Annotated in this window: 57 protein-coding genes and 1 pseudogene (2 of these 58 only partly in view); 21 read left to right on the top strand and 37 right to left on the bottom strand. The window is 66.1% G+C overall.

What is annotated here, in order from left to right:
* Positions 1-268 carry the 5' portion of a PAS domain-containing sensor histidine kinase gene (locus ACSC1S_RS05505; protein WP_435363479.1) on the bottom strand. Its footprint begins 791 nt before the window's first position, so the window shows 268 of its 1,059 coding nt (coding positions 1-268); its start codon is at positions 266-268; its stop codon lies off the left edge, out of view.
* A 128-nt stretch (positions 269-396) separates the two neighbouring features.
* Here ACSC1S_RS05505 and tuf point away from each other — a divergent pair, with 128 nt between their 5' ends.
* Positions 397-1,692 carry a translation elongation factor EF-1 subunit alpha gene (tuf, locus tag ACSC1S_RS05500; RefSeq protein ID WP_435317895.1) on the top strand — a complete coding sequence of 432 codons (1,296 nt, stop codon included), beginning with the start codon at positions 397-399 and terminating at the stop codon, positions 1,690-1,692.
* 131 nt (positions 1,693-1,823) lie between these two features.
* Here the strand turns inward: tuf and ACSC1S_RS05495 are convergent, their stop codons facing one another.
* From ACSC1S_RS05495 to ACSC1S_RS05410, 18 genes and pseudogenes are all read right to left on the bottom strand, one after another.
* Entirely contained in the window at positions 1,824-2,624 is an 801-nt protein-coding gene (locus ACSC1S_RS05495; RefSeq protein ID WP_435363478.1) for a CBS pair associated ParBc domain-containing protein, read from the bottom strand.
* A gap of 40 nt (positions 2,625-2,664) precedes the next feature.
* Complete coding sequence (locus tag ACSC1S_RS05490) at positions 2,665-4,236, bottom strand: DHH family phosphoesterase (RefSeq protein WP_435363477.1); 1,572 nt, start codon at positions 4,234-4,236, stop codon at positions 2,665-2,667.
* 58 nt (positions 4,237-4,294) lie between these two features.
* On the bottom strand, positions 4,295-5,827 hold the full coding sequence (locus ACSC1S_RS05485; protein WP_435363476.1) for an NADH-quinone oxidoreductase subunit N: 1,533 nt from the start codon (positions 5,825-5,827) through the stop codon (positions 4,295-4,297).
* Positions 5,827-7,386: a complex I subunit 4 family protein gene (locus ACSC1S_RS05480; protein ID WP_435363475.1), complete on the bottom strand. Its 1,560-nt coding sequence runs from the start codon at positions 7,384-7,386 to the stop codon at positions 5,827-5,829. The genes ACSC1S_RS05485 and ACSC1S_RS05480 overlap by 1 nt, the downstream gene beginning before the upstream one ends.
* A complete protein-coding gene (gene nuoL, locus ACSC1S_RS05475) occupies positions 7,383-9,446 on the bottom strand; it encodes an NADH-quinone oxidoreductase subunit L (protein WP_435363474.1) in 2,064 nt (687 codons plus the stop codon). The genes ACSC1S_RS05480 and nuoL overlap by 4 nt, the downstream gene beginning before the upstream one ends.
* A gap of 2 nt (positions 9,447-9,448) precedes the next feature.
* On the bottom strand, positions 9,449-9,754 hold the full coding sequence (gene nuoK / locus ACSC1S_RS05470) for an NADH-quinone oxidoreductase subunit NuoK (RefSeq protein WP_435363473.1): 306 nt from the start codon (positions 9,752-9,754) through the stop codon (positions 9,449-9,451).
* Positions 9,754-10,116: a hypothetical protein gene (locus ACSC1S_RS05465; protein WP_435364589.1), complete on the bottom strand. Its 363-nt coding sequence runs from the start codon at positions 10,114-10,116 to the stop codon at positions 9,754-9,756. Before ACSC1S_RS05465 ends, nuoK begins: the two co-directional genes overlap by 1 nt.
* A gap of 138 nt (positions 10,117-10,254) precedes the next feature.
* Positions 10,255-10,386: pseudogene (locus ACSC1S_RS05460) on the bottom strand (proton-conducting membrane transporter); the annotation flags it as partial.
* On the bottom strand, positions 10,383-10,652 hold the full coding sequence (locus tag ACSC1S_RS05455; protein ID WP_261650828.1) for an NADH-quinone oxidoreductase subunit J: 270 nt from the start codon (positions 10,650-10,652) through the stop codon (positions 10,383-10,385). The pseudogene ACSC1S_RS05460 and the gene ACSC1S_RS05455, both read right to left, overlap by 4 nt.
* 54 nt (positions 10,653-10,706) lie before the next feature.
* Complete coding sequence (locus ACSC1S_RS05450; protein WP_435317888.1) at positions 10,707-11,168, bottom strand: NuoI/complex I 23 kDa subunit family protein; 462 nt, start codon at positions 11,166-11,168, stop codon at positions 10,707-10,709.
* Positions 11,165-12,232: a complex I subunit 1/NuoH family protein gene (locus ACSC1S_RS05445; RefSeq protein WP_435363472.1), complete on the bottom strand. Its 1,068-nt coding sequence runs from the start codon at positions 12,230-12,232 to the stop codon at positions 11,165-11,167. Before ACSC1S_RS05445 ends, ACSC1S_RS05450 begins: the two co-directional genes overlap by 4 nt.
* Positions 12,232-13,902, bottom strand: a complete 1,671-nt coding sequence (locus ACSC1S_RS05440) for an NADH-quinone oxidoreductase subunit D (RefSeq protein WP_435317886.1) — start codon at positions 13,900-13,902, stop codon at positions 12,232-12,234. The genes ACSC1S_RS05445 and ACSC1S_RS05440 overlap by 1 nt, the downstream gene beginning before the upstream one ends.
* A 79-nt stretch (positions 13,903-13,981) precedes the next feature.
* The gene (locus ACSC1S_RS05435) at positions 13,982-14,683 is read right to left on the bottom strand and encodes an NADH-quinone oxidoreductase subunit B (protein WP_435363471.1); all 702 of its coding nucleotides are present in this window, start codon (positions 14,681-14,683) and stop codon (positions 13,982-13,984) included.
* Positions 14,680-15,096, bottom strand: a complete 417-nt coding sequence (locus ACSC1S_RS05430) for an NADH-quinone oxidoreductase subunit A (RefSeq protein WP_435317884.1) — start codon at positions 15,094-15,096, stop codon at positions 14,680-14,682. The genes ACSC1S_RS05435 and ACSC1S_RS05430 overlap by 4 nt, the downstream gene beginning before the upstream one ends.
* 158 nt (positions 15,097-15,254) lie before the next feature.
* Positions 15,255-15,896 carry an AIR carboxylase family protein gene (locus ACSC1S_RS05425; RefSeq protein ID WP_435317883.1) on the bottom strand — a complete coding sequence of 214 codons (642 nt, stop codon included), beginning with the start codon at positions 15,894-15,896 and terminating at the stop codon, positions 15,255-15,257.
* Complete coding sequence (locus ACSC1S_RS05420) at positions 15,893-17,050, bottom strand: 5-(carboxyamino)imidazole ribonucleotide synthase (RefSeq protein ID WP_435364588.1); 1,158 nt, start codon at positions 17,048-17,050, stop codon at positions 15,893-15,895. The genes ACSC1S_RS05425 and ACSC1S_RS05420 overlap by 4 nt, the downstream gene beginning before the upstream one ends.
* Positions 17,051-17,114: 64 nt before the next feature.
* The gene (locus ACSC1S_RS05415; protein WP_435363470.1) at positions 17,115-19,196 is read right to left on the bottom strand and encodes a flippase activity-associated protein Agl23; all 2,082 of its coding nucleotides are present in this window, start codon (positions 19,194-19,196) and stop codon (positions 17,115-17,117) included.
* A 102-nt stretch (positions 19,197-19,298) separates the two neighbouring features.
* Positions 19,299-19,487 (bottom strand): DUF7550 family protein, encoded by a 189-nt coding sequence (locus ACSC1S_RS05410; protein WP_435363469.1) that lies wholly within the window; start codon positions 19,485-19,487, stop codon positions 19,299-19,301.
* 93 nt (positions 19,488-19,580) lie between these two features.
* Between ACSC1S_RS05410 and hisF the strand changes: the two genes are divergently transcribed.
* Positions 19,581-20,396 carry an imidazole glycerol phosphate synthase subunit HisF gene (gene hisF, locus ACSC1S_RS05405; RefSeq protein WP_435363468.1) on the top strand — a complete coding sequence of 272 codons (816 nt, stop codon included), beginning with the start codon at positions 19,581-19,583 and terminating at the stop codon, positions 20,394-20,396.
* Positions 20,397-20,506: 110 nt separating this feature from the next.
* On the top strand, positions 20,507-21,292 hold the full coding sequence (locus tag ACSC1S_RS05400) for a spore germination YkwD domain-containing protein (RefSeq protein WP_435363467.1): 786 nt from the start codon (positions 20,507-20,509) through the stop codon (positions 21,290-21,292).
* 52 nt (positions 21,293-21,344) lie between these two features.
* Here ACSC1S_RS05400 and ACSC1S_RS05395 read toward each other — a convergent pair whose 3' ends face one another.
* The 3 genes from ACSC1S_RS05395 to ACSC1S_RS05385 form a co-directional block, all read right to left on the bottom strand.
* Positions 21,345-21,629, bottom strand: a complete 285-nt coding sequence (locus tag ACSC1S_RS05395) for a DNA-directed RNA polymerase subunit L (protein ID WP_261650817.1) — start codon at positions 21,627-21,629, stop codon at positions 21,345-21,347.
* Positions 21,630-22,111: 482 nt separating this feature from the next.
* A complete protein-coding gene (gene dph2, locus ACSC1S_RS05390; protein WP_435363466.1) occupies positions 22,112-23,149 on the bottom strand; it encodes a diphthamide biosynthesis enzyme Dph2 in 1,038 nt (345 codons plus the stop codon).
* Between the two features lie 133 nt (positions 23,150-23,282).
* Entirely contained in the window at positions 23,283-23,789 is a 507-nt protein-coding gene (locus ACSC1S_RS05385; RefSeq protein WP_435363465.1) for a hypothetical protein, read from the bottom strand.
* Positions 23,790-24,004: 215 nt separating this feature from the next.
* Here ACSC1S_RS05385 and ACSC1S_RS05380 point away from each other — a divergent pair, with 215 nt between their 5' ends.
* The 4 genes from ACSC1S_RS05380 to ACSC1S_RS05365 all read left to right on the top strand — a co-directional run bounded on the left by ACSC1S_RS05380 (position 24,005) and on the right by ACSC1S_RS05365 (position 26,710).
* Positions 24,005-24,724, top strand: coding sequence for a helix-turn-helix domain-containing protein (locus ACSC1S_RS05380; protein ID WP_435363464.1), 720 nt, complete (start codon positions 24,005-24,007; stop codon positions 24,722-24,724).
* 76 nt (positions 24,725-24,800) lie between these two features.
* Positions 24,801-25,199: a YlbF/YmcA family competence regulator gene (locus ACSC1S_RS05375; RefSeq protein WP_435363463.1), complete on the top strand. Its 399-nt coding sequence runs from the start codon at positions 24,801-24,803 to the stop codon at positions 25,197-25,199.
* A 104-nt stretch (positions 25,200-25,303) separates the two neighbouring features.
* Complete coding sequence (gene tpiA / locus ACSC1S_RS05370; RefSeq protein ID WP_435363462.1) at positions 25,304-25,948, top strand: triose-phosphate isomerase; 645 nt, start codon at positions 25,304-25,306, stop codon at positions 25,946-25,948.
* A gap of 135 nt (positions 25,949-26,083) precedes the next feature.
* Positions 26,084-26,710, top strand: coding sequence for a toll/interleukin-1 receptor domain-containing protein (locus tag ACSC1S_RS05365; RefSeq protein ID WP_435363461.1), 627 nt, complete (start codon positions 26,084-26,086; stop codon positions 26,708-26,710).
* Here the strand turns inward: ACSC1S_RS05365 and ACSC1S_RS05360 are convergent.
* Positions 26,707-27,696, bottom strand: a complete 990-nt coding sequence (locus ACSC1S_RS05360; RefSeq protein WP_435363460.1) for a J domain-containing protein — start codon at positions 27,694-27,696, stop codon at positions 26,707-26,709. The genes ACSC1S_RS05365 and ACSC1S_RS05360 overlap by 4 nt on opposite strands.
* A gap of 220 nt (positions 27,697-27,916) precedes the next feature.
* Between ACSC1S_RS05360 and ACSC1S_RS05355 the strand changes: the two genes are divergently transcribed.
* The 3 genes from ACSC1S_RS05355 (at position 27,917) to ACSC1S_RS05345 (ending at position 31,488) form a co-directional block, all read left to right on the top strand.
* Positions 27,917-30,241 (top strand): heavy metal translocating P-type ATPase, encoded by a 2,325-nt coding sequence (locus tag ACSC1S_RS05355; protein ID WP_435363459.1) that lies wholly within the window; start codon positions 27,917-27,919, stop codon positions 30,239-30,241.
* A 78-nt stretch (positions 30,242-30,319) separates the two neighbouring features.
* A complete protein-coding gene (locus ACSC1S_RS05350) occupies positions 30,320-30,910 on the top strand; it encodes a PH domain-containing protein (protein WP_435363458.1) in 591 nt (196 codons plus the stop codon).
* Positions 30,907-31,488, top strand: a complete 582-nt coding sequence (locus tag ACSC1S_RS05345) for a PH domain-containing protein (RefSeq protein ID WP_435363457.1) — start codon at positions 30,907-30,909, stop codon at positions 31,486-31,488. The genes ACSC1S_RS05350 and ACSC1S_RS05345 overlap by 4 nt, the downstream gene beginning before the upstream one ends.
* A gap of 496 nt (positions 31,489-31,984) precedes the next feature.
* Here ACSC1S_RS05345 and ACSC1S_RS05340 read toward each other — a convergent pair whose 3' ends face one another.
* On the bottom strand, positions 31,985-33,727 hold the full coding sequence (locus ACSC1S_RS05340) for an acyl-CoA carboxylase subunit beta (RefSeq protein ID WP_435317869.1): 1,743 nt from the start codon (positions 33,725-33,727) through the stop codon (positions 31,985-31,987).
* 383 nt (positions 33,728-34,110) lie between these two features.
* Between ACSC1S_RS05340 and ACSC1S_RS05335 the strand changes: the two genes are divergently transcribed.
* A complete protein-coding gene (locus ACSC1S_RS05335) occupies positions 34,111-34,500 on the top strand; it encodes a hypothetical protein (protein WP_435363456.1) in 390 nt (129 codons plus the stop codon).
* A 30-nt stretch (positions 34,501-34,530) separates the two neighbouring features.
* On the opposite strand, the gene ACSC1S_RS05330 is transcribed toward ACSC1S_RS05335, so the two are convergent.
* From ACSC1S_RS05330 to ACSC1S_RS05315, 4 genes are all read right to left on the bottom strand, one after another.
* Positions 34,531-35,388, bottom strand: a complete 858-nt coding sequence (locus tag ACSC1S_RS05330; protein ID WP_435364587.1) for a class 1 fructose-bisphosphatase — start codon at positions 35,386-35,388, stop codon at positions 34,531-34,533.
* Positions 35,388-36,173 carry a class I fructose-bisphosphate aldolase gene (locus tag ACSC1S_RS05325; protein WP_261650801.1) on the bottom strand — a complete coding sequence of 262 codons (786 nt, stop codon included), beginning with the start codon at positions 36,171-36,173 and terminating at the stop codon, positions 35,388-35,390. Before ACSC1S_RS05325 ends, ACSC1S_RS05330 begins: the two co-directional genes overlap by 1 nt.
* 265 nt (positions 36,174-36,438) lie before the next feature.
* Positions 36,439-37,002, bottom strand: coding sequence for a DUF7409 domain-containing protein (locus ACSC1S_RS05320; RefSeq protein WP_435363455.1), 564 nt, complete (start codon positions 37,000-37,002; stop codon positions 36,439-36,441).
* A gap of 63 nt (positions 37,003-37,065) precedes the next feature.
* The gene (locus tag ACSC1S_RS05315) at positions 37,066-38,925 is read right to left on the bottom strand and encodes a cation:proton antiporter domain-containing protein (protein WP_435363454.1); all 1,860 of its coding nucleotides are present in this window, start codon (positions 38,923-38,925) and stop codon (positions 37,066-37,068) included.
* 81 nt (positions 38,926-39,006) lie between these two features.
* Between ACSC1S_RS05315 and ACSC1S_RS05310 the strand changes: the two genes are divergently transcribed.
* Positions 39,007-39,870 carry a 3-hydroxyacyl-CoA dehydrogenase family protein gene (locus ACSC1S_RS05310; RefSeq protein ID WP_435363453.1) on the top strand — a complete coding sequence of 288 codons (864 nt, stop codon included), beginning with the start codon at positions 39,007-39,009 and terminating at the stop codon, positions 39,868-39,870.
* 69 nt (positions 39,871-39,939) lie between these two features.
* Positions 39,940-40,125, top strand: coding sequence for a hypothetical protein (locus tag ACSC1S_RS05305; protein ID WP_435363452.1), 186 nt, complete (start codon positions 39,940-39,942; stop codon positions 40,123-40,125).
* Between the two features lie 145 nt (positions 40,126-40,270).
* Here the strand turns inward: ACSC1S_RS05305 and ACSC1S_RS05300 are convergent, their stop codons facing one another.
* Positions 40,271-41,332: a phytoene/squalene synthase family protein gene (locus ACSC1S_RS05300; RefSeq protein WP_435363451.1), complete on the bottom strand. Its 1,062-nt coding sequence runs from the start codon at positions 41,330-41,332 to the stop codon at positions 40,271-40,273.
* Between the two features lie 229 nt (positions 41,333-41,561).
* Here ACSC1S_RS05300 and ACSC1S_RS05295 point away from each other — a divergent pair, with 229 nt between their 5' ends.
* Positions 41,562-42,704: an acyl-CoA dehydrogenase gene (locus ACSC1S_RS05295; RefSeq protein WP_435363450.1), complete on the top strand. Its 1,143-nt coding sequence runs from the start codon at positions 41,562-41,564 to the stop codon at positions 42,702-42,704.
* A gap of 4 nt (positions 42,705-42,708) precedes the next feature.
* Positions 42,709-42,888, top strand: a complete 180-nt coding sequence (locus tag ACSC1S_RS05290; protein ID WP_435363449.1) for a hypothetical protein — start codon at positions 42,709-42,711, stop codon at positions 42,886-42,888.
* Between the two features lie 12 nt (positions 42,889-42,900).
* Here ACSC1S_RS05290 and ACSC1S_RS05285 read toward each other — a convergent pair whose 3' ends face one another.
* Positions 42,901-43,761: a DUF5694 domain-containing protein gene (locus ACSC1S_RS05285; RefSeq protein WP_435363448.1), complete on the bottom strand. Its 861-nt coding sequence runs from the start codon at positions 43,759-43,761 to the stop codon at positions 42,901-42,903.
* A gap of 144 nt (positions 43,762-43,905) precedes the next feature.
* Positions 43,906-44,202, bottom strand: coding sequence for a PadR family transcriptional regulator (locus ACSC1S_RS05280; RefSeq protein WP_435363447.1), 297 nt, complete (start codon positions 44,200-44,202; stop codon positions 43,906-43,908).
* Positions 44,203-44,317: 115 nt separating this feature from the next.
* On the opposite strand from ACSC1S_RS05280, the gene ACSC1S_RS05275 reads away from it, so the two are divergent.
* On the top strand, positions 44,318-44,593 hold the full coding sequence (locus ACSC1S_RS05275) for a DUF7111 family protein (RefSeq protein ID WP_261650792.1): 276 nt from the start codon (positions 44,318-44,320) through the stop codon (positions 44,591-44,593).
* Between the two features lie 114 nt (positions 44,594-44,707).
* Here the strand turns inward: ACSC1S_RS05275 and ACSC1S_RS05270 are convergent, their stop codons facing one another.
* From ACSC1S_RS05270 to coxB, 4 genes are all read right to left on the bottom strand, one after another.
* Positions 44,708-44,989, bottom strand: a complete 282-nt coding sequence (locus ACSC1S_RS05270; protein WP_435363446.1) for a DUF7410 domain-containing protein — start codon at positions 44,987-44,989, stop codon at positions 44,708-44,710.
* On the bottom strand, positions 44,986-46,374 hold the full coding sequence (locus ACSC1S_RS05265) for a hypothetical protein (protein WP_435363445.1): 1,389 nt from the start codon (positions 46,372-46,374) through the stop codon (positions 44,986-44,988). The genes ACSC1S_RS05270 and ACSC1S_RS05265 overlap by 4 nt, the downstream gene beginning before the upstream one ends.
* A 25-nt stretch (positions 46,375-46,399) precedes the next feature.
* Entirely contained in the window at positions 46,400-47,248 is an 849-nt protein-coding gene (locus ACSC1S_RS05260; protein WP_435317855.1) for a cytochrome c oxidase subunit 3, read from the bottom strand.
* Positions 47,249-47,390: 142 nt separating this feature from the next.
* Positions 47,391-48,179 (bottom strand): cytochrome c oxidase subunit II, encoded by a 789-nt coding sequence (gene coxB, locus ACSC1S_RS05255; RefSeq protein WP_435363444.1) that lies wholly within the window; start codon positions 48,177-48,179, stop codon positions 47,391-47,393.
* A gap of 111 nt (positions 48,180-48,290) precedes the next feature.
* Here coxB and cyoE point away from each other — a divergent pair, with 111 nt between their 5' ends.
* Positions 48,291-49,724: a heme o synthase gene (gene cyoE, locus ACSC1S_RS05250; RefSeq protein WP_435363443.1), complete on the top strand. Its 1,434-nt coding sequence runs from the start codon at positions 48,291-48,293 to the stop codon at positions 49,722-49,724.
* Positions 49,724-50,410, top strand: a complete 687-nt coding sequence (locus ACSC1S_RS05245) for a DUF7546 family protein (protein WP_435317852.1) — start codon at positions 49,724-49,726, stop codon at positions 50,408-50,410. The genes cyoE and ACSC1S_RS05245 overlap by 1 nt, the downstream gene beginning before the upstream one ends.
* 27 nt (positions 50,411-50,437) lie before the next feature.
* On the opposite strand, the gene mvaD is transcribed toward ACSC1S_RS05245, so the two are convergent.
* The gene (mvaD, locus tag ACSC1S_RS05240) at positions 50,438-51,445 is read right to left on the bottom strand and encodes a phosphomevalonate decarboxylase MvaD (protein ID WP_435317851.1); all 1,008 of its coding nucleotides are present in this window, start codon (positions 51,443-51,445) and stop codon (positions 50,438-50,440) included.
* 404 nt (positions 51,446-51,849) lie between these two features.
* Between mvaD and nth the strand changes: the two genes are divergently transcribed.
* Together nth and ACSC1S_RS05230 are read left to right on the top strand one after the other, a co-directional pair.
* The gene (nth, locus tag ACSC1S_RS05235) at positions 51,850-52,536 is read left to right on the top strand and encodes an endonuclease III (RefSeq protein WP_435363442.1); all 687 of its coding nucleotides are present in this window, start codon (positions 51,850-51,852) and stop codon (positions 52,534-52,536) included.
* 112 nt (positions 52,537-52,648) lie between these two features.
* Positions 52,649-52,945, top strand: coding sequence for a hypothetical protein (locus ACSC1S_RS05230; RefSeq protein ID WP_435363441.1), 297 nt, complete (start codon positions 52,649-52,651; stop codon positions 52,943-52,945).
* Positions 52,946-52,948: 3 nt separating this feature from the next.
* On the opposite strand, the gene ACSC1S_RS05225 is transcribed toward ACSC1S_RS05230, so the two are convergent.
* Positions 52,949-53,443, bottom strand: a complete 495-nt coding sequence (locus ACSC1S_RS05225; protein ID WP_435363440.1) for a DUF7321 family protein — start codon at positions 53,441-53,443, stop codon at positions 52,949-52,951.
* Positions 53,444-53,541: 98 nt separating this feature from the next.
* Here ACSC1S_RS05225 and ACSC1S_RS05220 point away from each other — a divergent pair, with 98 nt between their 5' ends.
* A protein-coding gene (locus ACSC1S_RS05220) for a DUF7319 domain-containing protein (RefSeq protein ID WP_435363439.1) crosses the window boundary here: on the top strand, positions 53,542-54,203 show its 5' portion. 181 nt of this gene lie beyond the right edge of the window; the window shows 662 of its 843 coding nt (coding positions 1-662); it begins with the start codon at positions 53,542-53,544; its stop codon lies beyond the right edge, outside the window.

The following is a 54,203-nucleotide window of genomic DNA, read 5'->3' as shown; positions in this document are numbered from 1 at the left end:
CGAACTCCAGCCGCTCCGTCTTCGAGGACCCGGCTTCGACCCGGTCGTACGCGGCCGTCATCGGCTCGGCGTCGCCAGGCCGGACGTACGTCCTGACCAGGTCGTCGAAGGTCCAGCCCAGCAACTCTGTGCGACCCAGTCCGCTCACCTCTCCGACCCGTGCGTTCGCGTCGACGAGCACCCGGTCCTCGTCGAACACGTAGATGGCGTCCTCGAGAGAGTCGTGGAAGCCGGAGAGGAGCCGTCCGTCGTCGTGTCTCTCACCCATGGTCCATCTCTACAGACGGAGCCCTAAGGCCTTCTGCCCATGACCCACACCGCGAAAGGCAGATTATCCTCACGAACGAATATTATAGAAGGTGCGTTACCCGAGCGGTAGCGAACCGGTGAGACTTCATGGCAGAAAAACTCCACCAGAACCTGGCCATCATCGGACACGTCGACCACGGCAAGAGCACGCTCGTCGGTCGGCTCCTGTTCGAGACAGGCAACGTCCCCGAACACATCATCGAGCAGTACCGCGAAGAGGCCGAATCCCGGGGCAAGGGCGGCTGGGAGTTCGCGTACGTGATGGACAACCTCGCGGAAGAACGCGACCGCGGGCTGACCATCGACATCGCCCACAAGCGCTTCGACACGGACAAGTACTTCTTCACCATCGTCGACACGCCCGGTCACCGCGACTTCGTGAAGAACATGATCACGGGCGCGTCCCAGGCGGACAACGCCGTCCTGGTCGTCGCGGCCGACGACGGCGTGGCCCCTCAGACCCGCGAGCACGTGTTCCTCGCGCGCACGCTCGGCATCGGCGAGCTCATCATCGGCATCAACAAGATGGACATGGTCGACTACGACGAGGCGCGCTACACCGAGGTCAAAGACGACGTGATGAAGCTCCTCAAGCAGGTGAACTTCCGCTCGGACGACGCGACGTTCATCCCCATCTCGGCGTTCGAGGGCGACAACGTCGCCGAACACTCCGAGCACACCCCGTGGTACTCCGGCCCGACCCTCCTCGAGGCCATCGACGACCTGCCAGAGCCCGAGATGCCGACCGAGGCCCCGCTCCGGCTCCCCATCCAGGACGTCTACACCATCTCCGGCATCGGGACCGTTCCCGTCGGTCGCATCGAGACCGGCACCCTCGAACCCGGGATGTCCGTCACGTTCATGCCCTCAGGGTCGACCGGTGAGGTGACCTCCATCGAGATGCACCACGAGGAGGTGTCGAAGGCGGTCCCCGGTGACAACGTCGGGTTCAACGTCCGCGGTGTCGGGAAGGACGACATCAAGCGCGGTGACGTCTGCGGTCCCGCCGACGACCCGCCGACCGTCGCCGAAACCTTCCAGGCACAGGTCATCGTCATGCAACACCCCTCGGTCATCACGGCCGGGTACACGCCGGTCCTGCACGCTCACACCGCACAGGTCGCGTGCACCTTCGAATCCATCGACAAGAAGATAGACGCCAAGACGGGCGAGGTCGTCGAGGAGAACCCCGACTACATCGAAGCCGGTGACGCCGCCATCGTCACCCTGCGCCCACAGAAACCGCTGGTCATCGAGAGTGCGGCCGAACTCCCCGAGATCGGGAGCTTCGCGTTACGTGACTCCGGGCAAACCATCGCCGCCGGGAAGGTCCTCGAGGTGACGCCGAAGGTCAGCGCCAAGGACAAGAAGAAAGCCGCGTGAGCCGGCCCCTGTCCGAGATTTTTTATCCGGGGCCGCGGCCAGAGCGCGCATGCCCTGACCGCCCGCCACGAGTCGTCCCGCGGTTGCGTAGTGCAGCGACTCGTTCCCGGCCGTGTACTACCTGCTCGCCCCTACTGCAGTCGTTTCGTCGTCTCTACGAGCGGATGCCGTGCGTAATCGACCACGTTCACGTCCTTGAGCGAGCGCAGTCCCTCGCGCTCGGCCGTCTTCGCCATCCCCAGCTCGATGGGCTCCTCGATGACGATGACGTAGGCGTCCATCTCCTCGATGCCGATGCGGTCAGCCGCCATGACCCGGTGGTGGCCGTCCGCCAGCAACAGCGTCCCGCCGTTGTCGATGACGACCAGCGGCTCGGCCAGCCCGCGCTCTAGCTCGTAGCGCCGGCCCTCCAGCTCGTCGGCGTACACCTTCTTCTGGGTCGGGATGAGGTCGCGCAGCGCCACCTCGCGACGCTCCTGTGCGAGCTTGATGCCGTGGATGCTCTCCAGGGTCCGCCGGAGCTTCCCGACCTTCTCCGGGGTCGCGCGTTCGATCTGGCTGCGGATGACGTCCGCGTTCGAGATGATGCCGACCAGGTTCCCCGCATCGTCGACGACCGGGAGCTTCTGGATACCCGAGCGCAGGATGACCCGCGCCGCATCGGTCACCTTCATGTCCGGGTGGGCCACGATGAGGTCCGTCGTCATCACCTTGAAGATTGGCTCGTCGTCCGCCGACAGCAACAGGTCTCGCGCGCTCACGAACCCCTCGACACGGCGTCGGTCGCACACCGGGAAGCCGCTGTGTTCTTCGCTCTCTGCGATGCGCGTTGCGACCTCGCGCACCGTCGCGTCAGGCGAGACGGTCACCACGTCCTGTGTCATGTACTCCTTCACTCGTGGCTTCCCGTGGTCGCTCGACTCGTCGTCCATGTACCACAGAACTGGCGCGGGCGGGAAAAGCCCTTCTGCGTCACTCGTCGGCAACGGTGAGGCCGTCGTCCAGTGTCGGGTCCTCGTCACTGTCCGACCCGCTCGAGGGGAGCAACAACGGGAGTTCACTGCCCCCGTCGAACGTGAACTCCAGCTCCCCGCTCCGGTCGGGGTCGTCGTCGTAGCGCGTTCGGCGAACCGAGGCCGGCAGTTGCTCGGTCGCCTCGAAGAACCGTTCTTCGATGACCTCCTGTATCGCCTCGTCGCGCTCCTCGTCGCTTTCGAACTCCCCGAACGCGTCCGTGATGGGTATCTGTGCGCCCGCCATGTCGGCGTGCCCGCCGGCACTGCCGATCTGGTCGAACGCCGAGCGGAGCGTCTCCCCGAGGTCGATGTCGGTGCCCTGTGCCCGCGCGGAGATGTAAACCATCCCCTCCATGAACCCGTAGACGAGCGTCGTGGTGATGCCGTCCATCGTCAGGAGCTTGTCCGCCGCCTGCGGGAGCGCGTCGCGGTCGTTGATCCGCCCTGCACCGGTTACGAGGACCGAGCCGCGGACCTGCCGGTTCTCGATGGCGCGCGCCATCGTGTCGAGCGTATCCCCGCTGATGCTCGGTGCCTCGATTCGCTCTAACACCACGTCGTCGACGTGCGGGAGGAGCGTCGCCGCCGCCTCGAAGTCGAGCGTCGATACCTCCCGGGAGAACTCCTGGGTGTCTATCTGGATGCCGTACAGCAGTGCCGTCGCGACCGTCGAGTCGAGTGACACCCCGAACCGATGGAAGTGGTCGGTGAGCAACGTACTCGTCGAGCCCACGTCGTACCGGAGGTCCTGGTACGTCCCCTGTATCGGACCGCGGGGCGGGTGATGGTCGACGACGATGTCGACGTGAAGCTCCTCGGGCAACTGGTCGTTCACTCCCGGCCGGGAGTGGTCGACCAGGGCGAAGCCCCCGAACTCGCCGAGTTCGTCGTCTCGCTCGAGGTTCCGCAGGTCGAGGTCCAGCAGGTTCACCATCGCCCGGTTCTGCTGGTGGGATATCTCACCGAAGTAACAGGCTTCCGCCGGTGTGCCGACCGCTTTCGCGAGCCGTGTCAGGGCGACCGCACTCGCGATGGCGTCCGGGTCCGGGTTGTCGTGCATCACGACCGCGAGCGTCCCGTCGATATCTTCGAGGACGCGCCGAAGTTCGAGTGAATCCTCGGCGCGCTCCCCGGCGACCCGGTCGACCACGACGGCCGCGAACGCCGTCTCCGGGTCGATGAGTCGGTCCGCTATCGCCGCCAGGTCGGCGTCCTCCGCAGGTGTCGCGCCGACACCAGCGTAGGCGACGAGCAACGCGTCGGTGAATCGTGTTCTGGCGGCACGGGCGATAGCCCGGTTCTGTGCTGGCTCGTCGCTGGCGACCACGACGACGTCGACATCGCCCAGATCGACCAGTACGTCCGGGTCGGTCGGGTCCGCGTTGAGCGCGTCGACGCCCTCTTCGCGGAGCGCCTCGACGCGGCTCTGTCGTTCACAGACCACACGCTGGATGCCGTACCAGTCCGACAGCTTCTCGGCGAGGCGCTGCCCGACCGCACCACACCCCAACACGACCCGGGAGACCATATCCGGCGTTGCCACTCCGAACGGTAAAACCTACCGACCAGAAAGGGAGAATCGGCGTCTACAGCAGCGCGCCAGCGGCGTCGACGGCCACGTCAGAGAGCGGGCCGAAGAAGCCGTACATCACGACCGTGATGACGGCCGCGAACATGACGGCGGTGTAGATGCCGACCGGGCGGCTGCCGATGCTGAGCGGCTTCTTGCTCTCCGGACGGTCGTCGATCCACAGCGCCTTGACGACCCTGCTGTAGTAGAACAGGGAGAGGGCGCTGTTGACCGCACCGAACGCGGCGAGCCACCAGAACCCGCTGTCGACTGCCGCACCGAACAGCAGGTACTTGCTGAGGAAGCCACCGAACGGCGGCAGGCCGGCGAGCGAGAACATGAACACCGTCATCGCGACGGAGGCCAGCGGGGCCTTCCGACCGAGTCCGGTGTAGTCCTCGAACGTCCGACCGACGCCCCAGTACTCGGCGAGCGCGATGAACAGGAACGCGCCCGTGTTCATGAACCCGTAGACGAACAGGTGCATCATGCTGCCGGCGAGGACGAACTGCCCGGCCTCGATCTTGGCAGCGACGCTCGGGCCACCACCGGTCAGCGCGGCGAGTCCGATGAGGACGTAGCCGGCGTGTCCGACGGAGGAGTACGCGAGCATGCGCTTGACGTTCGTCTGGGTCGCAGCGGCGAAGTTACCGAGCGTCATCGTGACGACGGCGAGGATCTGGAAGACGAGCACCCAGTCCGCGCCGAGGACGATGAACTGCCCGGCGGACTCCGAGACCGTCAGGAACGCCTCCGTGAAGACACGGAAGGCGATGACGAAGCCGGCCGCCTTCGAGGCGGACGACAGGAAGCCGCTGATGGGAGCGGGTGCGCCCTCGTATGCCTCCGGTGCCCAGAAGTGGAACGGGACGGAGGCGGTCTTGAAGGCGATACCGCCGATGACCATCACGACACCCATGCCGAGCAGACCCGAGGAGTCGCCACCGATGGCTGCCTGCACGTCCGAGAGGAGCAGGGAGCCGGTGGAGGCGTACACCAGGCTGATACCGTACGCGAAGACGGCACTCGACAGTGCGCCGATGAGGAAGTACTTCAGACCCGCCTCGACGCTGCCCTTGTTCTTCTTGAGGAACGCGACGAGCGCGTACGAGGGCAGCGAGGCGAGTTCGAGGCTGACGAACACGGTCGCCAGCGAGTTCGCCGACGCCATGAGCGTCATCCCGGTTGCAGCCAGCAGGACGAGCGCGTAGTACTCGGCCTGGTAGCTGTGGTCCTCGATGTAGTTGTAGCTCGCGAGGCTCACCATGGCGGTGACGCTCGCGACGATGATGGCGAACAGCAGCGCCATCTGGTCGACGACCAGTGCCTCGCCGAGCGGCATCACGGGTGCCGCCGAGAGGTCACCGTAGGTGCCGAGCAGCGCGACCGCGGTGACGAGTGCGGTCAGCGACCCGGCGGTCGAGATGCCGGCGAGCAGGCCGCGGTTCTGTGTTCGCGGGTCGATACTGTCGACGACGAGCAGCAGCAGCGACGTCAGCCCGAGCACGAGCGCCGGGGCGAGCCACTGCAGATCCATATGTCCTGCCATCAGACACCACCTCCACTGACGAGGTCGGCGACCGGGCCAGTCGCGTCCTTGATCATCTCGAAGAAGATGTCAGGGGCGACGCCCAGCGCGATGATCATGATGAGCAGTGCGGCCAGCGGTGCGATGTCGTGCAGCGGTGCCGGGCTGACCTCGTAGTCGGTCTCGAGGCGGAACTCCCCGAACAGCGTGCGCTGCATCGCGAAGAGCAGGTAGCCAGCGACGATGACGATACCGAACATCGCCAGGCCGGTGAACACCTGCGCGCTCACGAGGCCCGAGCCCCAGGTCGCCTGGAACGAGCCCAGGAAGACGTAGAACTCGGCGGCGAAGCCGGACATGAGCGGGAGGCCCATGTAGCCGAACGCACCGGCGATGAGGATGCCGACCGTGTACGGCATCTTGTCGGCCATGCCGGACATGTCGGTCACCATGCGCGTGTGCGTGGTGTTGTAGATAACACCGACGGCCATGAACATCAGGCCCGAGATGAGGCCGTGCGAGATCATCTGGAAGGTCGCGCCACCGACGCCGTACAGCGTGTAGGCGACGAGACCCAGGATGACGTAGCCCATCGAGGACACGGACGAGTAGGCGACGATGCGCTTGAGGTCGCTCTGTGCGAGCGCGAGCATCGCGCCGTAGATGATGGAGACGACCGCGAACGCCGCGATGATGGGCGCGTTGACGGTCGCGACCTCCGGCATCATCGTGAAGTTGAACCGAAGCAGGGCGTACGTCCCCATCTTCAGCAGGACACCTGCCAGGAGCACCGACACCGGGGTCGGTGCCTCGACGTGGGCGTCCGGTAGCCAGGTGTGCACCGGAACGACCGGGACCTTGACTGCGAAGCCGGCGAACATCGCGAAGAACGCGGCGACCTTGAGGGTCTCCACGCTCACGCCGAAGAACGTCTCGGCGGCGGGGTTCGCGTTCAGGCTCGCCTCTGTGACGGCGGGCAGGCCGAACGAGTCGACGCCCAGGCCGAACACGAGCGCGGCGAAGCCGATGAACATCACCAGCGAGGCGACGTTCGTGTAGACGAACATCTTGATGGCCGCGTACTTGCGGCGCGGGCCACCCCAGATACCGATGAGGAAGTACATCGGGACGAGGACGGCCTCCCAGAAGACGAACCAGACGAAGAAGTCGAGCGCCGTGAAGACGCCGAGCAGCCCCGCCTCGAGGAACAGCACCAGTCCGAAGAACTGGGACTGCCGTTCGTCGATGGGTGTCCACGCGCTCACGAGTGCGAGCGTCGTGAGCACGGTGGTGAGGACGATCAGCGGGAGGCTGATACCGTCGACACCGACGAACCACTGGATGTCCGGGAGCGGTCCCAGCGAGAGCCAGGTCTCCTGGCTCTGGAACGCCAGCACACCGTCGTCCAGCAGCGCGTTCTTCTCTCCGTCGAAGTTGGCCCACATGTACAGGCTGCCACCGACCGGCAGCAGACTCCAGGCCGTCGCCAGCTTGGCCGCGTAGCGGTCAGAGCTGGCCATGACGACGAACGATCCGACCAACGTAATCGCGATCAGCGCTTCTATCGTGCCGTTTATCATGCGAACCACCCCCCTGTGATACCGACGATGACGAGCAGGATGACCAGCCCCAGCGAGAGCAGGGCAGCGTAGTTGGTCACCACACCCGTCTGGATCTTCTTCATGCGCGACCCGCCGGTGAGGCTCACACTGGAGACGCCGTTGACGACGCCGTCGATGACGCCCTGGTCGAAGGTGTCAGCCGCTTTCGACAGGGGCAGGGTCACGTTCTCGGCCAGGAAGACCTGGTACTCGTCCTGGTAGTAGTTGTTGTACCAGAGGGTCTTGATGGGGCCGAGCTTGGCCGTGTGTTCGGTCGGGCTGGCACCCCGGTAGAGGGCGACGGCCGCACCGACACCGACCAGCGCGACGGCCAGCGAGATGCCGGCCGCGACGGTCGCCGAGAACGGTGCGTGGCCGTGTCCGAAGTGCGCACCGAAGTCGGCGTACAGCAGTCCTTCTTCACCGGTGTAGTGGTGGGCGGTGAGCGCGTGGAACGGCTCGGCCGCCTTCTCACCGGCGTCGAGGTAGTGGTGGAGTTCCTCGATGCCCAGCGGGACCGCGTTGACGAACCCAGCGACGGTCGCGAGGATACCGAGGACGACGAGCGGGACCTTCACGTTCCAGCGGACGCCGTGGGGGTCGCGGGCCGTGTCGGACCGGGGTTCACCGTGGAAGGTCAGGAAGACCATCCGGAAGGTGTAGAACCCGGTGAACAGCACCGCGAGCATACCCATGCCGTACGCCGCGAGCATGAGGGTGCCCTGGATTCCGGCCGTGTTGGTGGCGTGTTCGAGGGTGATGAACAGCGCCTCGTCCTTCGACCAGAAGCCGGCGAACGGGAAGATACCAGCGAGCGCCAGCGACCCGGCGAGGAACGTCGCGTAGGTCACGGGCATCTTGTCCTTCAGTCCACCCATGTCCCACATGTTCTCGTTGTGGTGCATCGCGATGATGACCGACCCTGCACCGAGGAACAGCAGCGCCTTGAAGAAGGCGTGGGTCATGAGGTGGAAGGTCGCTGCGACGTAGCCACCGCCACCCAGTGCGAGCATCATGTACCCGTACTGCGAGATGGTGGAGTACGCGAGGACCTGCTTGATCTCCTTCTTGACGACGCCCATCGTGGCGGCAAAGAGCGCGGTGAACCCACCGGTGAGCGCGACGATCGCGAGCACCGTCGGGAGCAGCGCGTAGAAGCCGTACATCCGGGCGACGAGGTACACACCCGCGGCGACCATCGTCGCGGCGTGGATGAGTGCGGAGACGGGCGTCGGACCCTCCATTGCGTCCGGCAGCCACGTGTGCAGCGGGAACTGCGCGGACTTACCGATGACGCCACCGAGGACGAGCAGACCGAGGACGGGGAACCACGCTTCCGGGCCCATCCCGAGGAACGTGGTCACTTCGGCCGAGCCACCCTGGAGGGCGGCCGCGGCGAGTTCCGGGAACGACTCCTGGGACTCCGTGCTGACGAACAGGCCGGTCCCGAACGTCGCGATGATGCCGACCACGCCGATGAGGAAGAAGTAGTCACCGAAGCGGGTGACGAGGAACGCCTTCTTCGCGGCCGACGGCGGGCCGTCCTGGCGGAACCAGAAGCCGATGAGCAGGTACGAACACAGGCCGACCAGCTCGAAGAACATGAACGCCATGAGGATGTTGTCCGCCATGACGAACGCGAGCATCGAGAAGGTGAACAGCCCGAGTTCGCTGTAGTAGCGTGGGAGGCCCGTCTCGCCCTCGTCGTTCATGTAGCCGAGGCTGAACATGTGGACGAGGAACGCGATGAGCGAGACGATGACGAGCATCATCGCCGACAGCGGGTCGATGAGCACGCCGAAGTGGAGGTTGATCGCCTCCGTGGGGCCCCACGTGAGGAGCTCGGTGTGGTACGCCGTGCCGCCGTTGACGGTTATCAGCAGCCACAGCGAGAGCACGAGCGAACCGCCGGTGGCCGCCAGGCCACCGATGGCTCCTTTCTTCGGCATGTACTTCCCGAGCGCGAGTGCGACCAGGAACGACGCGAACGGTAGCGCCGCGATCGCGGGCGCGAGGTCGAATGCGAGTTCTCCTGCCATCGTTACCACCTCATCGTCGTGGCGTCGGCCACGTCTATGTCTTCGAAGTTACGATACAGTACGAGGATGATGCCGATACCGATGGCGACCTCCGCCGCGGCCAGCGCCATCCCGAAGAGGGCGAACGTCTGGCCGGTGAGGTTGCCCCAGTACTGGCTGAAGGCGACGAGGTTGAGGTTCGCCGCGTTCAGCATCAGTTCGACCGACATCAGGAACATCAGCGCGTTCCGACGGGTGAGGATGCCGAAGAGGCCAGTACAGAAGATGGCCGCCGACAGGACGAGATAGTACTCGACCGGAATCGCCATCAGTTCTCACCTCCGTCGTCGGTCAGCTCGGTGCCGCCGTCTGCGGCGACGCCAGCAGCGGAGCTGTTGCCGACCGAGTCCTCGTCACCGAGACCCAGGCCGAGCGCCGAGACGATCTCGCCGCCGACCTCACGGCGGGCGAGCATCACGGCACCGACGAGGGCTGCGACGAGCACCAGGTCGATGATCTCGAAGGCGACGAGGAACGACTCCCCGGGCACCGTCGGCTCGGCAGTGCTGCCGAGGCCGAACAGGTGATAGCCGAGGTCGTCCGTGATGCCCTCGCCGACGTCGCTGGTCGCGGCGTAGACGTTCCCGTCACGCGTGAACAGCGACGCCGAGGCGTTCGTCGTATCCGACAGCGTGACGTTCTTCGTCTCGCTGTCACCGTCGACGACGACCGCGTAGGTCGAGCCGCCGGTCTCCTTGATCTGTGCGTACGCGCCACTGTCCGTCTGCTGTGTGGCGATATCGTCGGCCGGGCCGAGCGCCACCGTCGCTTCGTTGAAGCCCTGTTCTTCGCCGGTGATGGGCGCGTTGATGAACACGGCCACCATCACGACGAACAGCGCGACCGCCACCAGTCCGGGAACCAGATGGCTGCCCAGTTTCAGTTTCGGTCGTGTTGTCATGTCTCTACCACCTCCGTCTCGCCTTCGGTTCGCACGAGCATCACGGCGAACGTGATGAGGATGAGGACCCCGCCCACGTAGACGAGTATCTGCATCGCAGCGACGAATTCTGCACCCTCCATCACGTAGAAGACCGCGACGCTGAGCAGGGAGACGCCCAGGAGGAGTGCGGAGTGCCACACGTCCTCGACGAGGACGACGCCCATGCTACTTGCCACCGTGACGATGGCGAAGAGCGCGAAGGCGACGAGTTCTGCGGTTACCATTGTTGTGAGTTCTCCATTCGGTGTCTGTTGAACATTTCGAGACGTTCGTCTCGATTACTGGTAATCGACCTCGCCATCACCCTCGCCGATCCACGCGCCACGGTCTGGCTCACGGGATTCGAGGGGGTCGATGTCCTTGTACCACGGGACCGCGCGGAGCTGGTCCTTGTTGTACACCAGGTCGTCTTTCGTGTCGCCGGTGAACTCGAAGTTCTGCGTGAGCAGAATCGCGTCGACCGGACACACCTCCTCGCACAGCCGGCAGTAGATGCACTGCCCGATGTGGAGGTTGTACTGTTCACCTTGGCGCTGTGCGTCCGTCACGATGTGAATCGTGTCGTTCGGACACACGTTCTCGCACTGGCGACACCAGATGCACCGCTCCTGGCTGAACTTGTGGACACCACGGAACCGCGGAGAGACCTCTGGTGCGGTGTCCGGGTACTCGACCGTGAAGGTCTCGTTGTCCAGTGCGTGTTTCATCGTCGTCGCCATCGATTTGAGCAGTCCGATCATACAATCACCCCGACGAGCAGCGCCGTCAGCAGCAGGTTCGCGAACGAAAGGACGAGCATGCCCTTCCAGCCGATCTCGATCATCTGGTCGATACGCACACGCGGGATCGCGGAGCGGAACCACTGCGTGAGCAGGAACACGCCCCAGATCTTGATGGTGAACCAGACGAAGCCCGGCAGAATCGGTCCGGCCGGGCCGCCGAGGAACAGCGTCGCGGCAATTGCGCCACCGAGGAAGATGTGCAGGAACTCGCCCAGGTACATGAGGACGAAGTAGACCGAGGAGTACTCGGTCTGGTACCCTGCGACGATCTCGGTCGGTGCCTCGGGGATGTCGAACGGGTTACGCCCGACCTCCGCGAGGTTCGCGGCCATGAACAGCACGAACGCGAACGGGTTCACGAACGCGAACCACGACGGGATGTCGATGCCCGCGATGCTGATGAGCGTCGCCTGCTGTGCCTCGACGATGCCGCCCATCCGCAGGGTCTGTGCGAAGAGCACGACCGACGCCGCGGTGATGACGAGCGGAATCTCGTAGGCGATGTTCTGCGCGATGGCGCGCAGGCCACCGAGCAGGGAGTACTTGTTCGAGGAGGCGTAGCCACCCATCGCGATGCCGAGCGTCGCGATAGACGCGACGGCGAACACGTAGGCGAGACCGGAATCGGGGTCCGCGAGCTGGAGATTGATGCCGAAGATGGAGCCCATCGGGATGACCGCGAACCCGAGCATGGCCGACCCGGCCATGATGATGGGTGCGAGGTCGTACGCGGGCCGGTCCGCGTTCTCTGGGATGATGAGTTCCTTCGCCAGCAGACGAACCGCGTCGGCCACGATGATGAGCAGGCCGAACGGCCCGACGCGGTTCACCGCGATGCGGTCCGTGAACGCGGCGGTGATCTTCCGCTTCGCCCACGGCCCGGCGACGCCGGTGTAGGCGAGCATCACGTTGCCGACGATGAACGCCGCGATGAACGATGCGATGAGGTCGCCGAGCACGCCGTAGGGGGCGAGCCCCAGGGCGTTCTCGACGGTCTCCGGGAACAAGACCGCATCTGCCATCAGCGGTCCACCTCCCCGAGAACGATGTCGAGGCTACCGAGCGACGCGACGAGGTCCGGGATGTACTCGCCCTGGGTCATCTCGGGCAGCGTCTGCAGGTTCGAGAAGCACGGGCTCCGGATCTTGAAGCGAGCCGGCTTGTCCGTGCCGTCTGCGCGGATGTAGATGCCGAGTTCACCCTTCGCGCCCTCGACGGCGCGGTAGGTCTCGGTGTCGTCGTCCGGCTTGAGGGTGCGCGGGACGTTGGACTGGATGGTCCGGTCGTCCTCGGGCCACTCCTCGAGCAGGTCGACACACTGTTCGATGATCTTCGCGGACTCCTCGACCTCGCGCATGCGAACGAGGACGCGTGCGTAGTTGTCGCAGCCGTCCTCGGTGACGACGTCCCAGTCGAGCTCGTCGTAGTAGCCGTAGGGGTCGTCACGACGGAGGTCGTAGTCGATGCCCGACCCGCGGGCGACCGGGCCCGTCGCACCGTAGGACTTGGCCGTCTCGGGGTCGAGGTAGCCGGTGTCGACACACCGGAGCTGGAAGATCTCGTTCGACGTAATCATGTCGTGGTACTCCTCCAGCTTGCCCGGGAGCTCCTCGAGGAAGTCCCGGGTCTTCTCGAAGAACTCCTCGCGCGGTTCCGGGAGGTCCCACGCGACACCGCCCAGGCGGAAGTAGTTGAACATCATCCGCTGGCCGGTGAGGTCTTCGAGGATGTTCTGGACGACCTCGCGGTCGCGGAACGCGTACTGGAAGATGGCGGTGAAGTCGCCGTAGACGTCCAGCGCGAACGTCCCGAGCGCGAGCATGTGCGCCGCGATGCGGCACAGCTCGGCGGACATCGTCCGGATGACCTGTGCGTACTCCGGCACCTCGATGTCTGCGAGGTCCTCGGCGGCCCGTGCATAGGCCCACTCGTTGAGGATGCCGGCGGAGACGTAGTCCCACCGGTCCGGGTACGGCATGATCTGGTGACGGTACGTCCCCTGCTGGCACATCTGCTCCTCACAGCGGTGGAGGTAGCCGATGTCCGGCTCCACGTCGGCGACCTGCTCGCCGTCGAGGACGGTCTTCACGTGGAGGACGCCGTGGGTCGCCGGATGGTGCGGACCGATGTTGAGGAACATCGTGTCCGACTCCTCGTGCATGTGGTCCTCCTGCAGCGGGTTGTCCCACTGGCCCAGTGTGACGATCTGGGGCCGGTCCTGGTCGTAGTCCATCCCGAGCGGGTGACCCTGCCACGTCTGGGGCAGGAGGATGCGACGCAGGTCCGGGTGGTTCTCGTAGTCGATGCCGACGAGGTCGTACGCCTCGCGCTCGTGCCAGTCGGCGGTGCGGTAGGCCGCGTTGCCGGACTGGCTGACGGGGTTGTCCTTCGAGGCGGGGACGACGACGCTGACCTCCTGGGTCGGGTCGTCGTACTTCTTCAGGTGGTAGATGGACTCGTAGCGGTCCTCGTACTCCTGGGCCGTCACGCAGGAACAGTGGTCGAAGCCGGCCTCGTCACGCAGGGCGAGGAGCGTCTCCTCGACCTCGTCCGGGCGGACGACGACCGACTGGTCGGCGTTCAGGTGCTCCTCGGTGTCGAGGACCTTGTCGCCGAGCAGGTCGAGGATGGCGTCGCCGTCGACGTCGCCCTCGGCGGTGACCATCCGTTCGCTTGGCTTCTCCAGACTCATGCGAGACACCTCCGGTGTCGAGCATGAGGTGATGAGTCGCAGCCCGCGCAGCAACGCGAGCAGGAACGTCTCAGCGAACTCATGGCGAATCAGCCCAGTTGTAGCGCATGGCGAGCGTCTCTTCGTCGATCTGCTCTGCGAGCTTGTCGACGACCTCGTCTTGCGGCATGTCGCCGAACTGTTCGAGTTCGTACGGCTTCACCGTCACCGGCGCGGACTCGCCGTTCGCGATGCGTTCCTGGAGCTTCGCGACGCCGTAGATGAGCGCCTCGGGGCGCGGCGGGCAACCCGGGACGTGGATGTCGACCGGGATGACCTCTTCTGCGCCCTTGATGACGTTGTAGCCCTCCTGGAACGGGCCGCCAGAGATGGTACACGAGCCCATCCCGACGACGAACTTGGGCTCGGGCATCTGGTCGTACACCCGCTTCATCCGGGGGGCGAACTTCGAGACGATGGTCCCGGGAACGATGATGACGTCCGCCTGCCGCGGGGACGCCCGGGGCACACCTGCACCGAAGCGGTCGAGGTCGTGCTTGATGGCGTAGGTGTGGATCATCTCGATACTGCAGCATGCGATACCGAACTGCAGCATGAACATCGAAGAGCCACGGACCCAGTTCATGAACTTGTCGAACTTCGTGAGGATGAACGGCGTGGAGCCGAACGCCTCGCGGAGTCGCGAGTTGAACCGGTCGTCGAGGCCTTCACCCATCCGGGCTTCGCGCGTCTTGGTCAGCGCGTCTGTACTCGTGCGGTCTGTGGGGTTGTCGCTACTCATCGTTCTGCCTGTGCTCCCTTTCTTTGTTCGGCGCGCGGGCTACGCGCCCACTTGACTGCGCCGTTGCGCCAGGCCCATGCGAGGCCGACGACGAGGACGCCGATGAACACGAGCATCGGAATCAGTACCGTCGCAAGCCCGACGCCGCCTTCGAGAGCAGAGCGGTAGATAACCGTCCACGGGAAGATGAGGACGGTCTCGATGTCGAAGACGACGAACAGGAGCGCGACCATGTAGTACTGGATGTTGAACCGCATGCGCGTCCCGCCGGTCGGAACCTCACCACTTTCGTAGGTGGCGCGTTTACTGTCTTCTGGGACTGTGGGTCTGAGGAGTGCTGAAACCGACATCATACCGAGCGGAATCAGCAGCCCGACCAGAGCCAGCGCCCCGATGGCTATCCATGGATTCATGCCGTTTACTCCGTAACATCCGGGGCTTTGAAGCGCACCCATATAAGGGTTGATTCTTGCGATTTTCGGGTTTTCTACGGTGTAGAACCCTTAGAAAAACGGAGTACCGAACTGGCAGGATATTCTAGATTTTCTGCCCCCTTAGCGCGGGACCGGAGTCACTCGCGGCGTTCTTTGAACCCGGGCGTCCCGAGCTCGTGGAGATCGCGGGACGTCCGTGCCACGTCGCCCTTGAGTCCCTCGTGATAGGCGACGAGGCGCTCACGCAGTTCGTCGTGCTCGCGAGAGAGAATCATCGCGGCCGAGAGCGCGGCGTTGAACGACTTGCCGGCATCGACGGCCGTCAGCGGCGCGCCCTGTGGCATCCCGATGACGGAGTCGACGGACTTCTCCTGGACGGGGACGCCGATGACGGGGAGTGGGTACGCGATGGACGCGGTCATGTTCGGGAGGTCGGCGGACTTGCCGCCCGCGCCGGCGATGATGACGTCGAGACCGCGGGCTTCGGCGGTCTCGGCGTAGGCGTACATCAGCTCGGGGGTGCGGTGGGCGGAGGTGACGTACGTCTCGAACGTGAATCGCTCTTCGGGCGGGTCGTCGTAGTCCGTGACCTCGGCGAAGCCGAGTTCGTCGACGAGAGCGTCGTACGCTCCGCCGCGGCCCGTCTCCGAGCCCATCATCACGTCGAGGTCCGAGTCCGAGCCCATGACGATGCCGATGTCGGGGGTGTCCTCGGCCGGTCGGTCGCGCTGTGCTTCGGCGTGCAGGTCGTCGATGAGGGAGTCTACGTCGTCGGTCATCTGAACGAGAGGTCGTCGACGAGCATGCGGGTGCCCGTCAGGAGTTCGTCGGTCGATTCGCCGTCGGTCGCAACGCTCGTGACGTGGCCCATCTTCCGGAGCGGGCGCACGTCGCGCTTGCCGTACCAGTGCAGCGACGCCCCGGGGGCGTCGAGGACCGAATCGACGCCGGAAAGTTCGGCCTCGCGGGACTCCTCGCCGGTCCCGAGGATGTTCTTCGAGACCGTGTTCGCGCGCAGGTTGGTCGCGCCGAGGGGCCAGCCGAGCACCGCGCGGGTGTGCTGTTCGAACTGGGACGTGACCGCCCCCTCGATGGTCCAGTGCCCGGAGTTGTGCGGACGGGGCGCGATCTCGTTCACGAGAATCTCGCCGTCGCGGGTCTCGAACAGCTCGATACCGTAGACGCCACGGCCCTCCATCAGCTCGAGCACGTCGCGAGCCACGGCCTCGGCCTCTTCGAGCACGGCCTCGTCAGAGCCGGCGGGGACGACCGTCTCGCGCAGGATCTCCGCCTCGTGGATGTTCTCCCCGACGGGGAACGTCGCCACTTCGCCGTCGCCCTTGACGGCGATGACGGACACCTCGCGCTCGTAGTCCACGAACGCTTCGAGCATGGCGGGCCCGGCGACGGCCTCGATGGCGTCCTCGGCCTCGTCGCGGTGCTCGACCGGGACGTTCCCGCGGCCGTCGTAGCCGCCGGTGCGGGCCTTGAGCATCGCCGGCGCACCGAGTTCGTCGATGGCGTCGCGAAGCTCGTCGGCGGTCTCGACCGCCCGGAACTCGGGAACTGGAATCCCGGCGTCGGCGAGCGCCTGCTTCTGGTGGAGCTTGTCGTGGATGAGTTCGAGCGTCGCCGGCTTCGGATGGCACGGGACGCCCGTCTCGGCGCTGACCTCGTTCAGCGCGTCCTGGTCGGCGAGTTCGATCTCGAACGTGAGGTAGTCGACGCGTTCGGCCAGGTCACGGATGGCCGACTGGTCGTCGAAGTCGGCGACGAGCTGGTCGCGGGCGACCGGCGCGGCCGGGCAGTCCGGCGTGGGGTCAAGGACCACCACGTCGACGCCCAGGGGCGCGGCAGCTTCGGCCAGCATCCGCCCCAGCTGGCCGCCGCCGACGACGCCGAGTGTCGGCCCTGGTAGGGTCGCGGGCATTATGGTCGGCGGTTCCACAGCCCGATGCTTAACGCTTGCTCTATGCATCGACGTGCACTGTCTGCCCCTACGACTGGACGGAGTTGTTCACGAACACGACGGTCTCCGTCCCGGTCGCGGTCAGGTTCACCGCGTGGCGCTGGTAGCCCTCACCGAGCAGTTCGCCGACGTGGTTGGCGTGCGTCGCCCGGGTGACCACGACCGGTGGCTGGCTCGCGAGGTGCACCTGGAGTGCCGAGATGGTGCGTGCACTGGCCGTCTCCGCGTCTGCCTGGGCCACGTACCACGCCAATGGGAGCCGGTGGTACCAGTTCTCGTTGTCGGCGTACACCGTCCAGGTACCGTTACGCCAGCCCTCTCCGTCGGTGACCGGCAACCGGTCCGCGGCGCTCTCGTTGTCCATGGCGAAGAACGCGCCGTAGTACACCACGTCGGGCCCGTCGGTGTTCTGGCTCGCTGCGGTCTCGATGGCCGCCGCGACCGGCCCGAGGTCGGTCCCCGGCTGCCCGGCCTGCACGAGTGGGTTCCCCTCGCCAGCGGGGCTGGCGTACACGGTCGATATCGCCGTCGCACCGGTGAGTCCGGTCGCGAACAGGAGGACGGCGACGGCGAGGCTCGCAGAGACCGTCCGGCGGTCCCCGACTGCAGCCCAGCCCCAGCGCCCGACCAGCCCGAGTCCGACCGCCGCCGGGATGGCCAGCGGGACGACCATGTGGACGAGCGCCCACTGGCCCTGCACCGCGACCAGTACCGGGTACGCCAGGACGCTCGCGAAGCCCCAGTAGCTCGCGAACGCGACGAGGTCGCGCTGTTCACCCGCGCCGTATCTGTCGGCGAGGAACCCCACGACCGCGAACAGGACGAGGACGAACGCGCCGCCCCGCAGGGCGGTCGCGAAGAAGGCGAACGAGTCGAGGAAGCTCAAGGTCTGGACGTTCCCGAAGTAGAGGGCCGTCATGTCGTCCCAGCTCTCGAACAGGGCAGCCTCGACGACGCCGGGCAGGAGCACCGGGTTCGTCAGGGCGGCCCCCAGGCCCGCGTCCCCGCGGGGCGCGTAGAACCCGATCGTCGCGACCACGACTATCGTCCCCGCGAGGAGCAGCGGTGCACGCCACAGGGTGAGCGTCTGGCCGGCCGAGGAGCCACGGAGGACCTCACCGAGGACGAAGCTCCCGAACACGGCCCAGGTCACTGCGTAGACCAGTGCGGCCGAACCGATACCCGTCAGCAACCAGACCACCGCCACCGCACCGGTGAGTGTGGAGAGCCGATGCCAGTCACCGCCCTCGGGGAGCACCCAGCGAGTTGCCCGGAGCGCGACGAGCACTGACACGATGGTCACGAACCGCGACTCCACGAAGGCCGTGACCACGACCGGGTTCAGGAGTGCAACCAGCACGACCGCCCCGTCGATGCGGCCGAGCAGCCACTCGGGGACGAGTTCGATGCCATCGTCGACCGGGTCGTAGTCGAGCGGGCGAACGAGAGCCCGGTGGTCCAGGACGAGTGCGCCGGCCCCGACCCACATCGCGACGTAGAGCAGCGCGTTCTCCTTCGCCGCGACCGCGAGCGCTCCCGTCAGGGCCGTGGCGTAGAGGTACCACGGGGAGCGTGTGTCGGCGAGTCGCACGAGGAAGCCCAGCGTGACCAGGGCAAGGGCGGCGACGAGCAGATTGCTCCGGGCGAACCGGGAGTAGTACAGCAACACGGGATTCACCGCGAGGAAGCCCGCAAGCGCGAGTACCTCGACGTCGCGGAGGCGCTCCCGGAACAGCCACGCCGCGAGTGGCAGGAGGCCGCCGACCACGGCGACCGTGAGGCGGCCTATCGCGTCCGAGGGTCCGAAGACCGAGAATAATAGTTCGTTCGCGTGCGCGAGAAGCGGCCCGTGCATCACCGGGCGATACGTCCAGACACCCGTCTCGACGGCAGTCAACACCGCATACCCGAGTCGGGCCTCGCTCCAGTGCGCCGAGCGCTCGCCGAGCCAGAGGACCCTGGCGACCAGTGCGAGCACCGTCATGCCAAGCACGCCAGCGAGCACTCGCCGGTCCGTGGGTCTCGCCTGCTCGGGCACCTCGACCAGTGCCGGCCCCGACTCGGCTCCCACCTCCGGCTGGTCGTCGGCCCGGACCGAATCCGCATCCATTGGCCACCGAAGCGTCTCCCGAGGTTGAAATCTTTTGGGTTCACCGGAGACGGCGGTCGCTCGGCGGAAACGATGGAGCTGCTGAGAACGGGAGAGACGGCTTCAGACCAGCAGGAGCGGGACGGCCAGCGTGAGGAGGATGCCGACGAGCATCGTGACGAAGCCGATACCGGCCGCGCTCGCTCCGAACTCTTGCATCGGAGAGGTCACGCGCCCGTCCTCGTCGCCGTGGTCGTGGTGGTCGTCGTGGTCGTGGTCCGCGTGTTCGACGTCCTCGGTCTCGTCGCTCATACTCGCGAGTAGCGACAGTGGCTACCTGAAAGTATCGAAACTGACCACGGTCGAAACGGTCAAACACCACACGCCCGAACCACCACGTAGTAGATGCCCCTCACGAAGCGTATCATCCCCTGTATCGACGTGGACCTGGACGAGGACGGCAACGCCGCCGTATACACCGGTGTGAACTTCGAGGACCTGAAGTACACCGGCGACCCGGTCGAGATGGCTCGCCGGTACAACGAATCCGGTGCCGACGAGTTCGTCTTCCTCGACATCACGGCCTCGGCGGAGGGTCGCGAGACGATGCTCGACACGGTCAGTGCGGTCGCCGACGAGGTGTTCATCCCGCTCACCGTCGGGGGTGGCATCCGAACCAAGGAGGACATCAAGGAGACGCTCCGGGCCGGTGCGGACAAGGTCTCCATCAACTCTGGGGCACTGAAGAACCCGGACCTCATCAACGAGGGCGCTCGCGCCTTCGGGAACCAGTGCATCGTCATCTCGGTCGACTCCCGCCGTCGCTTCGACGAGCAGGGCGAGTACTACGCCGAGGTCGACGGCGAGTCCTGCTGGTTCGAGTGTACGGTCAAGGGCGGTCGCGAAGGGACCGGTCGCGACGTGGTCGAGTGGGCGCAAACGGCCGAACAACGCGGTGCCGGCGAGCTGTTCGTGAACTCCATCGACACCGACGGAACCAAAGACGGCTACGACATCCCGGTCACGAAGGCGGTGTGTGACGCGGTCGATACGCCCGTCATCGCCTCCTCCGGCTGTGGTGGCCCCGAGCACGCCCGCGAAGTGTTCGAGGACGCCGGTGCGGACGCCGCCCTCGCCGCCTCTATCTTCCACTTCGACGAGTACTCCATCCGCGAGGTCAAGGAGTACCTCGACGAGCACGGCGTGCCGGTCCGGCTCTGAGCAGGCGACGGTAGCCACGCCGAATCAGCAACCCTGGGCGCGTTCTCTCCCGTTTTCCATCCTGCCGAGCGGCAGGTATTTCCACGTGACACCGTACTGTAGGCTAGAGAATGGGCTGGGAGTGTGACAACTGCGGGTCGGTATCGACGACGCCACCCTGCGACGAGTGCGGCCACGAACACGGCGAGTACACCGGATTCGTCTGGGTCTGCACCGAGTGCGGCAAGCAGTCGACCCGGAACAACCCGCCGTGTGTCCGGTGTGGCAACATGGGCCTGGAGAAGCGGAAACCCGACTACCAGGACGTGGAGACCGAGGCCGCCGGCGTCGGCTGGCTGACCGTCGCGAAACCGTTCGCCCCCGTCATCGCCGTCATGCTCCTGGTCGCCGCGCTGTTCGTGACCGGTGTCATCCCGTTCCCGCTGGGGGACCAGCAACCGACCGTGTCGAACGCCCCCGGGAACGCGACGACCGCGAACGGCATCGACCTCGCCGCGGTGGAGGCCGACGTGCAGCTGCAGGTGAACGACTTCCGCGCCGAACAGGGTGAGAGCACCCTCGAACAGGACGAGACGCTGACCGCGATGGCGACGTTCCTGAACCAGCGGAACGTCACCCGGGACTACGAGGGTGGACAGGTGCGTGGCGACCTCGACGGTTTCTCGTCAGGGTGCCAGCGACAGCTACTGGGCTCGTTCTTCGGGTCCGAGGAGAACAGGTTCGGGTCACACATCACCGACTACGACAGCGCCGAGATGCTCGCCGACAGCGTCGCGGAGGCGCTGCTGTCGAACCCCAGCTCCCGGCAGGCCGCTCTCGCCGCAGAATCGACCTACGCCGTCGACGTCCACGTCGCGCCAGACGGCCGAATCTACGTCGCACACCTGTTCTGCTGAGAGACGCGTCGCTCCCTGTCGAACGAACTGAGACGAGTCGACTGCTCGAAAATCAGGCCGCGTTCTCGAACGCGGTGCGGAACGCCTCGGTCTTCTCCTGCACGCGCTTTGCGGCCGTCTCCAGGGCGTCGAGCGGGGCGGTCCCCTCGTACGTCTTGACGGTGAGGATGGGCTCTGTCTGGCCACCGGACTGCTCGGGGTTCATGTCGTACGTCGCGGCACTGACGCCCTCCGTCTCCAGGAGCGCGCCCTTGAGGACGTTCATGAACGTGTGGTCCTCGCCAGCGATTTCGACGTGGAGTTCCTGTTCGAGGTTCTCCGTGACGGTGAGTTCCATGTGTCTTCGTGGTCGGTGGCGGCGTTTACAGGTTTCGGAACTGGTCGTCGTCTAATTCGTTTCGAGAGCTGTCTTCGTCGTCGGTGGAAACTGGGGCTGGATAATTGGTAGTCAGTGTATCGCCCCAGTTGCGAGAACAACTGGTGACTCCAACAGCCAGAAAGCCCCGACCGTCTCGACTCCCGCGGCGGACCTGCGGTCCGACGAGCTCCCGTTCGCTTCGCTCACGGGACCCACCCACCGCACAGCACCGCCCCGCACCACACCCTCCCCAGCCGATTTCGGTCCTCGCTTCACTCCACTGCGTTCCGTTCCGCTCCGGTCCTCATCCCTCGCACAACTACGCTTCGCGGCCTCGCGTTGCGAGGCGACACTGTCGCCTCGTGCTCGGCACGCTCACCAGCGCGCGCCGGTCGGCTGTGCGGGTCAGAGAAACAGGAGACCGCAAATCCGAGCGTCCAGAACGAGTCGACGTCCTCAGTTCACCACGTCCCGTGGAACGTGTCGAACGCGAGGCTGTCGAGCGGTTCCTCGCCGATGGCTATCTTGTACTCCTGGGGGGTGAGCATCGGCTTGTGGAACTGCGGGCCGTCGTCGGTCGTGATGCGCGGACAGCCCGTGTTGACGAAGGCGTCCATGTCGAAGTTGCGCAGGCGGTCTGGCGTGACCTCGTCCATGGTGATGAGGTAGGCGTTCTCGTTGTTGTCGACGATCTCCTCGGCGATCTCCCAGCGGCCCTGGCCGATCTTCGTGCAGAAGATGACGCCGAACTTCTCGGCGTCCATCGCCCGGTGGACGGCCCCGTAGCGCTGCTTCATGAACTTCTCCGTGTCGGCCACGGTGACGACGTTGTTGACGGGGTCGGCGATGACAACCTTCTTGTCGGGGTGTTCCATCGCGAGGCCGAGGGGGTGGAACTTGCCGCCGCCGACGTAGAGTATCTGGTCGGCGTCGATGTCCGCGGAGGCGTAGTTGCAGCCGAGAACCTGGCCCTCGTGGGTGAGTCGGTCGTCGCCCTTGCGGGTGTGGACGTCGAAGCCCTGCTCCGTGAGCCACTCCTTCATCTCCTCGAACCGGTTCATGTGCTGGGCGGTCGTGACGAGGCCCACGTCGCCCGTTTCGAGCTTCTCCTCGACGGCCTGCTCCATGATGGGGCGGACCTCGACGTTGGAGAACAGCGGGACGTAGATGATCTTGTCCGACTCCTTCATCGGGGAGTGGCCGAAGTGGACGAACACGTCGGTCCGGCGCATGAGGAAGGTGTCGAGGTCGCAGGCACCGTAACACGGCTGGCCGGAGATGAGGACGGTGACCTCGTCGGGCAGGAGTTCGCGGAGGTCGTCGGCGACCTTCGGGCCGCGGCGTTTGAGGCCCTCGGGGAACTGCAGGCCGACCTTGGTCGCGTCGCGCTCCTCGACCGCCTCGATGATGCGGTCGAGTTCGTAGTCCCACTCGCGGTCGTGCTTGAGGGACATCCCTGTGTTCCGGAGGTCCCCGTCAGAAAGCGACTCGTTGCTCATTAGCCTCGATTAACTGGGGCGGACGGTTAACTTCCGCGGTTCCGAATCCGGTCGTCTGTGCCCTATGTGGCGTGGTGGCGGGGAGAACGGTGGTCGAGCGAGTCGATTCCGACGTGGCCTGTCCGCTGGTCAGTTACGACGGGTCGATGGTCCGGAACATGGCTTCGTAGTCCGCGGGTTCGAACGCGTCCTGCAGGTCCCTGGTCTCGGAACTGAGCCGTGCCAGCCGGCCGTGATTGCTGCTGGTCGCCCGGCGCGCCGCCGCGAGCAGTGCGTCGAGTCGGTCGACGTAGGTCGCTCGCGTGACCAGTCGCTCGACGCTCCCACGGAGTTCCTGTCGCTGGACCGGCGAGGAGAGTCGCTCGTCACACGGCAGGTCGTGGCTGGCGGACGACGCGAGGGAGACGATGGCACACTCCCTGGTGTGTCGGCTGATGGTGCGCACCAGGTCGTCGTGGCTCGCTCGCCCGACACCGCCTGCGACGAGGACGACCGCAGCCTGTTTGGCGGTCGCAACCGCTTCGTCGAGGATGCCTGTCGCGATGATGTCGTAGGTGCCACTCTCCAGCCACGTCGAACAGCGCTGTCGTGTCAGTTCGTCGTCGGCGACGACGAGTACCGTCGGGGGGCGCTCGACCATCTTAGATTCCACAACGAACTATAGGTATATCAAGTGGTGAGCCCGTTCATGAATCGTTCAGACCGTTCAAAAAAGTCTAACGCTGTAGAAATCGCCGGTTCTCTGATTCGCCCCCGAATCCGGGCGATGCGCACGCACACCGTGTTACACCGACAGCTCGGGTCCTGGGCGGGCGGTGAGATGGATTTATTCCGACGGACGTTCTCCCACCAGTGATGACCCAGCAGGACGACGAGGAAGACGAGGTCCTCCGCCTCACACTCAAGGTCGCACACCCGGACTGCTGGTCGCTCCAGGTCACCGACCAGCACGACGCCGGGCTGCTGAACCACGGGGCGTTCCCCCTCTCTGACGGCAACATCAAGGGGCTGTTCACGGCGTTCGGCGACACCAGGGACGAGGTGGCCGAGCTGGTCGACGCGACGCGCGACTCACCACTCACGCAGTCCGTCCTCGAACTCTCCGGTGGTCTCAAGATGAACACCGATGGGTTCGACCCCGGCAACGCGACCCAGGACATCTTCGTCCAGTACTCCGAGAAGGACAGCATCGAGCCCGCGCTCACCTCGAACGGGTTCATCCACGAGGGACCCGTCCGCATCTACGACGGGTACGAGTACTGGCCGGTCGTCGCGCAGTGTCCGCGAGGTGAGCTCGACGACCGACTGGAGACGGTGCGCGAGGAGAAGGATGCGACCATCGATGTCCAGCACATCTCCTCGGTCCAGTCGCTCTCCGGTGGGTCTACCCAGTACCTCCAGTTGCTCTCCCAGCGCCAGCGCGAAGTGTTCGAACTCGCCCGACGGGAGAACTACTACCAGTGGCCACGCGAGGTGTCCCTGCAGGAACTCGCCGACGAACTCGATATCTCGAAGACGACGTTCACCGAACACCTCCGGAAGGCCGAGGCCAAGCTGCTCAACGACATCCGGTGAGTGCGCGAGGGGGCCGCCGTTTGCCGGGGAATCCGCTTCCAAAGCGTTGAAACCTGTCCACTCCGTAGCCGCCGCTATGAGCATCGAAACGAGCGGCGAAGCGGCCGAGGAGACGACCGTCGTGGACCAGCGGGCCCAGGAACTCGGCGAGGCCATCCGCGACCTGCCGGAGTTCGAGCGCTTCCACGAGGCCCAGCAGGCCGTCGAGGAGTCCGAAGAAGCCCAGGAGAAGATCGACGAGTTCGAGCAGGTCCGCCAGGAGTTCATGCTGGCGCGCCAGACCGGCCAGGCCTCCCAGGAGGACCTCCAGAACCTCCAGGAGACCCAGCAGGAGCTGCACGACATCCCCGTGATGGCGGAGTACATCGACGCCCAGAACCGCCTCGACGCCCGCCTCGAAGCGGTCAACGACACCCTCTCGGAGACCATCGGCCTCGACTTCGCCGACGAGGCGAGTGGCTGCTGTAACGACTGAGCCGTTCTCCCGACCACCGTTCTCCCGACCATTCCCGTCGTGCGCAACAGGCAAGCGCTGGCGGAACAGGTAGCTATTTTACCGACGCTCGTGGGCCTTACGACATGTTCGTACTCGTCAATCTGAAGGCGTACCCGTGTGACCCGGTCGAGGTCGCGACAGCGGCAGCGAACGTCAGCGACGACTCTGGCGTCCGTATCGCGGTGGCACCACAGGCCGCGCACCTGCAGCGCGTGGCCGAGACTGGCGTCGAGACGTGGGCCCAGCACGTCAGCCCGGTCGAGCACGGCAGCCACACCGGCAGCACGCTGGCCGAGGCGGCGGCCGACGCCGGCGCGGTCGGCACGCTCCTGAACCACTCCGAGAACCGGCTGAAGCTCGCCGATATCGACGGCTCCCTGCGAGCAGCCGAGCGCGCGGACCTGGAGACCATCGTCTGTGCGAACAACCCGCGCCAGATCGGCGCGGCAGCCGCACTCGGGCCGGACTCCGTGGCCGTGGAACCGCCGGAACTCATCGGGACCGGCACGCCCGTGAGCCAGGCCGACCCGGACATCGTCACCGGCGCGGTCGAGGCCGCCGAGGCGGTCGACGAGAGCGTCGACGTCCTCTGTGGTGCCGGCATCTCGACCGGCGACGACCTCGAAGCCGCTGGCGAACTCGGGTCGACCGGCGTCCTCCTCGCCTCGGGTGTCGCGAAGGCCGAGGACCCGCGTGCCGCGCTCGAAGACCTCGTCTCCCCCCTCTGAAGCGGGCCATCCAGCCCGACCGAGCCGACCCCGGTGGTCCTCGCTTTCGTCCTCCCCCCGACAGCGTCTGCGCTAGCTGTCGCGAGACCGTGCACCCGGAGTAAGGGTTTTGTACGTCTCGGGTGAGTTGCACCTATGACCGACGCGCAGGTCTTCGTGTCGCACGCGGCCGAGGACCTCGAACTGGCCCAGGAACTCTTCGGGACGGTGCGGAACCTCCCGGTGGACTTCTATCTCGCCATGGAGGAGATCGAGTCGGGCCGGACCCGCACAGACCTCAAGGGACGGCTCGCGAACTCGGACCTCGTCATCGCCCTGTTCACTCGCGAGCACGTGACCGAGCCGTGGGTGAACCAGGAGGTCGGGTTCGCCGTGGCCAAGGGTGTCCCGGTGCTACCGATGTACGACGAGGGCGTCGACCGACCGGGCTACATCACGAACGTCGAGGGCGTCCAGCTCGACCGTGACGAGATACCGGTGACCGTGTTCAACCTGCTCTGTCGCCTGCGTGCCGAACTCGCGCCGCTCGGCACGCTCTCGACGCCCAACTGGTACGTCCGGTTCCCGTGTAACTTCGAGAGCTGTGACCATCCGGTGATCCTGGACGTCGACGCGACACAGAAGGACCTCTGGCAGGAGTACAAGCACAACCAGCCGCTGGTGGCGACCTGCGACGAGTGCAACTCGCGGTACCTGTTCAACCCGGTGACACTGGGCTACGTCGAACGGCAGGACCCGGCAGGACCGGCGACCCAGAACTAAAATTCCGCGTCGAGTCGTTCGTACGCCCGCTGCACGGCCTTGAACGCGGCTCTGCTCCCGCCCGCCCGGTCGGGGTGGACCTCCTTTACGCGCTCGATGTACGCGTCACGCAGTTCGTCGGCGTCCGACGCCCCGTCGATGCCGAGCGTCTCGTAGGCTTCGGCCTGACGCATGCGGACGTTCGTGACGATGCCGCGGCTCCGGGCGAGTTCCAGACAGTCCGGGCAGAAGTTCTCGGTCCGCTTGTCGTTGATCTCGACACGGTAGAGTTCGACCGAGCACCACTCCTTGCACTGCGAACAGAGGTTCCGGGTCTGTATCGCCTTCGAGGGTTCCTTGTTCGCGAGTTCGGCCGCCGTCTCGCGTTCGGCGTCCTGCCGACGGTCCTCGTCGACGTCGTCGGTCTCCTCCTCCTGGGGCGCGTGCTTGCTGCACGTCTCACAACAGAGCACGCTCGTTCCGTCCGGCAGCAATATCTCGTCGAGGTCCGAGACGGGGAACTCCCTGGTACAGCCGTCGCATTCGCGGCGGCGGTCCCCGAGTTCTGCCTTGCTACTGACGGACTCGGCGAACGTTCGACACTCCGGACAGCAGATGGATTGCGTCCCACCCGGCATGTCGACGACGGCGAGGTTGTCGAGCGCGAACTCCCGTGAACAGCCGTCACAGGCCCGACGACGCTCGCCGAGTTCAGCCTTGGTGCTGACGGATTCGGCGAACGCTCGACACTCGGGACAACAGACGGAGCGTGAGCCGCCGGGCATCTCGACGGTGGTCAGGTCCGCCAGCGAGAACGCTCGGGAGCAGCCGTCACACTCGTGTTCGTCTCGTTCGAACTCCGCTCTGGAGCTGACGGACTCGGCGAACGCTCGACAGTCCGGACAGCAGACCGATCGTGAGCCGCCGGGCATCCGGACGGTGGCCAGGCGCTCGAGGGAGAACTGGCGGTCGCAGCCGTCACAGGATTGTCGGTCGGCCACAGCCATCGCTTGTCCCGTTGGGTTTCATCGTATATGAGTTTTCAGTGTCCGACACCCGGATTTCGGGACCCGGTGGGGCCGTGTCCCCGACAGCTCGGCGTCCCCACCGGTCCAGGGGGCTGCACCCCTGTTGTTAACTAATCTCGTTTGCTTTGTTAAGAAATACCATCCTACCCCCGATTTGTAGCAGCCGAATTAATAACGTCCGGGCGACTACCGTCAGGCAATGAGTGACGATTGTACGACCGAGTCGTGTGGCTGTTCCGATTCGGTGTCGAACGAAACGGGGTTCGTCGGCCAGGTAGCCGACGCCCCCGCGACGCTGCGACTCGACGTGCCCGACATGGATTGCCCGTCCTGTGCGAGCAAGGTAGACGGGAGCGTCTCCGGTGTCGACGGCGTGCTCGCGGTCGACCCGCGCCCGACCACCGGGACGCTGGTCGTCGGGTACGACCCCGACCGGACCGACCGCGCGGCCATCGTGGCCGCGGTGGAGGGCGCTGGCTACGCGGTTCAGGAAGAGGGCGACGACGGTGACGACGCGGTCTGGACCAGCCCGCGCGGGCTGAAGACCATCGCCTCCGGCAGCTTCGTCGCGCTCGCACTGCTCGTCATCGTCGCGGGAGTGAACCCGGTGCTCGCGACGGTCCTCGAGCAGTCCTACGCCCTCTCAGACGTCCTGTTGCTCGGGGCGGTCGTCGCCGGTGGGCAGGTCATCCTCCGCAACGGCTACTACTCGGCGAAGAACGCGAGCCTCGACATCGACTTCCTGATGACGGCGGCCATCCTCGCCGCGACGGGCATCACCGTCTTCGTGCCCGGCGAGAACCTGCTCATCGAGGCCGCCTCACTGGCGTTCCTGTTCAACGTCGCCGAGTTGCTCGAACGGTACTCGGTCCAGCGTGCCCGCCGGTCGCTCGACGAGTTGCTCGACCTCGCGCCAGAGACGGCCGTGGTGCGGCGCGACGGCGAACAGGTCGAGATTCCGGCCGAAGACGTCCGCGTCGGCGAGGTCGTCATCGTCCAGCCTGGTGAGAAGATCCCCGTCGACGGTCTCGTCCGTGACGGTGAATCCGCGGTGAACCAGGCCCCCATCACGGGCGAGTCCGTCCCGGTCGACAAGGCCCGCGGCGACGAGGTGTACGCCGGGACCGTCAACGAGCAGGGCTACCTCGAGGTCGAGACGACCGCGCCCGCCGGCGAGTCCACGCTGGCACGCATCGTCGACCTCGTGACCGACGCGCAGTCGAACAAGACCGAGCGCGAGCGCTTCGTCGAGCGTTTCGCCCAGTACTACACGCCCCTGGTGACGAGCATCGCGATTCTGGTCGCCACGGTCCCGCCGCTCCTGTTCGGCGCGGACTGGGTCCACTGGGCGGTCAACGGCATCGCCCTGCTCGTCATCGCCTGCCCGTGTGCGTTCGTCATCTCGACGCCCGTGAGCGTCGTCTCCGCGGTGACCAGCGCGGCCAAGCGCGCCGTCCTCGTGAAAGGCGGTGACCGGCTGGAGACGATGGGCGACGTGGACATCGTCGCCCTCGACAAGACCGGGACGCTGACCACTGGCGAACTCGCCGTCACCGACGTCGTCCCCCTGAACGGAAACAGCGAGGCGGACGTGCTCCGGTGCGCTCGCGGGCTGGAGAGTCGGTCCGAACACCCCATCGGCGACGCCATCGTCAGCCACGCCGCACAGAACGGGGTCGAACACCACGAGGTGTCGGGCTTCGAGAGCCTGACCGGTGAGGGCGTGAAGGCCACGCTCGGGGACGTACCCCACTACGCGGGTAAACCCGACCTGTTCGCCGACCTCGGGTTCGACCTCGACCACGTCCACCTGACGGCCGACGGGGGCGTCACCCGTCCCGAGATGCGCCAGCAGTGCGAACGCGAAGGCTGCCTGGACCTCGTCGAAGACACCATCCCGCGCCTGCAGGGCGAGGGGAAGACGGTCGTCCTCGTCGGGACCGAGGACGCCCTCGAAGGGGTCATCGCGGTCAGCGACACCGTCCGCGAGGGTGCCAGGGAGACGGTCGCTGCGCTCCGGGACCGGGGCCTCTCGGTCGTCATGCTCACCGGCGACAACGAGGGCACGGCCCGCGCCGTCGCGGCCCAGCTCGGCATCGACGAGTACCGCGCCGACCTGCTCCCCGAGGACAAGACCGACGCGGTCGCCGCACTCAAAGAGCGGGGCACGGTCGCGATGGTCGGCGACGGCGTCAACGACGCGCCCGCCCTCGCGACCGCCGACGTGGGCATCGCGATGGGCGCGGCCGGCAGCGACACCGCCATCGAGACGGCGGACATCGCCCTGCTGACCGACGACCTCTCGCGCCTGCCCTACCTGGTCGACCTCGCCCGGAAGACCAACGGCGTCATCCGCCAGAACGTCTGGGGCAGCCTCGCGGTCAAGGCCGCCCTCGCGGTCCTCATCCCCGTCTTCGCCATCCCGCTCTGGCTCGTCGTGCTCGCCGGGGACGTCGGCATGACGACCGCCGTCACGGGCAACGCGATGCGGCTCGCCCGCGTTTCGTCGGCCGACGGCGACTGACCAGGGTCGCGGGTCACCCGGTCGCTCGTCGCATCGATGACCCAACACCTTTGCTGACCGGGGGCGCACTCATCCGGTATGGCCCCCACCGAGTCCGCCTACGACTGGTTGACGCTCGACGAAGACGAGGAGATCGTCTGGTCGGGCATCCCCGACGCCAAGAGCATCTATCCCGCCCTCATCATCGGCTTGCCGCTGTGTCTCGTCCTCATCGGCATCCCCATCGTCGTGGGGGCGTACCTCCAGCGCGAGAACACCGAGTACGTCGTCACGACCGACGGGCTGTACAAGAAGACCGGCATCCTCTCGCGCGACGTCCAGAAGATCGACTTCGACAAGGTCCAGAACATCTCCTTCAGCGAGAGCTTCCTCGGCAAGCAGTTCGGCTTCGGGAACGTCGACATCTCCACCGCCGGCGGCTCCGGCGTCGAGATGCAGTTCATGGCCGTCTCTGACCCCAAGCAGGTCCAGGAGCTCATCAACAAGCGTATCAAGCAGGCCCGTGGCACGCAGAAAGATAGCGACGAGGACAAAGAACAGGTGCTCGACGAGATACTGGTCGAACTCCGCGCCATCCGCGAGTCCTTCGAGCGCATCGAGGGCGAGACGCCTGACCCGAATCAGGCGGGCCGCGCCGACGACTTCGACTGGGAGAACACCGACGGATGACTCCGTCGTGGTTCACCGCCGACGAGGGCGAAGAGGTGCTGTGGACGGCGAAGCCACGCATCCAGTCAGTCCTCCCGTCGCTGCTGGTGAGCGTGTTCGTTCTCGCGGGCGCGGCGACCCTCGCGGTGGTCACTGGCGAAACCCTCATCGCCGTGATGGGGCTCGTCTTCGCCCTTTTCCCACCCGTCGCCGCGTACTTCCAGGTCATCAACACGGAGTACCTCGTGACGAACCAGGCGTGTTACCGCAAGACCGGCGGGCTCTCACGGACCGTCCTGAGCGCGGACTTCGAGAGCGTCCAGAACTCCGCGTACGAGCAGTCCGCGGTCGGGAACCTGTTCGGCTACGGGACCGTCGAGATAGACACGGCCGGTGGTGGCGGGACGGAACTGGCGTTCTGGAACGTCGAGGACCCCGCCAGCGTCCAGCGGCTGGTGCTCTCACAGAAACAGCGGTACGAATCGACGACGGACCTCCCGGGCAGCCTCGACCAGTGGCGCGCGGTCCGTGACGAGGTGCGTCGGCTCAGGAATGCAGTCGAACGGTACGAAGTTACGAAATCCCACGGCGAGCGGTGATTACAGACTGACGCTCCCCCCGGTGCGACAGTGTGTTTGAAACCCTTGAGCCAGCCGCCGGGAAACGGCGGCCGGCAGCTATCGTGCTGTGCCCGAGTCACCAGTCCCCCTCGGCGGCGACTCGGGGTCGGCAGTGTGAGCCGATTGAATCGTCGTCTCCCCCATGCCTGACCGGGTTATCCCGGCCATGACGATTCTCACTGTCGCCGTGGGCATCTGTAGAGACGCAGTGTTCGACCAAATGTATGCCCTCACTACGACGTTACGAAGTATACGTTCGGTGAAAGAAGGGCCACGTTACCGATGGCGACTGTGGACCGAACCACCTTCTCGGCCAGAGTAGTGATAGACTACTCATCCCGAAGAACTGCTTAGGCACCCGCTCTATCTCTCGGTTTTAACGAACAACGGTATCCACGCTCGCGACAGCACGTCTCCGAGAATATCGGCACCATACCAGCGGTCGAAACTGGCAGGAAAGAAGGACGAACCGGTTTTAGAGGACGGTGCCGTGCTTCTTGTCCGGCAGTTCCTTCTCGACGGTCTCGTAGAACCGGAAGCGGTTCTCGAGTTCCGTGCGCAGCGACGACGGCGGGACGATCTCGTCGATGACGACCTCGCTGGCCATGCGGTGGATGTCGATGTCCTCACGGTACTCCTCGCGGAGTTCGGCCTCGCGCTTCGCGCGCTCGTCGGGGTCGTCGATGGCGTTGAGCTTGTTCGCGTACACCGCGTTGATGGCGGCTTCGGGACCCATGATGGCGATCTCGCCCGAGGGCAGCCCGATGGTGCTCTCGGGGTCGTACGCCGGCCCGGACATCGCGTAGATGCCGGCCCCGTACGCCTTGCGGACGACGACGCACTGCTTGGGGACGGTCGCGCTGGAGGTTGCGTAGATCATCTTCTTGCCCTTCTCCAGGATGGCGTCCTTCTCGACCTGCGAGCCGGCCATGAAGCCGGGCGTGTCGGCGAGGTACAGCAGCGGGATGTTGAACGCGTCCGACTTCCAGATGAACTCCGCGGCCTTCTCGGCGGCGTCGGGGAAGATGGCCCCGGCGCGGTGGGCCGGCTGGTTCGCGACGATACCGACCGGCCGACCGTCGATGCGGGCGTACGCCGTGATGATCTCCTTGCCGTAGTCCGGCCGGAGCTCGAAGTACGAGCCCTCGTCGACGATGCGGTCGATGATGTCGGTCATGTCGTAGCCGCGGTTCGGCTCCTGCGGGATGATGCCGTCGATGCCCTCCGGCGACTTCGCGGGCGCGACCGGGTCGGCGCGCGGGGGCTTCTCGTCGGAGTTGTTCGGCAGGTAGGTGATGAGCTGGTCGACGAGTTCGCGGGCGTGCTCCTCGTCCTTGGCGACGAGGTCGGCGCTGCCGGACTCCTCGGCGTGGACGTGCGCGCCGCCGAGGTCCTGCATGGAGATGTCCTCGCCGGTGACCATCTGGACCATGCGCGGGGAGGCGATGGCCATCGCGGACATCCCCTCGACCATGATGGTGAAGTCGGCGAAGACGGGCGTGTACGCCGCGCCGGCGATACACGGCCCATACAGCACACAGATCTGCGGGACGCGCCCGGAGAGCATCGAGTGGTTGTAGTAGTACTTCCCGATACCTTCGCGGTTGGCGAAGAAGCCGGTCTGCTGGTCGATGCGCCCGCCAGAGGAGTCCATCAGGTACAGCACCGGTTTTGCGGTCTTCAGGGCGCGCTCTTGCATCCGGAGGAACTTCTCGACGCCCTTCGCGGCCATCGACCCCGCTTTGACCGTGAAGTCGTTCGCCATGAAGTGGACGTCGCGGCCCTCGAACTCGGCCGCGCCCGTGATGAGCCCGTCCGCCGGAATCTGGTCCTCGTTGTCGAACTCGGCGAACTTGCCGTCCTCGAACAACAGCCCATCGTCGCCGAACCAGAGGTCGATTCGGTCACGGACGAACAGCTTGCCCTGGTCCGGGAGCCGCTCTCTGTACTTCTCCGGGCCGCCCTTGAGTATCTCCTCGATCTCCGCGATGAGGTCCTCCTCGCGCTCGGTCGGGCCGAGGTCCTCGTCATCGGCGGGAGTCGAATCGCCACCCCCACCGCCAGCGTCGGCGGGTGGTTCCGGAGCCGCCTCGACTGCGGTGGGGTCGTCGGCCTGCCCGACGTACACCTCGACCTCGTCGCCGACGTGCTCTGCGAGCGCCGCGGCGATGGCGGAAGCTTCCTCTTCGGATGCCCCCTCGTTGATACGCACCTTCATGCATCGCCATGCGAAGGGTGCAGTGAGAAAGGTTTCCCTTTCTGGTAGGCACGAATGTTGCCACCAGCGTCACGCGCGCGACCGCCGCACGGTCCCGACCATGTGAGCTATGCTACCGAACCCCGTCCTGGGCTGTTTATGACCCTCAGCCCTCGGCACGCCGCCTGACCCCCGGATGGCCGAGCGAGCCAGATTCACCCCGGTCGCGAAGCGCCCGGCGACGCCGCCCGGGGACTCGTAGGATAATAGACCAGTATCTGACCGTTCGACCAGGATACACCCGTAGTAACGAGACGGTAAGCTCAGAATCCGACCGTTAGGACACTTCCTTACTTCTAAGTTCGCGATTAGCTATCACCGTCCCCGGACTACATTGTAATCTGATGTATCCGGCTCCACGGGACGACATCGACGCCCGCCTTCGCGGGTACTGGCGCTGGCTCGGCGCGGTGCTGTTCGTCCTCGTCGCGCTCGACCTCGGCACCACCCTGGTCGCGGCCCGAGTGGTCGGGACGGACGGCGAAGCGAACCCGCTCGTGCGCTGGGCGCTCGAACAGGGTCTCCACGTCGTTCTCCTCCTGAACGTGCTCGCGGTCGTCCTCGTCGTGTTGCTGTTCCACATGCTGCTGGAGACGATTCGAGTGACGCCGTCTCGGTTCCGTGGGTCGTTCATGCTCCTGTTCGAACTGTGGATCGCGGGGCTGTTGCTGCTCGGCCTGTTCTTGCTCGCGAACAACCTGACCGTGATATTCACCGGTGCGAGCTTGCTCTGAGACGGGTGGACTCCGCCGGTGGCTCCGACCCTACGCCAGCGCGGCTTCGAGCCGTTCGATGAGCGACTCGTTCCCGATGTGGACCGGGACGCGCTGGTGCAGTTCGGTGGGTTCGACGGACAGGAGCGACTGGGTCCCATCCGAGGACGCGCCGCCTGCGGTCTCGATGATGTGCCCGATGGGGATACCCTCGAACTGGAGCCGGAGTTTCCCGTTCGGGGCCGACTCCAGGGCAGGGTAGGCGAAGATACCGCCGTAGGTCATCACCTGGTTCACGTCGGAGATCATCGCACCGCCGTAGCGGAGCTTGAGTTCGTCTTCGATCTCTCGCGCATACGCTTCGAACTGGGCGGGCCAGTCCGGCACGCGCCCACCGAAGCCGTACACGACCGGGTCCTCGGGCAGGGTGATGTCCTCGCGGACAACCGAGCGCTCACCGTCGCTGATCTCGTACTCGGTGACGGTCCCGTCGAGCGCGACGGTCATCGTCGTGATGGGGCCGTAGAGCACGTATGCAGCGCCGAGGAGGTCCTCGCCTTTCGCGGGGAGCGTGCTGTCGTACACGCCGACGATGGTCCCCATCGCCGCGTTGGGTTTGAGGTTCGAGGAGCCGTCGAGCGGGTCGACCGCGACGGCGACACCCTCGCCACACTCGACGATATCCTCGCGCTCCTCGCTTGCGTACTGGCCGACGCCATCGATGGCCGTGATGGCGTTCTGGAGCAACTGGTCTGCCCAGACGTCGGCCGCGACCTGCACCTCGCCGCTCGGGTTCTCCTCGTCGACCTTGGTCCGGCGGCCCACGAGCCCGTGACGAATCTGGGGCGCAGCGGTCGCCACGGTCTCCAGTATCTCCTCGACCGTGGCGTGCAGGTCGGTCGCGTGCATCATTCGAGCGCTTCCTCGGCGGACGCCTCCTCGTAGATGACCTTCTCGAGGGCGTCCAGGATGGCGACGGGGTCCTCACGCTGGAAGACGTTGCGGCCCACGGCGAGACCCTTGCCGCCCGCGTTCATGCACTCCTCGACCTGCTTGAGGAACTCGTAGTCGGACGTCTTCGAGCCGCCGGACATGACGACCTTGACCCGACCGGCAGAGTCGACCGCCCACTGCATCGCCTCGGGCGTGCCGGGATACTTCACCTTCGCGATGTCGGCCCCGAGTTCGAGCGCCTGCCGGGCCGCGTAGGCGATGGTGCTGGACGAGCGGTCGTTCTTCAGGCCCTGCCCGCGCGGGTACGACCACATGACCATCGGAAGGTCGTGCTCGCGGCCCGCCTCCTGGGCGTCGCGGAACTCCTCGGCCATCTCTATCTCGTGGTTCGAACCGCCGTACAAGGTGAATCCGAGTGCGTCGGCCCCGAGTTCGGCAGCGTACTCGACCGAGCAGTTCACTGCAGAATCGGGCTCGCCCATCCACATGTTGGACGTCCCGTTGAGCTTCAACAGGAGGTTCACGTCGTCCTCGTAGGAGGGGTAGTATGTCTCGGCGACGCCCTTCTGGACGGCGAACGCCGTCACTGCGTCGTGGGTCGCTACGTCGAAGACGGTCTCAGGATTGACCGTTTCCGGGACCGGTTCGAAGTCGACCGGTCCGTGTTCCAGCCCGTGGTCCATCGCCAGAATCAGTACCTTTCCGTCGCGCACGATGGGTGAGTCGTCGATGGGGCGCATTCAGTTGGAAGTACCCGTAACTGACTATATAATAGTGGTGGTCGGTTTTCGTTCAGAAGCTATTGCCTAAATCAGCCTTATAGTGCCTGTAAGCCGTTTTGAGTGGCCTAAACCGACACGGGAAAACCACTACAGATATAGTAAAAATCTATCGCCGGCCAGGGGCCGTGTTCGCCAGAGCCACGGGAGGTTCCGCCGATAGTTCGTGTCGGCTGTCCTGTCGGAACTCGTCCCACGCGCGCCGTGGCGAAACTCGGTTCCCAGCTTACTGTGCGTCCCGCGCCGCGAATCGCCACGTCCGCGCCTGCATCACGTTCACGTCGAGGGCGTCGGCGAGGGCCTGTGCGTCAACCCCGGCGAGCTGGCTGACCGACGAGATGCCGGCCTCGGCGAGGTTGTCGGCAACCCAGTCGTTCACGACGCGCTCGACCGGTGTCGGTCGCTCGTGCTCGGCCCAGATGTCTATCGCCTCGCGCTCGACCGGGTCGTACTCGGGGACGCCGAGGTCCTCCCAGTCGGCGGTGCTCGCGGCGACCCAGTCGCGCTCGCCCGCCTGGAGGCCGCCCATCTCCTCGGCGCGGTCGTCCAGCCCGTCGCCCATGCGGGACGCCCACGTCAGCGAGTAGTGCCGGCGGATCTCACCGGCGACGTCCTGGTCGACCCCGGCCTCCACGAGGTCCATGTAGGTGACACGCTTCTCCGTGAGGTCCTCGGGTGTCACGTCGGCATCTGCAAGCTCGTCGACGGCAGCCGGTGAAACCTCTTCGAGCGCGTCGGCGGCGTCCGCGTCGGCGACGAGTTCCCGTCCGCCATGGTCGTCGGCACCCATCTGTACTCGTCTGTATCTACCGGTACCCCGACTTCAATCTTGCCGTGGTCTCGCAGGGTACCCCTACCGGTCTCGCGGGTCGGTCAGCCGTTCGAGTGCCTCCCGAACGGCCGGTTTCGCCCCGACGAAGGTGATGCGGTCCCCGTGTTCCAGTCGCTCCTCGGCGTCGGGGACGGTGGTCTCGTCGCCACGGGTCAGGGTGACGAGGAAGGCCCGCTCCGGCAGGTCGGCAGCGACCGCGCTGACGGTCAGCCCCGCTATCGACGTATCGACCACGAACTGCCGGATGTCTCCCTCGCGAAGGAGTGCGGTGAGCCAGCCCGGTCTGGCCGTGGTCTCCCGCGGAGTGATGCCCTCGATGGCCCACAGGTGCAACACCGAGCCGGCCAGCGGGCGACCTCCCAGTGCCTCCACCGTCTCGACAGCGTCGGGGTCGTCCGCCCGGACGAACACCGGGTCGACGTCGAACCGCTTCCGAAGGAGCCGGGTGATGTGGACGTTGGTCCGGTCGTCCCCGGTCGCGACGACGGCCCGGTCGGCGTCGGCGGCACCGGCCGCCCGGAGCACGGCGGGGTCGGTCGCGTCGCCCCGGTGGACCGTGAAGCCGGCGTTGCGCCCCGTCTCGACCGCGCTCGAGTCGCGGTCGACGAGTTCGATGCGCTCTCCCCCGGCGTCGTACTGACGGGCCATCGCGCGGCCGACCGTGCCACCGCCGACGATGAGCACCCGGGGTGGAGTCACCTCGAACAGGTCGGCGAGCGACCGGGCGAGTCCGCCCTCCACCACGACGCTGGTGATGATGACGAGGAACACCGTCCCGACGAGGATGGACGCGCCGGTCGGGTCGAACTCCCGGAGTTCGAGGGCGAACAGGGTCGCGACGCTGGCCGGGACGATGCCGCGGGGCGCGACGAAGCTCATGAACAGTCTGTCGGGGACGTCGAAGGTGCTGCCCCACGTGGAGACGAACACCGACAGGGGGCGGACGACCAGCAACACGACGGCCACCACGAGGACCCCGCCCATCCCGAGGACGAGCAGTTCGTCGAAATCGACGAGGGTGGTCAGGATGATGAACACGAACGAGAGCAATAGGACCGTCACGTCGTCCTTGAACGAGGCGATGTTGGCTTCGTAGGCGAGGTTCGCGTTGCCCAACACGACGCCCGCGGTGGCCGCCGCCGCGATGCCGGCCTCGCCGACGACCAGTTCGGCGGTCCCGTGCGCGACGACGGCGCTGGCGAGCACCAGCAGTCGCGCGTTCTGCGGCGCGTTCCACGGCGAGTGCTCGACCTGCTCGAACAGGTACCAGAGGAGGCCGGCGACGACGACCCCCACGAGCGCGCCGACGAGCAGACGATGGCCGAACGCCGTCGTCACGTTCGCCAGCGTCGGGTTCTCGGCGGTCAGGGCCTCGAAGGTCGCCACGGCGAGGATGGCCGCCGTCACGTCGTTGATGATGCTCTCGACCTCCAGCGTGGCCGCGACGCGAGGACGCACCCGGACCACGGAGAGGATCGGCGTGATGACCGTCGGGCCGGTCGCGACCAGGAGCGCCCCGACGAGCAGGGAGACGCCCCATGTCGCGCTCAGGAAGAACCGCACTGCGACGGCGGTGCCGAGGAACGAGATGAGTACTCCCACGGTGATGAGCGTGATTGTCGCCGAGGGGGCGCGTTTGAACGTCTTCGACTTGAGGTTGAACGCGCCCTCGAAGACGATGATGGCGACGCTGATGCCCACGATGACCGAGAGCGCGTCACCGAAGGTCGCGGGCTTGACGAGGCCGACACCCTCCGGTCCGAGCAGGAGGCCGACGAGCACCAGCAGCGGGACGCTGGGCATGCGGAGCCGGTCCGCGATGACCTGGGCCGCGACGCCGAGCCCGACGACCGCGACCACGACCGTGAGCAGTTCCGTCACATGGGGAGAGAGGCGTGCCAGGGGGTTGGCAGTTGCGCTGGGACCGGCAGGCTTAGGACGGGTTCGCAAGAATTGCGACACATGGTGTACGACCTCGACAGCATCGAGCGGATCGGCGTCATCGGCGCAGGGACAATGGGCAGCGGCATCGCACAGGTCGCCGCCATGCACGGCTACGACGTCGTCATGCGCGACATCGAGGACGAGTACGTCCAGAACGGGTTCGACAGCATCGAGAGTTCGCTCGACCGGTTCGTCGCGAAGGACAAGCTGAGCGAGACCGAGAAGGCCGAGACCATGGAGCGAATCGAGGGCACGACCGCGCTCGACGACCTCGCGGACTGCCAGGCCGTCGTCGAGGCCGCCCTGGAGGACATGGACATCAAGCAGGACATCTTCGCGGAACTGGAAGGCGTCGTCGACGACGAGGCCTTCATCGCGACCAACACCTCCACGCTCTCCATCACGACGATCGCCTCCGCCATCGACTCCGAGGAGCGCGTCGTCGGCCTCCACTTCATGAACCCCGTCCCGGTGATGAAGGGCGTCGAGATCGTCTACGGCGAGAAGACCAGCGACGAGGCCCTCCAGCTCGCCCACGACCTCGCCGAGGCGATGGGCAAGGAGACCTGGGAGTCCGACGACAAGCCCGGCTTCGTCGCGAACCGTATCCTCATGCCGTGGATCAACGAGGGCATCCGCGCCTTCGACGAGGGCGTCGCCACGAAGGAGGACATCGACACGGGCATGAAACTCGGGACGAACGTCCCGATGGGCCCCCTCCAGCTGGCCGACCACATCGGGCTGGACATCTGCCTGCACGCGACCGAGACGCTCCACGAGGAACTCGGCGACCGGTACAAGCCGGCGTACCTGCTGAAGCGCAAGGTCGACGCGGGCGACCTCGGCAAGAAGACGGGCAAGGGCTTCTACGAGTACGACTGAGCGCCGACTCCCGGGGTCAACCCCGCGACCGCAGAAACTATTTGTCGAATCCATGAGACGACCTAGCCGATGCGCCCTCCACACGCAGCCATCGCTGTCGTCGCGCTGCTCCTCCTCGTCCCCCGAACCGGGGTCGTGTTCGTCACGCCGACGACGTTCTGGGGACTCCTCGTCGGGTCCGCGCTGCTCGGCGTGCCACTGTTCGCCCTCGGGCGGACGGTCGCCGAGCGCCGCGGCTTCGAGCCCCAGTTCTGACGGCTGCTGCCGTCTGGTCCCACAGCAGTAGCCCGCTCGCTGTCCCAGTCCCAGCGCCGTCGGCGACCATGGTTGTGACTCGCGAGTCAGGAAATAGTGCCTGGCGGTCGACGGTACAGCCGGCGCAGCCCGTCGCCAGACCGGGCTACACCGACACGTCGGCTTCGTGAAGCGGCTTGTTCTCGATGATGTTGCGGACCTGCTCCAGCGCCTGCCGGTCGCCGTGCTGGCGGAACCAGCCGATGATGGCGATGACCTCCATCCGGGAGATCTTCACGCCACCCTCGCGGACCACGTCGGCGGGGCGCTTGCGCAGTTCCCGCAGCGTCGCGACCGCGAGCAGGTAGGGGATGCCCCACGCCGAGAGGCGGTTCCCGCGATGCTCGGGGAGCGCTTCGAGGTAGGTCTGCGTGTCGTCGAGGTAGCCCGAGGCGTGGTCGACCACGCGCTCGATGACCGTCGCGACCTCCTCCTCGTTCTCGGGGTCGAGGACGTTGTCACGGTCGACGCCCTCCTCGGCCAGCCATTCGGCGGGCAGGTAGACGTTGTTCTCCTCCTGGTAGTCGTCGCTCACGTCCTTGGCGACGTTGACGAGCTGCAACAGCAGCCCGAACGAGCGCGCGTTGTCCCAGAGACGGGTCTCGCGGGACTCGGACGTGCCGCGGGTCACCAGTCCGGTGACGAGCGAGCCGACCGTGCCGGCGACGTACCAGCAGTACTCCTCGAGTTCGTCCAGCGTCTGGATGCGGAGTCCGCCCGAGTCGGCGTGGCGGTCGACGAACTCGGCCATGCCGTTGGTGAGTTCGAGCACCGGCGGCAGGATGTCCTCGCGGGCCTCCGGCGAGAGCTGTCGATACGTCTCGACGACGCGGGGTGACTCCGCGACCACCTCCCAGTCGTCGTTCAGTTCGTCCGGAATCCACGGGTCGACCTGTTCGCGGAAGTCCACGGCGGTCGTCGGGTCTTCCTCGTCCAGCACGTCCGCATACATGCGCAACAGCTCGGCCTTCTCCGCCGGCGGGATGTGGCCCGCGTCCTCGACGGTGTCGGCAACGCGACAGAGCAGATAGCCCAGACAGATGTGACGGGCCGTCGGCTCCTCGAGTTCCTCGATGGTGATCGCGAACGTCCGCGAGACGCCCTGCACCGCGTCGTAACACCACGCGAGGTCGTCGTCCACGGGATACGCGGCCTGTTCCTCGTTCATCCACCTACCCCTGTGTATTCCACTCTGAAAAACCCACCTGCCGTGGTAGTCTTCACAGCGGGGTGGCCCTGTCGGCGAACCGGATGCTCCATACTCATGATGGGAGGCCTGTAGTCGTTTCTACCTTTCGGGAGAGACAGGGACCGGGAATCGGACAGCAACCGTGATTATCAGGTATTTTCGAGAGGGTTGTAGCAAGAGTAAAGGGACGACGGCCGTACCTTCGTGTATGGACTTCAGTCTCTCCACTGAACAAAAGCAGATTCGTGACATGGTCGCGGACTTCGTCGACGAGGAGGTCGTGCCGGTCGCCGCCGACATCGACCACGACGACGAGTTCCCCGCCGACCTCGTCTCGGAGATGGCCGACCTCGGCCTCATGGGCATGCCCTTCCCGGAGGAGTACGGTGGTGCCGGCCTCGACTACCACTCCTACGCCATCGGCCTGGAGGAGATCTCGCGCGGCTCTGGCGGCCTCGGCACCATCGTCGCCGCCCACATCTCGCTCGCCGGCAACATGCTCTACGAGTTCGGTGACGAGGACCAGAAACAGGAGTACCTCACACCGCTCGCCGAAGGGAAAGACATCGGCGCGTTCGCGCTCTCGGAGCCCCAGGCCGGTTCCGACGTGCCCGCGATGACGACGACCGCGAAGCGTGACGGCGACGAGTACGTCATCAACGGCGGCAAGCTCTGGATCTCCAACGGGTCGGTCGCCGACACCGTCACCGTCTTCGCGAAGACCGACCCCGACGCCGGCAACAAGGGCATCTCCTCGTTCATCGTCCGCCCCGAGGAGGACGACGGCTTCATCGTCGAGGGAACCGAGGACAAGCTCGGCGACAAGGGCTGTCCGACCGCAGAACTCCGCTTCGACGACCTGCGCATCCCCGAAGACCGGCTCCTCGGCGACGAGGGCGACGGCTTCGTCCACGCGCTGAAGACGCTCAACGGCGGCCGCATCACCATCGCGGCCCGCTCCGTCGGCATCGCGCGCGCCGCGCTCGACCAGGCGCTCGAGTACTCCCAGCAGCGCGAGCAGTTCGACCAGCCCATCTCGGAGTTCCAGGCCATCCAGCACAAGCTCGCGGACATGGACACGAAGATCCAGTGCGCGAAGCTGCTGATGCACCAGGCCGCGGACAAGAAGATCCGCGGCGAGAAGTTCATCAAGGAGGCCGCACAGGCCAAGCTCTACGCCTCCGAGATCAGCCGCGAGGTCGCCAACGAGGGCATCCAGATCCACGGCGGCTACGGCTACACGAAGGACTTCCCCGCGGAGCGTTTCTACCGCGACGCGAAGCTGAACGAGATCTACGAGGGGACCTCCGAGGTCCTCCGGAACACCATCGCGGCACAGCTGCTCGACTGAGTCGATGGGCCTGCTCCGGGCCGGCTGGCTCGGGGTCGGCATCGCCGGCGGGCTGTTTCTCGTGGGAATCCTGCTCGGGAGCTTCGGGCTCGCGTCGGGTCCCGGCGTGTTCGTCGCGGCCGGGTTCCTCGCGGCTGGCACGCTGCTCGCAGTCGGACTCTTCCGGGCCACGTTCCGGGCGTGAAAGAGACAGGACTCATCCGAGCAGCGGAAGCGGGCTGACCGGGCAGCACATCGGCATCTCGTCGAAGAGGTGGCGGAGGACGTGGACGTGCCCGCTCCCGACGAGGAGGAGGACCCGTTCGTCGGTGTCGTCGGTCGCCCGCCAGACGTTCTCGACCATTCGCAGGTTTCGTTCGTACCACGCTCCCAGCAGTTCGGAGCCGAGATACCGACGGTCTGTACCAGCCATCGCGGCCGCGAACATCAGGTCGTGATTTCCGTGAAGACGGTCCTCCTGGTTCAGCCAGTGAAGGTGTTCCGGGATGGTCGATTCGTGCAGGTGTTCGTCGGTTTCACGTTGCTTCGCCCCGGGGTCCGGGAGTGGGACATCGAGTTCCGACGTGGCTCTCCGGGTCAGTTCGCCGAGGTCGACCGCCTCTGCTTCGTCGTCTGTCCGGGCGTCGAGTCTCATCGGGCAGTCGACGGCGTGAACTCGTTCGTGGTCGAGTCGGTCTGCGAGCCTGAACCCGACCTGCACGGTCTCGCTTCGACACTCTGTGGTCGGGTCGTTCCGCGCGGGATGCGGGGGGTCGACGGTGGCTTCCGCATCGTAGGTTCGGACACCAGTTCGATAGTCCTCGTACAGCGAGTCGACCTGGTCCTGTCGGTCGTGGGGGCGTTCGATGGCGACGAGGTCCGGGTCCCAGGATATCAGTCGGTCGGCAAGGTCACGAAGTTCCCGCTGCCGGGCCGGTGCCAGCACGTCGTCGGCATCGACGTTCACCACGTCCAGACCGGGGTTGTCCATGTGGTACGTTCCGAGGAGGAGGACCTCGGTCTCGTGGGGGCGGGGCGTTGGCCAGTGGTGCTGTGTCTCGGTTCGTCCTCGTGTCATCGTCGGACTGGTATCACGGACGGGAGAAAAACGTCAGCAGAAACGCATTTCTGTCGGCGTTCTTACACCGAGGTGGTGGTAGAGGCCCTGTCCGACACCTCGTTCGCCCAACCCGAACCCGCCGAGACGAGGGGAGATGTCCGCCTACTCGACCTCGCCCGTATTGCCATCGACGCACGAACTGACCCACTCGTAGTGCTCGCGGAGCCGTGCCTCGCCCGCCTCGGTCAGCGCGTACACGTCGTGCAGCCCCTCCGTCCGCGTCGTGAGGAAGCCCGACCCGACCATCGCCTCCAGCGTTCCGTAGAACGACTTCGGGTCGATACGGTCGTCGTAGTGCTGTTCGAGGCGCGTCTTGAGGCGCTGGGCCGGAAGCTCGCCCGCGTCCGCGAGGAGGAAGCAGAGGTCGCGGCGGCGGCCACTCTGGAGCCACTTCGTCATACCTCGACGGTGTCGCGCGGGTCACAGGTGTGTTTCGTTTGCGAGACGGCCCACCGACGTCGGCAGGGTCGCACGGAACCGGTACGTACGAAAACACCCGGTCCCAAGCGGGGGTATGAGCGACGACACTGCCGAGGCGAACGGCATCACAGCACGCTACTCCGAGACCGAGACGGAACGCCTCCTGGAGTTCGACAAGGGCGGGAAGACGGCGGCAGTCGCCCAGAACATCGAGGGCTACGCGATGCTGAAGGTCCGCCCGACCGCCGACGGCGACGAACTCGAGCGCTACTACGGCTTCGACATGGCGCTCGACCACGTCGCCGAGCTGCTGGGCGTCTCCGAGCACGACCTTCCCGTGCCCGGGGCCGCCGAAGACATGGGCATGTGAGGGACGTGAACAACCACACAAAAGAACACTTATCAAACACGGCAGAAAACGAGCATATCCGCGTCGACTTTCCATAGCACACCCGACGCGGTGACGCGATTTCGCGTCGCGTTTTCAGGTGACTATCGAGTAGAGCATCAGCATCCCGAAGTACAACAGCACCAGCACCGCGAACGTCTTGAGTCGGAACAGCCCGAGTTCGTCGGACTCGCCGCGATAGGCGTCCTGGAACCGGTCGTGCTCGTCGTCGGTCATCACGTCGTAGTGGGTCAATCCGACGTGCAAGGTGCGGTACTCTGCCTCCCGGAAGGGGCGGTCGCAGTACGGGCAGCGATGCGGCTCCTCACCCGCGGGCACCTCGGTCTCTAACTCGGCATGGTCGATTCTGCGTGTCATAGGAACGGTGGCAGCTGGTTCGGTTCCGCGACGACCCACAGGCTCACCATCGTGTAGAGCACCATCACGGCGATGAACGGGTACTGGCTGCGGACGGCCTGCAGGCGGCTCGGGAACAGGTCGTAGGCGGCCGCGTGGGCCACCCAGATGGCGAGCAGGTGCCCGAGCAGGACGAACGCGAGGGAGAGCCCGGCGATCCACGACGGTAGCACGAACTGCTGGGGGTTCAGCGGCGGCGAGAGCGGGGTCGCCAGCGCGCTCCCCAGCGGGAGCGACAGCGAGACGAAGTACCCCAGGTAGTGCGCGAGGTGGTACCCCGCCGCGATAGCGAGCAGGGGCGGGGCGAACCGGCGCGCGAGTTCGCGCGCGGTGAGGTAGGTGTCGCCGGTCCGGCGCGCCAGCCGGGCCGCCAGCAGGTACGCGCCGAGGAACACGCCGAACCCGAGCAGGTACGTCAGGAGGTACACCAGCAGGGCCGGCACACCCGTTGCCACGGCAGCCCTGGCGAAGTCGCCCCACGCGGGCGTGGTGACGAAGCCGTCGAAGGTCGTCCCCCACAGCAGGGCGACGACGAACGCAACCTCGCCCGGGCCCCGGTGCTCGCTCGCGTCCGAGAGGGCCATCCCGGGCAGTCGGAGCCGGAGGCCGTCGTCGGTGCGTGCGAGGGGTGCGACGCGCCCGTATGCCTGGAACACTCGCGACACCGGGTCGGCGCGTGCGAACCACGTCTCGTGGCCGAACGTCACGGCACCGGCCAGCGTCAGCACGCCGTACACCGCGACGACTCCCGCGAGGAGCTGCGGGTCGTCGGCCAGTGGCGTGACGACCTCGACGTACACCAGCGCGAGCAGGCCGAAGACGGCCGGCCACGCGCCCGCGTCCGTGGGGTACGACCGCCCTCGCGTCGGCAGGATTCGTGCGAGGGTCCGGAACGGGTTCAGCGCGGGCCAGGTGTTCCCGACCAGGTACACCGACATCGTGTAGCCGGCCCACCAGCCGACCCAGACGAGCAACACCGCGAGATTACGAAGCGGTGCATCCAGTCCGAGGGTCGGTGCGAAGAAGCCGAAGCCGAGGATCGCGGCCAATCCGACGAGGCCGACCGCCGGCGCGAGGTAGGTTCTGACGGCGGCAGGGACGCGGCCGAGGAACCGCTGCCAGTCGTCGATGGTGGCGATCCACCGCCGGTCCGTGACGAGCGTCGCGAGCAGGAACGACGCCCCGACGGCGGCTCCGCCGGTCAGCAGGAACAGCCACGTCGGAATCGTGAGCGTCTCCGCCTGTCCGCGCAGGGAGCCACCATGGGCGAGCGCCGTTCCGGACGCCAGCGTCACCACTCCGAGGAGGGCGACGAGTGCGCGGCGGCTCCGGGTCCAGCGAATCATCGAGAACGAAATGTGTCTGGCTGGCTTACGCGCCGGCGTACAGGACGACGACGAGGAAGATCCAGACGGCGTCGACGAAGTGCCAGTACATCGAGACGGTGCTCACGGAGACGTGGCGCTCCGCGGAGTACTGTCCGCGCAGAGCGCGGACGAACACGATGCCGATGAGGACCGCACCGAGGCTCACGTGCAGGCCGTGCAGGCCGGTCAGCGCGTAGAAGCCGGACGCGAAGGTCTGGTCGAACGCTTCGGCACCGACGATGAAGCCGTCGTGTGCGATGAACTTGTAGTACTCGTACACCTGGCCGCCGATGAAGACGACGCCCAGCAGGAGCGTCGCGGCGAGCAGCCCGATGAAGCGCTTGCGGTTACCCTTCAGCAGGGACGTGTGCGCGAAGTGGATGGTGACACTCGACAGCACCAGCAACAGCGTGTTGATGATGACGAGGCTCCCGAACAGGTGCGGGAGTTCACCCAGGCCACCGACCCGGATGAAGAAGTAGTAGATGAAGCCGGCACTGAACGTGGCGACCTCGCTCCCGAGGAACGCGACCATCCCCCAGCGGAGCTTGTGTTCGCTCTTCTCGTTCGCGCCGCGCTCCCAGAACGTGCTGATGAAGGTGTGGTAGAGCCACCCGAACAGCCCGACCAGGAACAGGAACGTGCTCCCGATGGCGACGCCGGTGAACGCGCCCATGCCGAGAATATCCTTGTTCGCCAGTACGAAGAGGGCCGCGGCGAGGTAGATTCCGCCCCCACCGATGGCCGTGATGAAGGGCCACCAGCTGGCCTCGCCGAACCCCTTCGGCCAGTCCTCGACGGCCGGCAGGTGGTGCCCGTGACCGTGGTCGTCAGCGTCTTCCGCGACTGTCATACACGGGGCTTACGACCCGACTACTAAAAATCCATCCAAGCGTGTTCGCCCGGCATATCTGACAGCAAGCGTGGGGACGTGTGCCGAACGCGAGGCTCTGGCGGTGGACGCGAGACCGGTGAAGAACGAGCGTCGGGAACCGTTATGCTGCGACGGCCGAACTGGACGACGAACTGTTGCCCGCGGTACAGGTCTGGGCACCAGCGTCCCAGCTCCCGCCAGCGTCCTCACACTGGGACGTGAGCCAGTCCTGGTACTCGTCCTGGGGCATGACCTCGACCTCGAACATCATGCCCGAGTGACCGACACCACAGTACTCAGCACAGTAGCCCTGGTAGGTGCCGACCTCCTTCGCCTCGGTCATGAGGTAGTGGTTCTGGCCGGGGACCGCGTCCTGCTTGAGTCCGAGTCCAGGCACGTGGACCGCGTGCAGCCAGTCCTGTGTGGTGACGTTGAAGTACGTCTCCTGGTCCTTCGGGATGACGAGCTTCTGGCTGGAGGTGACGTTGTGCTTGTCGTAGGTGAACGTCCAGGCGTACGTCCGCGCCTCGACGCCGATGTGCTCGGCGTCAGATGGGACGTCCGCGCGGTCGTCCACGCCGTCCGCGATGATGGCGGGGTCGGCCATCGTCATCGTGGCGGAGAGGCCGACGAACAGCAGGATGACCGCCGTCGCGACGGTCCAGGTTATCTCCAGCCGGCGGTTCTCCCGCGTCGGCTTCGCCTCGTCGCTCTTGCGGTACTTGAGGACGGTGTAGATGAGGACGCCCTCGACGAGTACCGTGATGGGGATGGCGACGACGAGCAGTTTCTCGTTCAGTCCCCGAATCGCCTCTTCTGTTGTCGACGCCTGCGCTGCGACCGGGTCCGCGAGCAGCAGCAGGAACGCCGCCCCGAGCAGGGCAGCCGGGGCCAGCCGCTTTGCGTTCATGTCGATTCGACGGTTAGGAACTCGGGGTTAAATATGTGCTGACTTTCGCCACCGGGGACCGCTGTCTGGCGGCAAAGCGCGGGCTCTAAGTACGCGGAGCCGAATCATCCAGTGATTGCCGTGTCTCGTCAATTCCCGACCCCCGTCAGGACCCACGCCCGTTTCACCGGGCTGCTCGCAACAGCGGCGATGGGCGTCTACCTGCTCATCATCGTGGGGGCGACGACAGCCATCACGGGTGCCTCGGATGCGTGCCCGACGTGGCCGGCGTGCAACGGACAGTGGGTCGTCCCTCTGTCGGACCAGGCCCTCGTCATCGCGTGGGGCCACCGCGTCGCTGCCCTGCTGGTGGGCCTGACCGTCCTCGCGACGGTCGCGGTCGCCTGGCTCGGCCGTGACGTGGACCGTCGGGTCCGGCTCGCGCTGACACTTTCACTCGTACTGTACCCGCTCCAGGTGGGTCTCGGGGCGGTCGCCGCGACGACCAGTTCGACCGGCCTGCTGTCGGCCGTCCACCTCACGGTCGGCGTCGGCATCTTCACCGCCATCGTCGTCGCGCTGGCGTGGACGCTCGAGACCGAAACCGCAAGCGAGCCCGACTGGGACCCGGTTCCCGAGCCCGACGCGTTCGACGGGGAACCGACAGACGGCCGCGTCGAGCTGCCATCGGGGCTCCTCGCACGCGCGAAACTCACTGCGAACGCGTACTTCCGGATGATGAAGCCGCGGCTGATGTGGCTCCTCTGCCTCGTCGCTGCCGCCGGAATGGCACTGGCTGCCGGTCCGGCGCTGCGACTCGAGACGGTCGGCTGGACGCTCCTCGGGGGAATCCTCTCCATCGGCGCGAGCGGGACGTTCAACCAGGTCCTCGAACGCGACGTCGACCGCCGGATGCAGCGGACCTCCGACCGCCCGCTCGCAGTCGACGTGATTCCGGTCCGGAACGCACTCGCGTTCGGCTTCCTGCTCACCGCCGCGTCACTGTTCGCGTTCGCCCAACTCAACCTGCTCGCCGCGGGGCTGGGTCTGACCGCCATCGTGTTCTACAGCGTCGTGTACACGCTGGTGCTGAAGCCGAACTACGTCTCGAACACCGTCATCGGCGGCGCGGCCGGCGCGCTCCCCGCGCTCATCGGCTGGGCCGCTGTCACGGAGACCATCGGCCTCCCCGGGCTCGCGCTCGCGGGCGTCATCTTCCTGTGGACGCCGGCGCACTTCTACAACCTCGCGCTGGCGTACAAGGAGGACTACGCCCGCGGCGGCTTCCCGATGCTCCCGGTCGTCCGGGGTGAGGCCGTGACGCGAAAGCACATCGTCTGGTACCTCGCGGCGACGCTGGTCAGTGCGGCGTTCCTCTCGGCGGTCTCGTCGCTGGGGCTGCTGTACGCGCTCGTCAGCGTGGCCCTCGGGGCGGTGTTCCTCTGGATGGTCGTCCGACTCCACCACGAGCAGACGTCGGACGCCGCGTTCCGCGCGTTCCACGCCTCGAACGCCTACCTCGGCGCGCTCCTGGTGGCCATCGTCGTCGACTCACTCGCCTTCTGATGGCCTTCGAACGCGTCGACCTCGACCCGGAGACGGTCGTTCCCGAACCGGAGACGCTCTTTGCCTTCTTCATCGTCCTGACCGGCGAGGCACTACTGGTCGGCCTGTTCCTCGCGAGCGGCGGGACCAGTTCGCTCGGGACGCTCGTGCTCCCGTTCGTCTGGGTGAACCTCGGACTGTGGGCGCTCTGGCGGGCGAAGGTGCCACCCGCACCGACCGGACGGAAGCGCCGCGCCGCGGCCATCGCCCTCGGATACGGTCTCGTCCTCGCGTACTTCGGGGGGCTCTGGAGCCAGGGCTACATGTTCTTCGACACCGGCGCATACCAGCCTTCGTTCGGCTGGTACGTCTCGACCGCGCTCCCGCCGGGGTTCGGCCCCGCCTTCTCCTACGAGAGCCAGCTGGTGAACGTGACCATCCTTCCGTACAAGCTGATCGGCTACGCCGCGCTGACATACCTGGTGTACGCGACCATCATCGACGCGGCCGGTTCGGCCGTCTCGGGCGTCCTCGGCCTGCTCTCCTGTGTCTCCTGTAGCTGGCCGGTCATCGCGACCATCGTCACCGGTGTGGCCGGGAGTTCCTCGGCGCTGGCGACGGCGGCGATGCAGCAGTCGCTCCCGCTCTCGACGGGCGTGTTCGTCGTGACCGTGGGATTGCTGTACTGGCGGCCGTCGTTCCGGTAACCCTGTGTCGAAAACGGTCGCGCTCGGTTAGAAGAGACCTTCGTCGTCGTCGAGCAACTTCGCGGAGCCACCGACCTCCCAGATGGTCGTGCGGACGCCCGTCTCCGCGACGGCTTCCTTGACCCGCTCGGCGTGCTCGGCGGTCGTGTTCACGTACACGGACGCGCCGGTGTCGGTCGAGAACCACACCGGCACCGAGTCGACGTCGTCGTCGTCGGGGTAGCCTTCGTTGCGGAGTTCGCGGACCTTGTTGAACACGGCGAGCGTGGCGGGCTGCCAGTAGACCCACCCGTCGGGACCGGTCATGGTCGTCGCGGCCAGCGAGAGCGAGTCGTGCTCGGCGATCTCACAGACGCGGTCGAGGTCGTCGTCGTGGAGCGCGTCTTTCATCTCGACGAGCTGGTCCTGGACGTGGGCGCGCCGGGCGTCGAACATGTGGCTGTCCGCGGCCTCCTCGTGCGCGTCGTCCGTGTTCTTGTACGCCGGGACGAGCGCGACGATGGTCTTGAGTTCGTCGTCGAGCGCCGTCTCGATGCGGTGCGAGCGGCAGTCCTCGTCGTTGAGACCGGCGCTCAGGTAGGAGAAGCCGCCTGTCACGGCGCGGGCCGCAGAGGAGGAGCCGACGCGCGCGATGGTCGAGATGTCTTCCAGTGTGGCGTCGAGTTCGGCGGCCTCGGCCAGGGCCATCGCGGCGGCCGCGAAGCCGGAGGACGAGGAGCCAAGCCCGACGTTGGAGGGGAAGGAGTTCTCGGATTCGAGCTTCACCGGGTAGACGGTGTGGGCGGCGTCGGACATCGAGCGCGCCTTCTCGACGACGCGCTCGACCCGGTCGTACGCGTGCCCGTCGAGTTCCTCGCCGTCGACGATGTAGACGTCCTCGTCGTAGTCCATGGAGAACTCCACGGTCGTCTTGGTGTGACTCGGGGCCGTACACACGCTGATGGAATCGTGGTACGGGAGTCGTTCGATGGAGTCACGCATACCGTGGTACTTGACGAGGCCCTGGATCGGGTGCGCCATCGCGGTTGCTTTCATATGTGAGTACCCAACGAGTGCGCGCTTAAAAGTCACGGCAACGGTCGGCGAGGTCGAAGCTGTCGGAACGTCCGGAAACGAGAAGCCGGGTGCCAGGTACTGGTTCGCTGGCTCTGGTCGTCGGAGGCACCCGGTGGTCGGGCCTGGACGGAGTCCAGTGGTGTCGGTTCACGAGGTGCTTCGGGCACGAGGCTTCCCCGGACCCCCCTACCCGCCGGACGGCCGCTCCGAAGCGTGTGTATGGGTGCCTCACAGGCAGGTGGAACGAGCGCCCGGCAGAGTCGGACGGGGAACGCCTCACTATGGTGGTTGTTCGCACGGCGCATAACCATTGGCCATTACACGTAAGGTCACACGACTCCGCGAACCGAACCGCTGAAACCCGGCCCCTCGTACACTCCACCATGGGCACACCACTCGATTCACGCACGGAACAGGCCGAAACGGTCGTCGACCGACTCCAGGAGGAGTATCCCGATTCGACCATCTCGCTGCGCTACCGTAACCGCCTCGAGCTGCTGGTGGCGGTCGTCCTCTCGGCACAGTGCACGGACGAGCGCGTCAACAAGGTCGCCGAGGACCTGTTCGAGAAGTACCAGACCGCGGCCGACTACGCTGCGGCCGACGAGGAAGAACTCGCGGAGGACATCTACGGCATCACCTTCCACAACAACAAGGCGGGCTACCTCGTCGAGGCCGGGCGCATCATGGTCGAGGAACACGACGGCGAGGTGCCAGACACCATGGACGAGCTGACCGAGCTGCCGGGCGTCGGCCGCAAGACCGCGAACGTCGTCCTCCAGCACGGCCACGACATCGTCGAGGGTATCGTCGTCGACACGCACGTCCAGCGCATCTCCCGCAGGCTGGGCCTGACCGAGGAGGAGCGCCCTGACGCCATCGAGGACGACCTCATGCCGGTCGTCCCCGAGGAGCACTGGCAGCAGTTCACCCATCTGCTCATCGACCACGGGCGAGCGGTCTGTGACGCACGCAACCCCGACTGCGACGCGTGCGTCCTCGCGGACATCTGCCCGTCGGAGAAGGGCGACGGCGAGGTCGACCTCGCCTCTGGCGAGCCCTGGACGTAGAACCCTCCCACCCAGTGAAGTTGATAACAATCGACTGTTTTCCACTCATGCAGCCGCGAGGGCTAGTGGAATAGGCGCGACACTGACCTCGGTGTCGGCGTAAGCGGGAGGTATGGGAGACGAGGAATCCCGCGACCAGAACACACACGTCGAGCAACGAAACGAGTCCGGCATCCCCGACGAACTCGGAGAGCGCGGGGAGAACCCACCCGGCGAGACCGACGAACCGGTTCCGGCGGAGGAGCGCGAGCGCACCGACGAAGCGCACGAGGAGTCCGTCGAAGACCGTGAAGAGACAGAGCGCGAGCCCGGCCGACAGAAGAACACCGAGAAAGAGAGCACGACCGCCCAGAACCAGACCAACGCGGACAACGGCCCCGACGAGATGCCCAACCAGGGACCGAACTGAGCCTCAGAACGGGGCCTGGAGGAACCCGTACCTGATGAGATAGCGAGCGACGCCCACGATGTACGCGAGTATCCAGAAGACCACGTACCCGAACACGCCGACGCGGAGGCGTCGCCGCCAGTGTTCCATGTTCTCCCCGAGGTCGTCCAGGTCGACGTCCTGGTCCGGGTCGTGATACAGGTTGTACCGGCGCTTCGCGCCGAGGATACGGACGATACCCGTGAGAGCGAACACCAGCAGGGCGTACGCCTGCAGCCCGAGGAAGGCGTGCAGTGCGGACAGCCCGCCGAGCTGTTCGAACAGTCGCGGGCCCATCCAGGTGACCACCGGCACCGTGTTCAGGGTGAGCCCGGTCACGATGAACTTCAGGTGGTAGATGAGCACGTCCCAGGTGACGGTGTCGGTGTCGATCATGATCCAGGCACCGTACAGATAGAACGGGAAACTCGCCGTCACGAGGGCGAGCGCGACCGTCGCAATCGTCGTGTCGGCGACCATGTGCCTGTCTCGGTGGGCCGTCGGGTTAAACGGTCTGAATCCGGGCAGGGAGACGCGTTCGGAAAGCGTATACTGGTCCAGACCTAACCTCCCGGCAGATGACTCGACCGAAACGGGCGGACGGCGGGTCCGACACCGACGTGGCGGAGCCGTCCGAGGACGAACTCCGCCGACGTGTCGAGGAGACCTACGACTTCGAGAACTTCGGCCCACAGGACATGGCCGAGATGTCCTACGAGGAGTGGGACGCCGTGTTCGACCCCGAGACGTGGATCGTCGGCGAGGAGCTTCTCGACCGCGTCGAACGCGACCTGAACGCCCAGGTCGCCAGCCGCGACGTGTTCGCCATCGTCGAGCGCGTCCGGTACGAGGGCGAGCACTGTCTGCTCGCGTACTCCGACGAGGGCTACGCGCTGGTGTACCCCGACGGCTCGACGGACGGGTTCGGGACCGTCCTCCGGGACGTCAAACCGACCGTCGCGCTCTGCTCGATGGAGGAGTACGACCCGTCGGACGCGCAGGCGAACGCCGTCCTGCCCCACCCCGACGAGGTGCCCGAAGGCAGCGGCCAGCTCGGCAACTGGATGCTCCAGGCCGTCGCGTTCGTGCTCGCCCTGAGTGCGCTGGCACTGTTCGGCGGCGCAGCGTTCGCCCCGAACCCGGGCGGCCCGGGCGACGCTGCCATCGCGAAAGGGGTGATGGTGGTCGCCGGACTCGTCTTCCTGCTCACCGCCGGTATCCTCTTCCTGACCGTCGCGAA

Origin of the sequence: Haloarchaeobius pelagicus, from assembly GCF_051207375.1 — an archaeon.
GTDB lineage: Archaea > Halobacteriota > Halobacteria > Halobacteriales > Natrialbaceae > Haloarchaeobius.
The sequence above is the reverse complement of the archived record's forward strand: the minus strand, read 5'-3'. Positions and strand labels throughout refer to the sequence as shown.

Coding starts and splice junctions, on each gene's coding strand:
- ACSC1S_RS05450 (WP_435317888.1), bottom strand. CDS start 11,168: ATGATCGGACTGCTCAAATCGATGGCGACGACGATGAAACACGCACTG.
- ACSC1S_RS05435 (WP_435363471.1), bottom strand. CDS start 14,683: ATGAGTAGCGACAACCCCACAGACCGCACGAGTACAGACGCGCTGACC.
- ACSC1S_RS05340 (WP_435317869.1), bottom strand. CDS start 33,727: ATGAAGGTGCGTATCAACGAGGGGGCATCCGAAGAGGAAGCTTCCGCC.
- ACSC1S_RS05225 (WP_435363440.1), bottom strand. CDS start 53,443: ATGGTCGCCGACACGACGATTGCGACGGTCGCGCTCGCCCTCGTGACG.
- ACSC1S_RS05440 (WP_435317886.1), bottom strand. CDS start 13,902: ATGAGTCTGGAGAAGCCAAGCGAACGGATGGTCACCGCCGAGGGCGAC.
- hisF (WP_435363468.1), top strand. CDS start 19,581: ATGCCCCTCACGAAGCGTATCATCCCCTGTATCGACGTGGACCTGGAC.
- ACSC1S_RS05230 (WP_435363441.1), top strand. CDS start 52,649: ATGGGAGACGAGGAATCCCGCGACCAGAACACACACGTCGAGCAACGA.
- nuoL (WP_435363474.1), bottom strand. CDS start 9,446: ATGGCAGGAGAACTCGCATTCGACCTCGCGCCCGCGATCGCGGCGCTA.
- ACSC1S_RS05325 (WP_261650801.1), bottom strand. CDS start 36,173: ATGCGCCCCATCGACGACTCACCCATCGTGCGCGACGGAAAGGTACTG.
- ACSC1S_RS05425 (WP_435317883.1), bottom strand. CDS start 15,896: ATGACCGACGACGTAGACTCCCTCATCGACGACCTGCACGCCGAAGCA.
- ACSC1S_RS05415 (WP_435363470.1), bottom strand. CDS start 19,196: ATGGATGCGGATTCGGTCCGGGCCGACGACCAGCCGGAGGTGGGAGCC.
- ACSC1S_RS05345 (WP_435363457.1), top strand. CDS start 30,907: ATGACTCCGTCGTGGTTCACCGCCGACGAGGGCGAAGAGGTGCTGTGG.
- ACSC1S_RS05245 (WP_435317852.1), top strand. CDS start 49,724: ATGGCCTTCGAACGCGTCGACCTCGACCCGGAGACGGTCGTTCCCGAA.
- ACSC1S_RS05265 (WP_435363445.1), bottom strand. CDS start 46,374: ATGATTCGCTGGACCCGGAGCCGCCGCGCACTCGTCGCCCTCCTCGGA.
- tpiA (WP_435363462.1), top strand. CDS start 25,304: ATGTTCGTACTCGTCAATCTGAAGGCGTACCCGTGTGACCCGGTCGAG.
- dph2 (WP_435363466.1), bottom strand. CDS start 23,149: ATGAGCAACGAGTCGCTTTCTGACGGGGACCTCCGGAACACAGGGATG.
- ACSC1S_RS05400 (WP_435363467.1), top strand. CDS start 20,507: ATGGGCTGGGAGTGTGACAACTGCGGGTCGGTATCGACGACGCCACCC.
- nuoK (WP_435363473.1), bottom strand. CDS start 9,754: ATGGCGATTCCGGTCGAGTACTATCTCGTCCTGTCGGCGGCCATCTTC.
- ACSC1S_RS05480 (WP_435363475.1), bottom strand. CDS start 7,386: ATGATAAACGGCACGATAGAAGCGCTGATCGCGATTACGTTGGTCGGA.
- ACSC1S_RS05270 (WP_435363446.1), bottom strand. CDS start 44,989: ATGACACGCAGAATCGACCATGCCGAGTTAGAGACCGAGGTGCCCGCG.
- ACSC1S_RS05495 (WP_435363478.1), bottom strand. CDS start 2,624: ATGGACGACGAGTCGAGCGACCACGGGAAGCCACGAGTGAAGGAGTAC.
- mvaD (WP_435317851.1), bottom strand. CDS start 51,445: ATGAAAGCAACCGCGATGGCGCACCCGATCCAGGGCCTCGTCAAGTAC.
- ACSC1S_RS05355 (WP_435363459.1), top strand. CDS start 27,917: ATGAGTGACGATTGTACGACCGAGTCGTGTGGCTGTTCCGATTCGGTG.
- ACSC1S_RS05360 (WP_435363460.1), bottom strand. CDS start 27,696: ATGGCTGTGGCCGACCGACAATCCTGTGACGGCTGCGACCGCCAGTTC.
- tuf (WP_435317895.1), top strand. CDS start 397: ATGGCAGAAAAACTCCACCAGAACCTGGCCATCATCGGACACGTCGAC.
- ACSC1S_RS05260 (WP_435317855.1), bottom strand. CDS start 47,248: ATGACAGTCGCGGAAGACGCTGACGACCACGGTCACGGGCACCACCTG.
- ACSC1S_RS05335 (WP_435363456.1), top strand. CDS start 34,111: ATGTATCCGGCTCCACGGGACGACATCGACGCCCGCCTTCGCGGGTAC.
- ACSC1S_RS05395 (WP_261650817.1), bottom strand. CDS start 21,629: ATGGAACTCACCGTCACGGAGAACCTCGAACAGGAACTCCACGTCGAA.
- nth (WP_435363442.1), top strand. CDS start 51,850: ATGGGCACACCACTCGATTCACGCACGGAACAGGCCGAAACGGTCGTC.
- ACSC1S_RS05280 (WP_435363447.1), bottom strand. CDS start 44,202: ATGACGAAGTGGCTCCAGAGTGGCCGCCGCCGCGACCTCTGCTTCCTC.
- ACSC1S_RS05380 (WP_435363464.1), top strand. CDS start 24,005: ATGACCCAGCAGGACGACGAGGAAGACGAGGTCCTCCGCCTCACACTC.
- ACSC1S_RS05490 (WP_435363477.1), bottom strand. CDS start 4,236: ATGGTCTCCCGGGTCGTGTTGGGGTGTGGTGCGGTCGGGCAGCGCCTC.
- ACSC1S_RS05295 (WP_435363450.1), top strand. CDS start 41,562: ATGGACTTCAGTCTCTCCACTGAACAAAAGCAGATTCGTGACATGGTC.
- ACSC1S_RS05455 (WP_261650828.1), bottom strand. CDS start 10,652: ATGGTAACCGCAGAACTCGTCGCCTTCGCGCTCTTCGCCATCGTCACG.
- ACSC1S_RS05375 (WP_435363463.1), top strand. CDS start 24,801: ATGAGCATCGAAACGAGCGGCGAAGCGGCCGAGGAGACGACCGTCGTG.
- ACSC1S_RS05290 (WP_435363449.1), top strand. CDS start 42,709: ATGGGCCTGCTCCGGGCCGGCTGGCTCGGGGTCGGCATCGCCGGCGGG.
- ACSC1S_RS05275 (WP_261650792.1), top strand. CDS start 44,318: ATGAGCGACGACACTGCCGAGGCGAACGGCATCACAGCACGCTACTCC.
- ACSC1S_RS05320 (WP_435363455.1), bottom strand. CDS start 37,002: ATGGGTGCCGACGACCATGGCGGACGGGAACTCGTCGCCGACGCGGAC.
- ACSC1S_RS05305 (WP_435363452.1), top strand. CDS start 39,940: ATGCGCCCTCCACACGCAGCCATCGCTGTCGTCGCGCTGCTCCTCCTC.
- ACSC1S_RS05385 (WP_435363465.1), bottom strand. CDS start 23,789: ATGGTCGAGCGCCCCCCGACGGTACTCGTCGTCGCCGACGACGAACTG.
- ACSC1S_RS05310 (WP_435363453.1), top strand. CDS start 39,007: ATGGTGTACGACCTCGACAGCATCGAGCGGATCGGCGTCATCGGCGCA.
- ACSC1S_RS05285 (WP_435363448.1), bottom strand. CDS start 43,761: ATGACACGAGGACGAACCGAGACACAGCACCACTGGCCAACGCCCCGC.
- coxB (WP_435363444.1), bottom strand. CDS start 48,179: ATGAACGCAAAGCGGCTGGCCCCGGCTGCCCTGCTCGGGGCGGCGTTC.
- ACSC1S_RS05445 (WP_435363472.1), bottom strand. CDS start 12,232: ATGGCAGATGCGGTCTTGTTCCCGGAGACCGTCGAGAACGCCCTGGGG.
- ACSC1S_RS05410 (WP_435363469.1), bottom strand. CDS start 19,487: ATGAGCGACGAGACCGAGGACGTCGAACACGCGGACCACGACCACGAC.
- ACSC1S_RS05330 (WP_435364587.1), bottom strand. CDS start 35,388: ATGCACGCGACCGACCTGCACGCCACGGTCGAGGAGATACTGGAGACC.
- ACSC1S_RS05485 (WP_435363476.1), bottom strand. CDS start 5,827: ATGGCAGGACATATGGATCTGCAGTGGCTCGCCCCGGCGCTCGTGCTC.
- ACSC1S_RS05430 (WP_435317884.1), bottom strand. CDS start 15,096: ATGAATCCATGGATAGCCATCGGGGCGCTGGCTCTGGTCGGGCTGCTG.
- ACSC1S_RS05300 (WP_435363451.1), bottom strand. CDS start 41,332: ATGAACGAGGAACAGGCCGCGTATCCCGTGGACGACGACCTCGCGTGG.
- ACSC1S_RS05350 (WP_435363458.1), top strand. CDS start 30,320: ATGGCCCCCACCGAGTCCGCCTACGACTGGTTGACGCTCGACGAAGAC.
- ACSC1S_RS05365 (WP_435363461.1), top strand. CDS start 26,084: ATGACCGACGCGCAGGTCTTCGTGTCGCACGCGGCCGAGGACCTCGAA.